The sequence below is a fragment of the Paenibacillus sp. MER 99-2 genome (assembly GCF_023714095.1).
Lineage (GTDB): Bacteria > Bacillota > Bacilli > Paenibacillales > Paenibacillaceae > Paenibacillus.
Window position 1 is genome coordinate 807,402 of the sequence record NZ_JAMAUZ010000003.1, and the last position, 43,293, is coordinate 850,694.

Below are 43,293 nucleotides of genomic sequence, written 5' to 3' on the forward strand. Positions count from 1 at the left end.
AAATTTGTTACAATAAACTTCATATGAATCCATGCTTCACCATCAAAAAAGGTCGAACTGGACTTCTCCTGATGAAATTCAGGTCTTTTTAAAGGAAATGCCGGGATTGTGTCGAAATGATAATGGCTAACTATGCGAGCAGGAAGTGATGATGTGATAGAAATGCAGGACGTGTGGAAGACCTACGCCAATGGGACCCACGCTTTACAAGGGGTGTCGGTGAAGATCGACCGCAATGAATTTGTCTATATCGTCGGTCCGTCTGGCGCAGGCAAATCGACATTTATGAAATTGATGTACAGAGAAGAAGTACCGACAAAAGGACAAATATCCATTAACGGATTTAATATCGGTAAGCTGAAACCAAGGAAAATTCCTTATGTACGCCGTAATATCGGTGTTGTATTCCAGGACTTCCGACTGCTGCCTAAGATGACGGCGTTCGAGAATGTTGCTTTTGCTATGGAAGTTATTGAAGCACCGAAGCGTCATATCAAGAAACGAGTGATGGAAGTGCTTGATCTGGTGGGACTGCGTGGTAAGGCCAATCGTGAGCCTTCGCAGCTCTCAGGTGGGGAACAGCAGCGTATTGCCATCGCCCGGGCGATTGTGAACAATCCGTCGGTTATTATCGCGGACGAGCCTACAGGTAACCTTGATCCAGAGACGTCATGGGGAATTATGCAACTGCTGGATGAGATCAACTTCCGGGGAACCACAATCGTCATGGCAACTCACAACAAAGACATCGTAAATACGATGCGTAAACGGGTTATTGCCATTGAACGTGGACAGATCGTACGGGATCAGATGAGAGGAGAATACGGTTATGAATTTTAGTACTCTCTTGCGCCACTTCCGGGAGGGATTCAAAAACGTATTCCGCAACGGCTGGATGTCTCTGGCCTCCATCATGTCCATCATCGTATCCCTGCTTATACTTGGTGTGTTTATGCTATTGGTATTGAATGTGAATTCTATGGCAAACCAAGTGGACAGTCAGGTGGAGATCAGCACGTTTCTTGAACTGAATGTGGACGAGCAGTTACGAAACACACTCGAACAAGAGATCAGCGCCATGCCTGAAGTAAGTGAAATTCGCTTTGTCTCCAAGGAAGAGGGACTGAAAGAGTTCCGCGAGCGTCTCGGAGACAGCGCAGATAATGTACTTAGCGGTTTCGATGTGGATAACAATCCACTGCCGGAGACCATTGAAGTTGAGGTCATTGAACCGGAAACCGTTACTTTTGTAGCGCAAAAAATCGAAGCATTGAACGAGAAACACCCGGAGAAGCCGATCATGAAAGTGAATTACGGCAAGGAAACGGTGGAGGTATTGTTCAAATTTACGAAGCTGGTTCGGAACATTGGATTTATCTTCGTTGGGGGACTGGGTCTGATGTCCATGTTCCTGATCTCGAATACGATTCGCGTAACGATTCTTGCCCGTCGCCGAGAGATCGGCATTATGAAGCTGGTTGGGGCAACCAATACGTTCATTCGTTGGCCATTCTTCATTGAAGGTGCGCTAATAGGACTAATTGGTTCAGCGGTCACAGTAGCCGTACTTTTCTTTGGATACAGTCGTCTTATGGCGACCATTGGTCAGGATGTATTTATGCAGATGCTTAACCTTGTTCCACTTGGAGATATCTGGGTGCTCTTCGCAACCTTATTGATCGGGCTAGGGGTATTGGTAGGCATACTGGGCAGTACGCTGTCCATCCGTAAGTCCCTTAACGTTTAGACCTACGTATACCACGTACAATGTTGAACGTTCGCAAACTAGAATGGCATAGCAGGTTCACAAAATGAAGCTGTTTGACGATATGTAGGAGAGACCGAATTTCTTAAGATGAAAGAAAGCAGAGAACATGTTTGTTCACCGCCTGTGCAGGTTGCTTTCTTGTGAATTCATAGGATGGGAGATCGACATTTTGAAAAAAACCGCTTCGCTGCTAGCTTTTACATTGTTAGCTAGCTTAACGTTTCAACCTTCGGACGGATATGCTAAGAGTAGCATTAGTGACATCGATCAGCAGATTCAACAACTAGAGAACAAGGCGGCTACAGCCAAACAAGAGCAGAAGAAGGCCGCCGCCAACAAAAAGGAAGCGCAGCATTACAAAAACAAAACCAATGCTTACCTGAAGGTTGTTATGGAGCAGATTAATGTCGTTAGTGATGAACTCGCAAACGTCTCATTACAGATAGAGAATACCGAAGAAGATCTACGTACAACGAAGAAGGATCTTCAAGCTGCAGAAGAACGAATCGTAGCCAGAGAGAAATTGCTGGAATCTCGTGTACGTCTGATGTATACCGACGGTGCTGTATCCTATCTGGACGTATTATTGTCTTCCACAAGCTTCTCTGACTTCTTAACCCGTGCAGACTCGCTGAAAACGATCGTGGATCAAGATCAGCATCTGCTGGATGAGCATAAGAAGGACAAGCAGCTCGTTGTAGACAAAAAGGCAGAGCTGGATCAGCAATATGCTGAAGCTAAGAGCCTGTATGCGCAGAAGAAACAGCGTAAATCGCAGTTGAATGAGAAAGAGCAAGAGAAGCAAGTGCTTTTGGCTTCCTATGATGCTAAAATTGAAGAGTCCGAGGAATTAACGCAAGAGCAGGAAGATGTGTTGATGCAGATTGCTAGCAAACGTTCGGCTCTCTTGCAAGAGAAAAATAAATTGCGTGAAGAGCAGGCCGCAGCAGCAGCTAAAGCCAAAGCAGAGGCCGCCGCTCGTGCAGCTGCCGCAGCCAAAGCAGCAGCCAAGAATCCGACTAGAGTTAGCATGGATAGTAGCAGTGAGGTTACGTATTCATCAGGTAACGGAATTTTCTCTAGACCGGTATCGGGAGGACGTATATCTTCCCCGTTTGGCCCTCGTACCCATCCAATTACGGGTGTAGTAGGTAAGATGCATAATGGTGTGGATTTTGCTGTTCCAGTAGGTACTTCTGTTCATGCAGCTTCTGGCGGTATCGTTATTATGGCTGAATGGTATAGTGGTTATGGTTATACCGTTATTGTGGATCACGGTGGTGGACTATGGACACTCTATGGTCACTTACGTGAAGGTGGATTCAAAGTGAGCAAGGGTGACACGGTGAGCAAAGGCGATGTCATTGCAGAGTCAGGAAATACAGGGAACTCGACAGGGCCTCACTTGCACTTTGAAGTACGAGATAATGGTACGGCAGTGAATCCGATGAACTATTTGTAATAACGTGACGCATTGACCGAATGGAATAAACATATTCCGTACAAGCTAGACATATACTAAGTTGGCATGTTCAGGAATTGGATTCGATGATCCATGGACTTAGGATGGTTCATAACTAAAGGCGGTGACAAACGGATGATGAAGAAAAGATCGGCGCTGCTGCTTGTCATTGGAGCCCTTCTCGGAGGAAGCTTACTTACATTGGTGTTAATGAGTTTTCCCGGCATGGCAAGTCCAACGACACCAGGTGAAGGCCTGTTAGCCAGTGTGACAGGTAATACGCAGCAGAAGAACGAGCTGAAGAAGATTGAAACCGCGATGGATTTGATCTCCAAAAACTATTATAAAGACGTGGATCGAACCAAACTGATCGATGGTGCGATCAACGGAATGATGGAATCGCTCGGAGATCCATACTCCAATTATATGGGGCAGGAAACAGCAGCTCAGTTTGAGGAATCCATAGAGGGTTCATTTACTGGAATTGGTGCAGAGGTTTCGTCTCAGGACGGAAATGTAGTTGTTGTATCTCCGATCAAAGGATCACCAGCAGAGAAAGCTGGGATACGGGCAAAAGATATCATCATGTCCGTCAATGGTGAAACGTTGCAAGGTTTGGAGCTGAATAAGGCCGTTAACAAAATCAGAGGGCCAAAAGGTAGTGAAGCGAAGGTACAGGTCAAACGTGCCGGATCTACCGAGCTGATTGAATTTGTTATTGTTCGAGACGATATTGATTTGGAGACGGTCTATGCCCACATGGAGGATAATGGGGTAGGGGTTATTACCATTACTCAATTCTCATTAAATACGGGTGAACGCTTCAAGGAAGAGTTAGCTAAGCTTGAGAAGCAGAACATGAAGGGTCTGATCATTGATGTGCGTAATGATCCAGGCGGTGTGCTGCAAGTCGTGATTGAGATTGCCGAGCAGTTTGTTCCAAAAGGTAAAGTCATCGTTCAGGTTGAAGACAAGAACGGTAAGAAGGAACAAAGTAAGTCCAATGGTTCCGGTAAATCTTATCCAATCTCTGTCCTGATGAACAAAGGTAGTGCGAGTGCGTCAGAGATCTTGGCTGGAGCATTGCAACAATCTGCAGGCGCAACCTTGATCGGCGAGAACTCCTTCGGTAAAGGTACCGTACAGACGAGTTATGATAAGCAAATGGGTGACGGCAGCTTGCTGAAAATCACCATTGCAAAATGGCTCACGCCGAATGGAGATTGGATCCATGAGAAAGGTATTAAGCCAGATATTGCGGTGAATCAACCGGATTACTTCTCGGTAGCACCGATCAATAAAGAGAAGTTACCGCTCAAATATGACAGCAATAGCACGGATGTGAAAAGTGCGCAGACGATGCTGAGAGGACTTGATTTCAAGCCAGATCGTGTGGATGGATACTATGACCAGAAGACACAAGAAGCGGTCAAAGCATTCCAGAAACAAAAAGGCATTCAAGCAACAGGCGAGATTGATGAGAAAACCGCAGAATCTCTAGAAGCGGCTCTGATTGAACGCATTGCCAATCCTCAATATGATGCACAGCTGAAGCGCGCGATCGAAAATGTCTCGAAGGATATTTCGGCTGCTGTGTCGAAGCCATAAAGAAGGCTGATTTTCAGCCTTCTTTTTTTCTGAACCGGCTGAAGGAGAGGAGTGACCGTCCACAATGGAATGGGCTTGGCCATGGTTAACTACATTAGGGGAAGCATTGTTGCAGTTGTTTATTCAGCCGTTTTATTATATTGCGGTAATCCTGATTGCACTCGTCTATCATCGGCAATTGCTACAGGAGCGTAAATTGTTCCACGTTCGCCTACAAAGTTCAATAACCCAGACGATTCGAACTGTGCTGGGAGGAATTCTACTAGGTATCATTGTCTCAATCATTTCGTTGTTCCTTGGAGCGCACCTTACTCTAAGCAGTGTAGTGTGCATATGGGTGGCTACTGTGTTCTTGGCATTGTTCCGGATTCGGTACTTATGCTTCGCATACGCGGCTGGATTGCTCGGTGTCGTACAGTTTGGACTGAACCTAGCTTCTGACTGGCAACCTACAGGATGGCTGGGCAGTTCTACCGAGGCGATTAGAGCCTTAGATATGCCTGCACTTCTTGTGCTAGCCGCGATTCTACACCTCGGGGAAGCAATGTTGTTACGGATGCAAGGCGTTTCTATGGCATCACCACTACTCTTCGAAGGGAAACGAGGCAAACTGGTTGGTGGTTATCAGTTACTGCATTTCTGGCCTATTCCGTTGTTAATCCTTGTACCAGTGACGGGGAGTGGTGCAGAGCTTGCATGGAATCCGCTCATGAACGCAGGAAATGGATACATGCTAGCGGCACTACCGATCATGCTGGGATTCGGTGAAGTGACCCAAAGCATGTTGCCGGGACAGAAAGTGCAGATCTCTGCCAAAAGGCTACTGATTTACGGGACAAGCCTCTTAGGATTAAGTCTTCTAGCTGCATGGTGGTCACCATTCATGGTCGTTGCTGCTTTGGCTGCATTTATTGGACATGAATTGTTGGTATGGTATAGCAGTTTTGAAGAACAGCGTCGCAGTCCAGTGTTCGTACATCCTGAACATGGCCTGAAAGTGCTAGGTGTTATTCCAGAGAGTCCAGCGGCTGAACTAGGTATTGAAGCGGGGGAGACACTCTACAAGGTGAATGGCGTAATGGTTCATTCGCCTGAGGAGTTGCATCGTGCTTTGCGTATGAACTCAGCCTTCTGTAAGCTTGAGGTTCGCAATCATCAAGGAGAGAGCAAGTTCATGCAACGTGCCATCTATGAAGGCGAGCATCATCAGCTTGGAATTATTATGGCTCCAGATAACCATGGAGCCTGGGCAGTTCAACTCCGTCCGCATTCGCTGTTCCATATTGTTAGCCTTAAGATTTTCGCTCGTCGAAAAGGGCAGCGCAGCGAAGAGGCACCACTCGCTCTGCCTGCTCCTACGACAGGGGATTCCGGTTCTGTAGAGATATAATGCAAATAAAGGGTATTTCCACAACCTGTCTGATGTGGAGATACCCTTTTTGATTTTGTTCTGGTTCCATAAATCCATCTTCTCTGTTACTGAAAACCATACTTGTTGAGTGGACTTCGTTTGATTCCGCTTATCTCTTCTTTTATTTTTTCAATATGTAGATAGCGATCTGAGTCCGATCCCGTAGACTAAGCTTGCCAAGAATATCTGTCACATAGTTTTTGACGGTTCCTTCGCTTAGAAACAGCTTAGCTGCAATTTCTTTGTTGGACAGACCCTCCGAGATGGCTTGCGCCACAGACAATTCCATTCGTGTTAGTCCAGAGGACTTCAATGGATCATGTGCAGAAGGAGTAGGTGTGGGGCGAAGCAGCCCGGCGAGTTTGCTTGCAATATCGGGATGAATTAACATGTCCCCGCGATGAACGGTCTTAATTCCTTGAATAATCCGATCAGGCGGAACATTTTTGAGCAAATAACCACTTGCCCCGTTTTGCAGAGCTTGAATGATATATTCATCATCATCGAACGTTGTCAGCATTAAAATACGGATGTCTGGGTAACGCGTTTTAATAACCTTCGTACCTTCCACCCCGTCACATTCTGGCATGCGAATATCCATAAGGATAACGTCTGCATCTGCCCCTGAATCCAGTAAAGCGAGTGCCTCATGCCCGTTTCCCGCTGTTCCTGTCACTGTGATCGAAGGATCGAGTCCAATAAGTACCTTGAGGCTTTCGCGAATGAAGGGATCATCGTCAACCAGAATAAGCCGAATGTACGAAGAATGTGTTGGGTCAGAATGAGATGCTGGATTATTTTCGTTGGGTTCAATCATGGGAACATTCACTTCCTTTTCAGATCATATCAGCTTGGCGCGGCAGAGGAAGGCGCGTAATGACGGTGTAAGGATAGGCGGACTGAATCTGCAATTCGCCGCCAACCAGTTGTGTGCGCAGACGCATACTTTCATGTCCCATCCCTAGTCCAGCAGTCGTTGCTGCCTGTGTTGACTGTGTTTGTGTTGATTGATTCGTATTGTGACCGGTATTGTGTTTGTCGGCTTCATCTGTAAACGCCGTGGATACTCCGTTAATAGGTTCTGCATTGATCTGACCGTCGTTGCTAACAGTCAATTGAATTTCATTTTCCCCAAATTGCAGTTCGACCCGAATACTCTTGGCATTCCCATGTCGCAGCGCGTTGGTTACAGCCTCTTTGGCATTTTTATATAAAACGATCTGTATGCTGGGATACAGGACATGTGCATTCCCGAGTTCCCGGTAATTTGTCTTCACGCCTGTCTCACGGCCGACCTCTTCCAGTAAACGATCCAACGCATAGGTATCCGCTCGATAGGATTCAGGCTTCAGCTTATGAAGCGTTGTGCGCATATCATCCATACTTGCTGCGAGTTGATCCCGAATTTGTTTAACCATCTCGGTACCTTGTTCTGAATCCACCGGGAGGGTCAGGAGCGCAGCTTCGGACATCATCTTGGTACGAATTAAGCGGTGTCCGATATCATCGTGGAGCTGTCGTGAAATACGCGTGCGTTCTTCGGCTTGAGCGGCATCCTCCAGTTGCTTCGTGAAGTGTACCATCTGTGCACGCGCATCCTGAAGCTCATAATGTTTATTGCGAAGCTCGTCATAGACTTGTTCTAGCTGTCCACGGCTACTTGCAGTCCTTGAGCCTTGCCAGGAGATCACTGCAACGGTAACCAACAGCAGATTGCCGATAACCCATCCTGTAGTTTCTGGAGAGAGTGGGGAGTCCGCATTCGTTTGAAATGAGAACAGAAGAGGGGACGAGCTTATAGACGTTGTGTAGTAATTATGTAATGCGATATTGCTGGCGATGAGCTGTGCCCCAAGTATTAACCACCGCCGTACCCCATCCAGTCGATAAATATATACATAGAGCATGGATATGGAAAGGAACAGCATAAATGGACCGTATTGAGTAATGAGCCAGCAGTTCCATAGGACTTCAATGATCAGGAGCAATAGCCTCGGTAGATCCGCACGAGTGAAGTCTTTCCCCACAGCGATCCCAATAGCAATAAGAATGTGAAACGTATAGATTCCATCTTGTTCTTGCGGTAGTGCGAGGATGTACAAGAGCGCTGGAACTAGAATAAGACCGTATTGAAGTGCTCGTATCGGCATATGGAGTGACATCCTTTAATTTTCAGATAAGAGTTGCAATAGAGAGAAAACTTTTACGTGTTTTTTTGATCAGTAACTATCTGGTAATCCGTCCCTAATTATATCATACGCACCTTCTAGATCAGGAGATGACTTAAGTCACCTTCGATGTATGACTTTTCGTACCTTCGCATCAGGCAACAATTCGATACAATACAGTTATAACTCTGGATTAAGGAAGCTAGCACGGGAGAGGGAGTGTGGGGGATATGGTAATGCTTGAAGTGGATCAGGTCGTCAAACGTTACGGCAACAAGCTGTCGGTGGATCATCTGAATCTGAGCGTGAATAAAGGTGAAATTTTTGGATTATTAGGTCCAAATGGTGCAGGGAAAAGCACAACCATCAGTATGATTGCTGGGCTACTAAAAATGGATCAGGGCGAAATTCGCCTGGATGGCATCTCGGTTAAGGAACGCCCACTTGATGTGAAGCGCAAGATCGGTTTGGTACCACAGGATCTGGCATTGTACGAAACGATGACCGCGGCGGATAATGTTACCTTTTTTGCTAGATTGTATGGATTACGCGGCAAGTTACTGAAGGAGAGGGTACAGGAGTCGCTTGAATTTGTAGGTTTGCAGGACAAAGCCAAAGAAGTACCCTCCACTTTCTCAGGTGGGATGAAACGGAGATTGAACATTGCATGTGCCATTATGCATCGGCCGGATCTCATTATTATGGATGAACCAACGGTCGGCATAGATCCGCAATCACGTAATCATATTTTGGAGTCAGTGCGAACACTTAACAATATGGGGTCAACCATTATCTATACAAGTCATTACATGGAAGAAGTGGCTGCGATCAGTCACCGGGTGGCCATTATGGATCAAGGACATATCATCGCTTGTGGTACCGAGAAGGAATTGAGGGAGCGCGTAGCATCAACGGAAAAAATTGTACTCACTACCTCTGCCATTAATCCTGGAGCCATTGAAGAGATGAAACTTCATCCTCGCGTGAAGAATGTGGAGGTTGTTGAGGATACGATCACCATTACAGTGCCTTCGGCACAGCAGGATATGCAGGATATGCTTTTTATCTGTAACAAACATGAGTTAGCTATTCAGTCCCTTCAAGTCGAAGAGCCTGATCTGGAAACATTGTTCCTTAATCTGACTGGACGTACGCTTCGAGACTAAGGAGGGTTTCAGATGAACATGTGGCATATATGTGCTTTTGAACTTAGGCGTATTCTGAAAATACGAACCGTGTTATTGAATCTATTTATACTCCCATTACTCCTGATCTTTATATTAGGTACAGCCCTTTCAGGAACGATTGGATCGGCTGAAGATGCTGTCATTAAACCAGTTCGAGTGGGCATTATTCAATCTACAGAAGCAACGGAAGCTTCAGTGCTAGATCAAGCTCTGCAGACCTTCGTGACCTCACCAGCGGTATCAGACATGTTGAAGGTAAGCGATCTGACTTCAGAGGAAGATGCCATAAGTGCTCTCAGACAGGGTGAATTGGATTTTGCGGTAATCCTCCCTAGTGGTCTACAGGATCAGCTTGTGGCGGGTAAAGACGTAGAATTGCAGTGGATATTGGGCAAAGACAACACGCTTAATGTTGTAGGGCAGACTGTATTTACACGGTTCACAGATGAACTGAACAGACAAGTGGCCATTGCCAAAGTGCTTGGTCCAGAAGTGATCGCAGCTATGGCATCTGTGCCAGATACGGATCTGACAGAGCGTACCTATATCACCACAAGCAGTCCGGGTAAGGCAGGCAATTCTTACAGTGCATCACAATATTACGCGGCTTCCATGCTGGCTATGTTTATGCTCTACTCTGGCATGACAACGATTAATAGTTTGTTTTCGGAAAAGGACAAAAGAACGTTGACCCGGCTTCAGGCAGCTCCAATAGGAAATGGCATCATCTTTGCCGGGAAAATTGCTGGAAACAGTCTACTTGCCTTCATGCAAGCCATCATTATTATCGTGATGACCTATTGGTTGTACGGCGTGAATTGGGGGAGTCATCCTTGGTTGATTATCCTGATCTGTGTATTGATTACAATTGCTTCGATGACGATCGGTATTATCGTTGCACTTGTTAACAAAAATGCAACGTCAGCAAGTGGTATGATGCAAGCCATCATTATTGCAATGACGTTCATCAGCGGAGGTTTCACACCCATCGCCGTGGATTGGGTACATCGCATAAGTGAATTTACAGTCAACCACTGGGCGCTACAGAGCTTCTTGCGTATGATGCTGGATTCTTCTGTGAGCGAGATTATGCATAATATCATCATGCTTGGCGTCGTTTGCGCCGTTCTGCTTCTAGCCGCAGGTGTAATCTACAGAAAGGTAGGGTACCGCTATGAATAGTCTACATATCGCCTGGCTTATGATTAGACGAACGCTGGGACGTAAACGAGGGGTCATTACGTTTCTACTCCTACCTTGTTTGGTTGTGACGGGTACGGTATTTTTATTTGGCAATGAGCAGGCGAACCGAGCCATCATCCCATATGTCAATGAGGATCAAGGTGTAGCTGGTGCATGGATTATAGGCGAGCTGGGTCATAAAGAGGAGTACTTACTCAAGCCGATGGGCACAGAAGCAGAGGTGAAGGAAGCTATTGCTCGGCAAGAGGGAAGCACAGGTCTTGTTATTCCGCCGCAGTATACAGAGGATCTGGTGCAAGGGAAGCAAGTTCCATTGGAACTGATCGAAATGCGTGTGAGTGAAGAATCCTACACGTTTAGAGCTGCTGTGGACGGGATGACTGTAGGGTTGAATCAGTTGGCATCAGCCGTACACGCCGGAACAGGTGAAGTTTCGGATATGGCTTCAGATCAACAGACGAAGCAAGTGAAATTGGAACAACTACTACAGGAAACAGATAAATCCGCTATTACAGGTAGAGCTGTTGATCTACAAATCTATCCGAAGCCTGGTCTGAATAATGTGACTGGATTTACGATTATGTTTATGATGGGTCTATTGACAAGCGCTGTATCCGTTATTCTGGAAGATCGCAGACAGTTAACGATGGCGCGCGTATATACAGCTCCAGTACGATCTTATGAAATTGCAGTCGGCAATTTCCTGGGGAGTTTTATCATCGGTATCATTCAAATTGTTCTAGTATTAGGCATTAGTCGATGGGTGCTGCATTATGACGCTGGTCTTTCATTTGGTGTACACTTCCTCATTCTTGCTGCATTTATGTTAGTCTCTATGGGAATTGCGAGTACCGTTGCTGGATTGATCCGTGAGTCCAAAAATGCAAACATGTTAAATTCCCTTATCATCACACCAACGTGTATGATCGGAGGGTGCTTCTGGCCAATCTCAGTCATGCCTGAATATATGCAGAAGATCGCCAACTTTGTTCCACAAAAATGGACGATTCAAGCTGTGGAGACGATCTCCGCTGGTGGCTCGTTGTCTGATATCCAGCTCCCTCTACTGATTTTGTTTGGTATGGCGGCTATTCTACTTGCCGTAGGTTCAGTCATCTTACGCCCCAGCGAACGAGGGATGGATGCATAATAACGTTAAGTGTCGTAGAAACCGGATGCGGAAGAGAGCATTCGGATGAAATCGAACGTGTTCGAGAGTGATAACTAAGTTAAATGAGATAGCCATTATAAGATAGATTACATCTTAATCCATACGAAGAAGGCACGTTCAGTTTGAATGATTTCAACTTGAACGTGCCTTTTTATAATGCTTTGTGTAAGAATAATCGTCGTATTTAAGAAATAAATGATGCAATGAAGAAGGTTAAGGTTGTAATTGTCGTAGCACCGTAATCTCTACGCGGCGATTCTTCTGACGGCCAGCCTCGGTGGAGTTATCTCCAGTAGGGCGTGTGTCTGCATATCCAGCATATTGGAAGCCGTCGGGATCCAGCTTTTCTTGGTCTAGGAAAAATCGAAGGATGGATAAGGCACGTTCACCAGACAGCTGCCAATTATCTTTATAGGATGAACTGGCTCCAATCGGCACGTTATCGGTATGACCTTCGATGCTAACCACAGTGTTCAGGTTACGGAATAGACTTGCAAGTTTGCTAAGTATAGGTGCAGCATTATCTTTCAGTGCGGCCTGTCCTTGATCAAACAGAAATCGATCGCTTAGCGTAATAGAGATGCCTTGCGGTTTGTCCGCCACAAAAATCTGATCATTGAGACTGTTATCCTCGATATACTGTGTAATCGTATTGAATAGATTTTGCAGCTCTTCTTCCTGTGACCTGAATTGCTTCTCCCGCTCTGTGAGAGGCTGGTTATCACTATCGGTAGTATCCGGCTCCGGATCTGTATCCGTAGGATTCTGTTCTTCATTGTCGGGTGGAGTAGGTTTCGTAACCGTTTCGCCTACAATGCCACTACCACCTTCAAGTATGGAATTCGATTGGTTAAACGTATTTTGCAGCGATTGTGTCACAACATTATATTTACCGGAATCCGGATTACTCATCGCGTACATAATGACAAAGAATATCAGCAGAAGGGTGATGAGATCAGCATAAGTAATCATCCAACGATCCCGATGTTCACCAGGCTCACGTTTTGCGCGCCGATTACTGCGCCGACTCATCGAATCCCTCCTTTAGTACAGGTTGAGTGATCTCACGATGTGTTAATGTGAATGATTCTAGGCGTTTGCGGACAAGTTGAGGATTCTCCCCATTTTGGATAGCAAGTACACCTTCAAGTATCATTTCCATAAGCTGTATGTCTTCCGCACCACGGGATTTAATCTTGGAAGCGATGGGTAAAAAGATTAGATTGGCACTCGCTACACCATATAAAGTGGCTGTGAAGGCAACAGCGATGGCAGGGCCAAGCCCTGTCGGATCAGTTAGACTTCCTAGTACTTGGATTAGACCCATTACGGTACCGATAATCCCCATGGTCGGTGCATAACCACCAGCAGCTTCAAAAATTTTGGCATACCCATCATGTTTCTGTTCAACAGAATCAATCTCCATCTCCATGATCTGCCGAATGACATCTTGATCGGTACCGTCAACAACCATTTGAATGCCGTCTCTTAAAAATGGATGTGGGTGATCGGTTACTTTACGTTCTAAGGCGAGCACGCCTGAGCGGCGGGCGATGGTTGACATGTCCACCAGTTCGTCGACCCACTGGCTTGATTCGTTGTCTTTCCGTCCAAAGGCCATGCGCAGTGCAGCCGGAATTGTACGTAACCGGTTAGCCGGGAAGCTAGCAACGACGGCAGCGATTGTTCCACCAAATACAATTAATGCAGCTGTTTTTTGTAACAACCCAGAAACTTGGCCGCCTTCCCACAAAAAACCGCCGATGACTGCGGCAATCCCGGCAATGATGCCGATAAGTGTCGCAATATCCATAAATTAACCCACTCCTGTCTTCACTTCACGTTTGCATCACTTGAACGAACGAGGTATAATCTAACGGGAACAAATATTCCTATGCCTATAAGTTTTCCCATATAAAATTTCGGGGAACTTCGACAATATATAAGTGACTATTATTTTAGACGATAGGGTGAGATACGGCAATGAGCGATATTGTAATGAGTGACAAAACGTTCGAAATCGAGTCTGAGTTTTCTCCCCAAGGTGACCAGCCTGTAGCCATTGAACAATTGGTTCAGGGTGTTCGGGAAGGAAAGAGGTATCAGACACTACTGGGTGCAACCGGTACAGGTAAGACATTTACCATTGCACAGACCATTGCGAAGCTTCAACGTCCAACGCTGATTATTGCCCATAATAAAACGTTGGCAGCTCAGCTTGCGAGTGAATTCAAAGATTTCTTTCCTAATAATATGGTTGAGTACTTCGTCAGCTATTATGACTACTTCCAGCCGGAGGCGTATATTCCGTCCTCGGATACGTATATCGAGAAGGATTCCAGCATCAATGAAGAGATCGACAAACTGCGTCACGCAGCAACGAGTTCATTATTTGAACGTAGGGATGTTATCATTGTAGCCAGCGTGTCCTGCATTTATGGTTTGGGTTCGCCGTCTGCTTACTCCAGCATGTTATTGTCATTGCGGGTAGGTATGGAGAAACCGCGTAATCAGATTTTGTCCCGTTTGGTAGAAATACAGTATCAGCGGAACGATATTAACTTTGTAAGGGGTACGTTCCGTGTACGCGGTGATGTCATTGAGATTTTCCCAGCTTCTAAAGGTGAACATGCGATTCGGGTCGAGTTATTTGGTGATGAGATTGAGAAGATTACCGAGATTGATGTATTGACCGGAGAACTAGTAGGAGAACGTGAACATATTGCGATCTTCCCAGCATCTCACTTCGTAACCCAAGAAGAGACGATGCGGGTTGCATTGGTCAACATTGAACGTGAACTTGAAGAACGCCTTGAAGTGCTTCGCGAACAAGGGAAGTTGTTGGAAGCTCAGCGACTGGAACAACGTACACGTTATGATATTGAAATGATGAAGGAAGTAGGCTTCTGTTCAGGAATCGAGAACTATTCCGGACCACTGACCTTCCGTGAACGTGGAGATACGCCGTATACACTGATGGATTATTTTCCAGATGACATGTTGATCGTGGTGGATGAGTCTCACGTAACGTTGCCACAGATTCGCGCAATGTATAACGGTGACCAAGCGAGGAAAACGGTTCTGGTTGAACATGGATTCCGGCTTCCATCTGCGCTCGATAATCGTCCACTCAAATTCGATGAGTTTGAAGAGAAGATGAATCAGATTATCTACGTATCGGCTACGCCAGGTCCATATGAGATTGAGCATACCGATACGATGATACAGCAGATTATTCGTCCTACCGGTCTACTTGATCCAATTATCGAGCTGCGCCCAACGAAGGGACAGATTGATGATCTGATTGCAGAGATCAATGACCGCATTGCCAAAGACGAACGTGTGTTAATCACGACGTTGACGAAGAAGATGTCTGAGGATCTAACTGACTATCTGAAAGAGATCGGCATTAAAGTTCGATATCTTCACTCTGAGATCAAGACACTGGAGCGGATGGCGATTCTGCGTGATCTAAGGCTTGGTACGTTTCATGTCTTAATCGGGATCAACTTGCTGCGGGAAGGTTTGGATCTACCTGAGGTATCCTTGGTTGCGATCCTAGATGCGGATAAGGAAGGATTCCTTCGTTCCGAGCGTTCTCTGATTCAGACCATTGGACGTGCGGCGCGGAATAGTGATGGTCGAGTTATTCTTTATGGTGACAAAGTGACGGATTCTATGGATAAGGCAATCAAAGAGACGGAGCGCCGTCGTGAAATCCAGATGGCCTACAATGAGAAACACGGCATTACACCACAGACAATTCGCAAAAAGGTACGTGATGTGATTGAGGCAACGAAGGTTGCCGAATCGAAGAACGAATTCCTTACTGGCGCTGCAGAGAAAATGTCCAAGAAGGAACGTCAGTCGCTTATACAGCGCCTAGAAGTAGAGATGAAAGATGCAGCGAAAAACTTGCAGTTTGAGCGTGCTGCTGAGCTTCGTGACGCACTGTTGGAACTACGCGCAGAGTAGGCAATTGAACAATAACGCAACAATTACAGACATATTCGTAAAGAAGGATTTGCAACAAGAGAACGGCCTATGGGCCGTTCTCTTGTTCAGTAAGGAAAATAGTATAGATTGCCGATAAATAGACATGTTGGAATGTTCTCTTCACGGCTATACTAGTAGAAAAGTTGAATTTGGTTAAAAGGTTTATAGGAAAGCATATGGAAATCATGCGTCCCGATTGTAGAGGGGGAGCCGAGCCGAAGGCAATGGCGACCTACCGTGAACAAGGCAAAGCCGCGAGCGTCCCCTCGCAGTAGAGCGACTGCACTAGATTCCGGCAATAGGTTGGAATCTAGTGCAGAATTGCGGGCGCACGATATACCTTCACATAGCAAGACCCGACCCACCGCCAATGCACCGCTTGTTTCGGGTGTCCATAGGGCTGAGCCCTATGGGGTCCTCCCTAGGAAGGAAGGGAGGGTTTGGGAGGGTTCGCAACACGATATTGATTTTTGAAAGGGTGGATACACATTGGCTAGCGAGAATATTGTCATCAAAGGTGCACGAGCACACAACCTAAAGAACATTGATATTACCATTCCGCGTGACCGTTTTGTTGTATTGACAGGTCTGAGCGGCTCAGGCAAGTCCTCGCTGGCTTTTGATACGATCTATGCAGAAGGTCAGCGGCGATATGTAGAGTCATTATCTGCTTATGCACGGCAGTTTCTAGGACAAATGGAGAAACCGGATGTGGATTCTATTGAAGGACTTTCCCCAGCGATCTCGATTGACCAGAAAACGACTAGTCGTAATCCACGTTCAACCGTGGGAACGGTAACCGAGATTTATGACTATTTACGTCTATTATTTGCACGTGTTGGACATCCTCATTGCCCGGATCACGGTGTAGAAATTACATCGCAGACGGTAGAGCAGATGGTCGATCGTGTCATGCAGTATCCGGAAAGAACTCGATTGCAGATTTTGGCACCGATTATCTCTGGACGTAAAGGCGAGCATAAGAGTGTATTTGCCGATATATCCAAACAAGGATTTGTCCGTGTACGGGTAAATGGCGAGATGCGTGAACTGTCTGAAGATATCCAATTGGAGAAAAATAAGAAACACACGATTGAAGTTGTCGTGGACCGGGTTGTCATCAAAGAAGATGTTCAGTCACGTCTTGCAGATTCAATAGAGACAGCACTTAATCTGTCAGGTGGACAATTGCTCGTTGATATCATCGGAGAGGAAGAACTCCGTTTCAGCTCTAACTTTGCATGTCCGGTGTGTGGATTCAGCATTGAAGAGCTCGCGCCACGAATGTTCTCCTTCAACAGCCCGTTTGGAGCTTGTCCTGAATGTGATGGACTTGGTGTGAAAATGATCGTTGACCCGGATCTGCTAGTACCTGACCGGAGTAAAACGATTGAAGATGGCGCATTTGATGCATGGACAGGAGGAACATCAACTTACTATCCTCAGTTCTTGAAGTCAGTATGTGAACACTTCAACATTCCGCAGGATGTACCTGTCGAAGACCTTCCAGCCGATCAGATGAACAAGTTGCTGCTAGGTACAGGTACAGAGAAAATTCGTTTCCGTTATGAGAACGACTTTGGACAACGCAAAGAAGCACTGGTGACCTTTGAAGGCATCGTAAATAATTTGGAGCGGCGTTATCGTGAAACGGCATCTGAGGGCATCCGTGAATTCATTGAAGGGTATATGAGCGCCAAGCCTTGTGGTACATGTAAAGGACATCGTTTGAAACGTGAAAGTCTTGCAGTCACAATTAATGACCATAACATGGCATATGTAACGAGCCTCTCTATAGGAGAAGCGGGTAAATTCTTTGAAACGTTGGATCTGAGTGAGAAGGAACGCGCTATTGCGAACCTGATTCTCAAAGAAATTAACAGCCGTCTGGGCTTCCTGGTCAATGTCGGTCTGGATTACCTCACTCTGAGTCGTGCTGCCGGAACATTATCTGGTGGTGAAGCGCAGCGGATCAGACTGGCGACACAGATTGGTTCTAGCCTGATGGGTGTGCTCTACATTCTAGATGAGCCAAGTATCGGTCTGCATCAACGGGATAATGATCGTTTGATTAGTACGCTGGCTCATATGAGAGATATCGGAAATACGTTAATCGTAGTTGAGCATGATGAAGATACGATGATGGCAGCCGACTATATTATTGATATTGGTCCTGGTGCGGGTATCCACGGAGGTACCGTAATGTCGCAGGGTACACCAGAAGAGATCATGAATGACGAGAACTCGTTAACGGGTCAATACCTCAGTGGACGGAAGTTCATTCCGATACGTGCGGAACGCCGCAGTGTAGGTGATCGTTGGTTAGAAGTGCGCGGCGCCAAAGAGAATAACCTGAAGAACCTGAATGTAAAAATTCCAGTTGGTGTGTTCACTGCTGTAACTGGCGTATCTGGATCAGGTAAATCGACACTGATTAATGAAATTTTGTACAAAACATTGGCGCGTGACCTGAATCGTGCTCGTGTACGTCCTGGACAACATAAAGAAATCCGTGGTCTGGAACATATCGATAAAGTCATCGATATTGATCAGTCGCCAATCGGTCGTACACCGCGCTCCAATGCCGCTACGTATACTGGAGTGTTTGATGACATTCGGGATTTGTTTGCACAGACGAACGAAGCCAAAATGCGTGGTTACAAAAAAGGTCGCTTCAGTTTTAACATCAAAGGTGGGCGTTGTGAAGCTTGTCGTGGTGATGGAATTATCAAAATCGAGATGCACTTCTTACCGGATGTATACGTTCCTTGTGAAGTCTGCAAAGGAAAACGTTATAACCGTGAGACGCTTGAAGTGAAGTACAAATCCAAAAACATCGCTGATGTACTCGAAATGACGGTTGAGGATGCAACACAATTCTTCGAGAACATTCCAAAAATCCATCGCAAAATGCAGACATTGCTTGATGTAGGTTTGGGTTACATCAATTTAGGACAACCGGCAACAACCTTGTCTGGTGGTGAAGCTCAGCGTGTGAAGCTTGCCTCCGAGCTGTACCGTCGCAGTACAGGGAAGACCATTTATATTCTGGACGAGCCAACGACAGGACTGCATGTCGATGATATCGATCGATTGCTAAACGTTTTACACCGTTTGGTTGATTCCGGTGAAACCGTGCTTGTTATCGAGCACAACTTGGATGTAATCAAAACAGCCGACTACATTGTTGATCTGGGCCCAGAAGGCGGTAGTGGCGGTGGAACAATCGTAGCAACGGGAACACCAGAGGATATTATACAAGTAGAGGCATCTTACACCGGTAAGTATCTGAAACCAGTCTTGGTGCGGGATACAGAGCGCAGCAAGATGCTTCAGTTAACGGAATAACGAGATATAACAAAGTACAATAGAATCATTGGGTTAGAACCTTTTCAGTGAACGGCGGTGAGGCATTGCATATACAGCGATGCTTCACGGGTTCAATGGGGAGGTTTTTTTATGTGAATTGAGTGGATTTATGAGACATTCCCTTAATATCTGCACGAGAATATAGAAGAGAGTTATAATTTCGACTTTTACCAAATGAAAGTGTTTACATATATGATATGACAAGCATTGTAGACTTACCCGGATGAATTGGATTTTTTTCATTTTTATGGATGATAGGGCTTGCATTACAAGCAGGCTACGGCTAACATAGAGTTAGATATTTGGGCAGAATTTAGCTTTTTTGTATGGATTCACGAGTGAATTGGAGCGTTTCAGATACGGAATTGGGACGTTGCCAAAATGTGCGTTTAATTATGGTGAGGAGGTCTGTCTATCCATGTTGCTTGCAGAAGCTGCCACAGCGAGTACATCGAATTTTAATGCATTTGATATCTTTGTCCTGTTGTTTACGATTATTATCTTTATAGGCGTTGTGCGATTGATTCGGGCACCTAAGAAGAACTTGTTTGCGATCGGATTTGCAGTGGTTAGTTTGCTTGTTTTCTTGATGACGGACTATGCTATGATTACCGGATGGTTCAATTAGTTAGATTACGGATTAACGTAGTTGGTGTATAGCAATAAGAACACAGACGAAGCACTTTCCAGAGCTAATGGTGGAAGGTGTTTTTTTGTTGGATCGGGGTCAGCGTGGTGGAATGAACTTTCATTGATAATAGAATATAGAAACAATTGTATAACCATAATTTGTGTGATAGATTGGAGGATACTGACAGAAGAAGGTAGAGAGAAGAGATTAGAAGAGTAGGCTACATAACCGATAATAGAGGATAGATCGAAAGGGATGAGCGAGAGCATGAACGGGTTTGGGAGAAAAAGTATAGCGATGATGATGGCGATGGTGCTTTCCATTAGTGTGGCAACAGCAGCAGGAGCAGCGGAGTCGCCGGCAGGTGCTGGCATGAAAGCCAAAGTGGTTGATGGACAAGTATATGTCAGTTCCGCGGACTTGGTTAAGGCACTGGGTGGTAGCGGACAATATGATGCCAAGACAGGCACCTACCTTTATGAAGGAAATGAGATGATCCCCAAAATCATTGAAAGGGTGTCTCCATCCGTTGTGAGCATTATTGGTAAAGCAAGTGACGAACATGGCGACGCATCCTCCGATGAATATGATCTGGCGCATGGGACAGGCGTAATTATCCGGTCGAATGGATGGATTGTAACGAATGCACATGTCGTTGATGGTTTAGATAATCCACTCGTTGTGACGTCAGATGGCAATACATACAACATTACCAAAACATACAGTGATCCAATCAGTGATATTGCACTCATTAAAATTAATGCCAAATCGCTCAAACCGGCGACATTCGCCAAAGGGTCAAAGACCTCTGTCGGAGAGACGGTGATTGCGATTGGGACACCAGTTACATTTGCCTTGCGGAATACAGCAACGGTTGGTGTGATTAGTGGACTTAACCGCGAAGTGGAAGAAGCGAACTATCGTTTAATTCAGACCGATGCAGCCATTAACCCAGGGAACAGCGGTGGTCCATTGTTCAATTTGAAGGGCGAAGTTATCGGTATTAACTCTATGAAATATACGGAAATCGGCATAGATAACACGGGATTTTCGATTCCGGTGGATACGGTGCAATATGTTATCGATCAGTATTTCAAATACGGTAAGGTGAAACGCGCAAGTCTTGGAATACTGCTGGAAGAAAGTTGGTCTACTGTCGTAGGAATGCCTACGGATGATCCTTTAACGGTAAATGGCGTGTTGTCCAATGCAGCGAAGAAAGCCAAAATCCAAGAGGGTGACCTATTATATAGTATCGCAGGCACACGTGTATCTTCGGCGGCCGATATCAATGAGCTGCTCAAAGCGTATTTGCCAGGCCAAAAAGTGAAACTGATGATGCAATCGGATGGTGACATCGTTATCCGCACGTTGGTACTTGGAGATCGAGCAGATTTCGAGGCTGAGATCGAAGCGTTTCTTACAGGGGATGAAGAACAATAACGACGGGAGTAGCCCGTACTTAGAGAGGACGAATGAACGGAATGAAGAAGTCATTTTTACGTGTGCTGAGCACCGGCATGTTGGCTGGGGTACTGACTTTTGCCTTAGCCATGCCAGCATGGGCATCCGAGGATAGCATCACTAACGAAATGCGAATTCAAGCAGGAAGCACTTACGCTTACATCAATGGAAGCAAACAAACTATTGCGAAGCCTTACAAGAGCAATGGCGTGACCATGGTACCTGTCGGCGTTTTCAAGAAGGCTTTTGGCAGTGAAATCCGTTTGGAGAGCAATGATGTTGTCAAAATCAAGGAAGGTGCACATACGGTAACGATCACGATTGGTAGTCCGATTGCCTGGGTGGATGGCGTCAAAAAAGACATGGGTACATCCCCTAAAATGGTGAATGGTGTACTTATGGTTCCGCTTCGCGTGGTGGCAGCAGGAATCGGCGCAACACTTGCTCCAACGTCTTCAGGAGAAATCGTCATTCGCTTAGCGCAAACGGAATTGCCGACGGATGTGGACGAGGACGACATCGATGTGGATGCAGGTAAAACGAGAATCGGCAATAGTTATTATGGCTGGTCGATCGACTACCCAGAAGATATGATTACTTTGCAATCGGAAGAGCAGGAGCGCATGATGTCATTTGGCCCTGCAGACGAAAGTTATTATCTTCAGGTGTATGTCAGCGATCAGAATGCTGCACTTGATGCCGATGATTTGTTACAACAGCTTCTACAAGAAGCCAAACAAGCGGGAGACGTCGTGCTGGATCGCCAAGCGGTCAACCAAACGAACATGCCATATGCACGAATTGTTGTGAATGATGAGGACGGGATGTTCTGGGAGATGCGTCAATACATCCAGAATGATCGTCTCTATAGTATTTATTTTGCAGATTATGATGCGGTCTATTATAAGGATCTCGATCAACATGCAGCATTACTGGACTCATTCCAGCCTACCTATGATCAATCAGACGATTCCATTAAAGATGTATCTACAGTTGTAGAAGGGATGCGTTACGTTCACAATGGTGATTACGGCATTGAGCTGAATGTGCCGGCAGGGTGGTCGATGGATAATGACGATCTGTCCTACCAAGCGAAGGATGGAGCTTACTTGGAAATGACGGTTTCATCTACGCCTAAGGGAGCTACCGTTCAACAATGGAGCGAACAACTGGACAAGTGGATGCGTGAGGCGTTCACGCTAGATAACTATGAGCCTATCCGATCCTATACGATGGATATGTCTGGTGAGACAGCAAAGGTTCAGGAGTTCCGTTATAACTTTGGCGATGGATGGCAGACAGAGTACAATGTGCTGTTGCAGAAGGGCGATTATCGCTATTATGTTGAATATTCGTTCCCGGAAGATCAGAAGCAGGATCAAGCATGGTTTGAACGCATTGTTGAGAGTATCTATATTGATTTTGATATCGTTGCGGATAACTTTGGTCAACTGGAAGAGGATTACTATTTGATAGACAAAACGAAGCAACGTACACGGACATCCAAACGCTATCAGTACAGTGTAGATATTCCACGCTACTGGACGTCGTATAATGATCAGTTCGAACAATCTCCAGTGGTATATACTTTTACGGGTGGAGAGTTCTCTATTGCTGCAGACGAAGAGAAAACGCTTGAGATGACGGCCAGCCAGCTGAGAGAAGCGTATACGAAGGCAAGTCAAACGCGCAAAAACTTCAAGCTGATGAATAGTGAGAAGATCACGTTTGCAGGTGTACCTGCCTATTCCTTTACCTATCAGGACGTGGAGAAGGGTGTACCATATACCGGACGTCAGATTGCATTCGAGAAGAATGGAATCACGTATACGATCACGAGCGGGCTGAATGATGCGAATCGAACGGAAGTTCAGGTAGCTGTGTTGGAAAAAGTATTGAACTCATTCACATTTATAAAATAAATCTGCTATGAAACAATAATATATAACATGCATGCCGGAAGGTCAGAAGACCTTTCGGTTTTTTATTTTCCGTATGAAAATGGTAAACGGTTTTTTCAGGAAAGCGTAGAAGAGTCGGTGCAGAAGTGGTACACTATACTAGTTCAGGAGTTATGACTGCTGATCTGATATGGAAGAATGACTGTAGGCCGGGATATCAGGGAATACAGACATATGTATAGAAGTTGTTCAAAAAGTCCGCTTTTGATTACGAAGGATGCCTTACGGCATCTCAGCGTCGAAGATGGGATTCAGCCGAAATGTCCGTTGCTCACGTAGTTTTCCTACGCTCCGCTACTCCATTTCTAGCTTCATCCCATCTTCTGGGTACTGAAAACCGCCCTTTTTGAACACGTATGTATAGATAGCATGTATAGATAGAATGATTGAAAGATTGTTAATTGATAGGTTGGACGTTCAGGCATGAAATCCGGCACATAGCCGGTTATGGGGAGGATATACATGAAAACAGCAACAATACGAAGAGAAGATGTCGAGCTTCTGGCACCCGCAGGTGACTGGGACTGTATGCGTTCGGCGGTAGCCAACGGCGCAGATGCTATTTTCTTCGGAGTCGAAAAATTTAATGCACGCGCACGCGCAAACAATTTCCGCATGGACGAGCTGCCAGAGATTATGGCGTTTTTGCACAGTTATGGCGTAAAAGGTTTTTTGACCTTTAATATATTGATTTTTGAAAATGAGTTGGCGGATGCCAAAGAACTCATCGATGCTTGTGTGGATGCTGGCGTAGATGCGGTAATTGTACAGGATCTTGGTTTGGTCAAATTGATCCGCGAAATCTCGCCGGACTTCCCGATTCACGGTTCAACGCAAATGACGATCACATCCCCGGAAGCGGTGGAATTTACGAAGCCGTTTGACATGGAACGTGTCGTGCTTGGACGTGAGAACAACTTGAAGCAGATTCAGAAGATCGGAGAGCAGGCAAAATTGCCGATGGAAGTATTTGTCCATGGTGCACTCTGTGTATCCTACTCGGGTCAATGTCTTACTTCTGAAATGTGGGGTGGACGTTCTGCGAACCGCGGAGAATGTGCACAGGCCTGCCGTTTGCCGTACGATCTGATGGTCGATGGTGAGCATAAACCGATGGGTGATGTGGCCTATCTGCTGTCTCCTAAGGATCTGGCTGCGATTGACTTGATGCCTGAACTGATCGAAGCAGGTGTAACTTCTTTCAAAATTGAAGGGCGTCTCAAAACGCCAGAATATGTAGCGAACGTAGTTAGTAAATATCGCAAAGCGATTGACCGGTATTTTGACGGAGATAACACACCGCCTAGTAAGGAAGAAGTTCGTGAACTGCAACAGAGTTTCTCTCGTGGCTTCACGCATGGCTTCCTCGATGGTACGAATAACAAGCAACTCGTAGATGGTACATTCCCGAAAAGCCGTGGTGTCTATCTTGGACGTGTTGACCAAGTGTTGCGCGATGGCGTTGTTCTGAAGCTTGATGCACCTGTGAAGCGTGGAGACGGAATCGTATTTGATGCTGGAGATCCAACGCAGAAGGAAGAAGGCGGACGTGTATATGATGTGCGTCGTAAAGGCGTAAAACTCGAAGGCGAAGCTGGAGAGGGCTGGATTGTGGACATCGTGCCAGGCCGTAGTGATGTGGATCTGCGCCGTGTGAAGGTTGGCGACAAAGTATGGAAAACGAATGACCCTGCGCTGGATAAACGTCTGCGTCAGTCATTTGAGACAGATAAGCCATACCGTGTGTTCCCGGTAAACGTCAAAGTAATCGGTAGCCCAGGGCAGCCGCTTAGTACGTGGTGGACGGATGTGCAGAAGGGCACAACAGTCCGTGTAGACTCCGAGATGGAACTGGACATCGCTCAGAAACGTCCAATGACATACGAGTTGCTCGAAGAGCAGTTTGGACGTTTGGGTGGCACGGTGTTCCAACTGGAGCAGTTGGATGTCAACCTGCATGGTGACATCATTATCCCAATGCGCGAGCTGAACAATATTCGCCGTCAGGCGGTAGAACAGCTCGCGGGTGAGCGTCCTAAACCGCCTGTCTACGTGAAACGTTCCGTGGACGTATACGGCGATACGGTTAAACCAGCATCGCCAGTTGCTCGCGGTCAAGCAGAACTGACTGCGCTCTGCCGTAGTCTGCCGCAAGTAGAGGCAGCACTGGAAGCGGGCATTGAGATGATCTACGCTGACTTCGAGTTCATCAAACAGTTCCCTGCAGCTGTAGAGGCTGTTCGGACGGCTGGACGCAAAATTGCACTGGTAACTCCGCGTATTCATATGCCTGGCGAGAATGGATACCACAACAACATCCTACGTCTCCAGCCAGATGCGGTACTGGTACGTAACACGGGTGCACTATATTTCTATCTCCGTCATCGGATGGAGAACCCGGATGCGAAGCACCCAGAATTGATCGGTGATTTCTCATTGAACATTGCGAATCACAAGGCTGTTGAATTGTTCCTGGAAGCAGGTTGTGACGCGGTTACTCCTTCATATGACCTGAACATTCAGCAAATGGTTGACCTGCTGGGTCGCTCACGGACAGACAAGATGGAAGTGGTTATCCACCAGCATCTGCCGATGTTCCATACAGAACACTGCGTGTATTGTACGTTTATGAGTGAAGGTACGGACTATACGAACTGTGGACGTCCATGTGAAGATTCCCGCGCATCTCTGCAGGATCGGATCGGTATGTCTCACCCCGTACGTGTGGATGAAGGTTGCCGTAATACCGTTTATAACGCAGTCGAGCAATCTGGTGCTGAATATCTAGCCAACTTCATGGATCTGGGCGTATCCCGTTACCGTGTAGAATTCCTAGAGGAAACACCTGAACAAGTACGTGAAGTTATTGATCTGTACAACCGTGCACTGCGCGGCGAGATCAGCGGTACGCAAGTTTGGAAAACCCTAAAAGCAACAAACCAACTCGGCGTAACGCGTGGTCAATTGGTGAAATAAGCTCACAAACCCCAATCTCTGCCTTACGGAGCTCTTGGGGTTTTTTTCTATAAAATCGGAATAATCGTGACGGGGTAGTTGATGTCCATTATTCAGCATGAATAAGGAGGCGAAAGATCCGTGGCGCCATTCACAATCATGGATATTAAGTTGCTGTGCGGAGTCACGGCATTCAAGCAAGGCGAAGCCTACAATGAATCAGGAAGGGTCACGGGCCTCACTGCCAGCGAGGATCAAAAGCATTATGAAGCGTTGGTTCGCGGCACGCAGCGTTATAAAGTCACCGTTGAGCTCGACGAGATTGGGGAAATTGTAGCCGACTGCAACTGTCCCAACGACACGAGCTATTATGACCAATGTAAACATGTCGCGGCTGTATTGCTGTCGATTCACCAATGGGGGGAGCAACAGGAGCGTGAATCCAGGAGCAATCTCCCTTCCAAAGTGGGTACATTAGTAGAAGAACGTGAGTGGGAACGTCCTGCTCCCGTTCATTTTGCTCAGGCAAGCCGTCCAAGCTCAGCTCCAGGATGGGGCAGGTCAGCAGATAAACCCTCCTATCGGACAGCAGATCAGATTTTGTCTATGTTTGCTAAGGAACGCCATTACGTAGATGAGCATAGAAGGCATCACACAGCACCTGTCACACGGTCTTCGCTGCGGGAAGAGTTACATGTGCAGTTTATATGCAAACTCGTACAGGTTCATCAAGGGGGAGCCAAACTGGCTCTTGAACTGAAAGTTGGAGGCAAACGACTGTACGTTGTTCAGAAGGTAAAGCAGTTCCTCAACTGTATTGAGAAAGGCGAACCGATCTCGTTTACGAAGTTATTCCTCTATGATCCTTCCATGCACTATTTTAATGCTCAGGATCAGGCGATTCTATCAATGTTGATTCGAATGAGACAGAGTGAGGAAGCTTATCGACAATCGATATCTGGGTACCTGGGTGCTTCCGATGGAAGGGATATTCTCATTGCCCCATTAGTTTGGAAACCGCTACTCGATTTATTGCTTCAGGCGGATAGCCGAATGGAAGGTACGGGTTTTATTAATGGGCCACTGACCTTAGGTGAGGGTGTTTTGCCTTTGTATTATCGTATCGCACAGGGCTCAAATGAAGGGTATCAGCTTGAAGTTTCTGGACTGCGTGAACTGATTCTACTTCCTGCGTATGATGCTGCTGTCGTCGAAGGGCAGTTGCATATGTTAGATGCAATGCAGATGCGAAGCTTAGAGGATCTAAGCAAGGCGCTCACCTCGTATGGCATTAAAGAAAGCATCGACATTTCAGCTCAGCAGGTGGATGAGTTCGTACAGCATGTTGTGCCGGAGCTTCGCCTTCTTGGACATCTATCTATTGATTCACAGGTGCGTGAGCAGATTGCGGAGCCGGAACTTGCACCGAAGCTATATATCGACTTCTACCGAGAGCGGATTACAGCACGTCTGGAATTTGATTATAGTGTCATGGTCATTAATCCACTTGCTGAATATCTGATCGACGAGGATGAGAAGAAGGTCATTCTCGTGCGTGATCGCCATGCGGAACGGAATCTGATTGATCGCTTGGATCACTCTTTTCTAGAGAGGGATGGAAGTGTGTGGACGAGTGAACGGGAAGATGCGATCTATGATGTCATGTATCATTTGCTCCCCGAACTCGAAGGTTTAGTAGATATTTATATGCCACATGCTGTGAAAGCGATGATGCAATCCTATCCTACACCTCCCAAAGTTAGAGCAGATCTAGGCAAAGGATTGGATTGGCTAGAAATTTCGTTTGAAATGGAAGGCATCGATGAGCTGGAGCTGCGAGAGATTATGCGTAGTATTGTGGAAAAGAAACCTTATTTCCGTTTACGCAGCGGCGTGTTTGTCTCACTTGAAAATGAAGGGGCAGAGAGCTTCGCGCGCCTTGCGGACTCGCTCGGTCTAGAGGCTTCTGACATGACGAATAGCCAGCTATCGTTACCTGCAGTTCGGGCACTTCAACTGCCAGGGCGTGATGAGGTTTCCAACCATGTAAAATGGGGCGGCTCATTACGACGTTTCCTGGATCATCTTCGTGACCCGGATGGCATGGATTTTGAGTTGCCTACCACGCTAGCGCCTGTGCTGCGTGATTATCAGGTTAGCGGGTACCAATGGCTTCGCACGCTCGCATTTTATCGGTTCGGGGGTATTTTGGCAGATGATATGGGACTTGGCAAAACGCTACAAAGCATTGCCTACATCACGGCATCACTTCAGGAGAAGCCTGAGTACAGCGGTGACCGGATAACGAGTCTCCCTATAGATGATATGGGAACCACTACGGATGGTGAATGGTCTACCACACAGCAAGATGGATTAACCATCCGAACGAGGGCTACGCATCCCCCAGTGCTGGTTGTCGCCCCAGCTTCATTAACCTATAACTGGGCGAATGAATTTGCACGATTTGCTCCTCAGTTGCGTGTGTTAATTGCAGCAGGACACCGAGAAGAGCGAGCGACGATGCTTGCAGATATGAATCAGGCAGACGTTATTGTGACGTCCTACCCGCTACTACGGCGCGATCTGGACATGTACTTGGGCAGAAGTTTCCATACGCTTATTCTGGATGAAGCCCAGGCGATTAAGAATTCTTCGTCTCAAACAGCTCAAGCAGTCAAGCAAATTCAAGCTCCGCGACGCTTTGCGCTTACAGGCACGCCGGTGGAAAATTCACTGGATGAGCTGTGGTCGATCTTTGAAGCAATATTCCCCGGTTTGTTTCCGAACTATCGGAGATTCCGTGATCTACCCCCAGAGCGGATTGCGCGGATGGTGCGTCCGTTCATTCTCCGTCGCTTGAAGAAAGATGTGCTTGAAGAGCTGCCCGACAGAATTGAGACGGTACAGCGCTCTGAGCTAACGGCTGAACAGAAGAAACTCTATGCGGCTTATCTTGCTCAGCTCCAGGATGAAACGTCAAAAGATATGGAGGATGGCGGTTTCAATAAGAACCGTATCAAAATATTGGCGGGTATTACTCGATTACGACAGTTATGCTGCCATCCGGCGCTCTTTGTAGAAGGTTATGTAGGAGACTCGGGCAAAATGGAGCAGTTGCTGCAGACCGTGGAAGACTGCCTTGCTGCGGGCAAACGCATCCTCATTTTCTCTCAGTTTGCGAGTATGCTGAACCTGATTCGGCAGACATTGTCGGCGCAGGGACGGGATTTGTTCTATCTCGATGGACAGACGCCTGCTGTCAGTCGTGTAGAGATGTGTCGGAGATTCAATGAAGGAGAAGGTGAACTGTTCCTTATTTCCTTAAAAGCAGGTGGCACGGGGCTGAATTTAACCGGAGCAGATACTGTTATTTTATATGATCTGTGGTGGAACCCCGCAGTGGAAGAGCAGGCGATCGGTCGTGCTCACCGGATGGGACAGAAGCAAGTGGTACAAGTTATTCGTCTGATTACAGAGGGCACCATCGAGGAGAAGATTTTAGAGTTACAGCAGCGTAAGAAAGACCTTATTGCAGAAGTGATCGAGCCGGGAGATGGTGGATCGACCACATTATCGGAACAGGATATTCGGGAACTTTTGATGGTATAATGGATTCCAATTACGTAGATGATGTCCAATATTTTCATCCGATTATATTATAGTGTTCATAATTTCTCGATCAGAGGGGTGGATTCAGCATGCGTATACGCAAAGCCATTATTCCTGCAGCCGGACTGGGTACCCGGTTTCTCCCAGCTACCAAAGCAATGCCCAAAGAAATGCTGCCCATCGTGGACAAGCCGACGATCCAATACATTATCGAAGAAGCCGTGGCTTCAGGAATTGAAGATATCATTATCGTCACAGGTAAAGGTAAACGTGCTATTGAGGATCATTTTGATTCCTCTTTTGAACTGGAACAGAACTTGGCAAGCAAACAAAAATGGGATCTGCTCGAACAGGTACGTAAACCTTCCGAGATGGCTGATATTCATTATATTCGTCAAAAGGAAGCCAAAGGTCTAGGACATGCGATCTGGTGTGCTCGCAAGTTTATAGGCAATGAACCCTTCGCAGTCCTGCTTGGTGATGATATCGTGGAGTCTCAGCATCCTTGTCTGCAACAGATGATCGAGGTGTATGACGAATTGCAGTCGCCGATTGTTGGGGTACAGCCCGTAGGTTGGGATGAAGTATCTCGGTACGGGATTGTTGATGGGGAAGCTATCCCTCACACTGAAGATCGTGTATTCCGTGCACGTCGTTTAATCGAGAAGCCGAAGCAGGAAGATGCCCCTTCGAACCTTGCTATTATGGGTCGTTATATTTTAACACCAGATATATTCGAAATTTTGGGTCGCCAATCTGTCGGGGTAGGTGGAGAAATCCAGCTTACCGATGCGCTGTCTCTACTGAATCATCAACGTCAGATTCTCGCCTACCACTTTGATGGTTTGCGTCACGATGTAGGAGAGAAGCTGGGCTTCATTGAGACAACCCTTCATTATGCGATGCAACGTCCTGACCTGCGTGAGGAATTGTTGAAGTACCTGGAGAAGATCGTGAATGAGAATAAATCGTAAAGAATTTATATTGTGTTTCCCCATATTACATCTATCATTTAACTGATCTCTGATCTTTCATCTCTAAGCCAAGCCAATGACCTTTCTGGCTTGGCTTAGTTTGTTCTTATGTAACTTTAAATGAACTTCATATGTACATGAGAATATTCTATCTTGCGGGCCGATGAACAATCACACACCTGATCTTTTACATATATATAGTCAATATGAATAAACCCAGTAACATGATAACGGAGGGATACGATGAAAGTAATTCCACTGTTTATGGACGGGGCGGCTATTTTGGAGCCTAAGGTGTATGGTGATCATCGAGGTTATTTTATGGAGAGCTATAATGAGCAGCAGCTACAAGAACAGGGGATCAACCATGTATTTGTGCAGGACAATCAATCCTTATCTGCGGAAGCGGGTGTTATCCGAGGGTTGCACTACCAGCTTCAACCTAAGGCTCAAACCAAGCTCGTGAGAGTACTATCTGGCGCAATCTATGACGTAATCGTGGATATCCGTCCATCCTCCAAGACATTTGGTCAATGGAAAGGTTTTATACTCAGTGAGTACAATCAGCGTCAGCTCCTTGTTCCCCAAGGGTTTGCACATGGGTTTTGTACCCTTGTTCCTAACGTTCTAGTATCTTATAAGGTAGATGCGTACTATTCGCCTACACACGATCGTGGTATTTTGTGGAATGATCCAGCACTTGCAATCGACTGGCCCATAACGAATCCTGTTTTATCCGATAAGGATCAGAAACATCCCTGCTTGCAGGATGCCGAAGTAAATTTTGACTAAAGGAGAGAGACACCATGAAACTGCTCGTTACTGGGGGAGCTGGATTTATAGGCAGCAACTTTGTGATGTATATGCTTCGCACACATCCAGATTATGAGATCATCAATGTGGATTCTTTAACGTATGCAGGAAATCTGGAGAATTTACAATCCATTGAATCCAATCCGCAGTATCGTTTTATCCACGCAGATATCACGAATGTAGAACAGATGGAGCAGATTATATCGCAAGGCATCGACGTTGTCGTTAATTTCGCTGCCGAGTCCCATGTGGATCGCAGTATTGTATCGCCGGATATTTTCGTTCGAACGAATGTACTGGGCACCCAAGTTCTGCTCGATGCGGCGAAGAAATATCAGATCACCAAATTTGTGCAAGTGTCTACGGACGAGGTATATGGTTCTCTTGGTGCGACCGGTTTGTTTACCGAAGAGACACCGCTGATGCCGAACAGTCCTTACTCCGCAAGTAAGGCCGGTGCAGATCTCTTGGTCAGAGCTTACCATGAGACCTTCGGTCTGCCGGTGAATATTACACGTTGCTCCAACAATTACGGTCCATATCAATTTCCAGAGAAACTCATTCCGCTTATTATATCCCGTGCTTTGAATGATGAGGCAGTTCCGATTTATGGAGACGGTTTGAATATACGCGACTGGCTTTACGTTGAGGATCATTGCAGTGCAATTGATCTAGTTATCCATCGTGGACGGGTTGGAGAAGTATACAACATTGGTGGAAATAATGAGCGTACCAATCTCTATATTGTAGAAACCATTCTCAAGCAACTTGGCAAACCGACTAGTTTGATCCAATATGTACAAGATCGATTAGGGCATGACCGCCGTTACGGGATAGATCCGACCAAATTGACTACAGAGCTTGGCTGGCAGCCTGTGCATCATTTCGAAACCGGGATCAAAGAGACGATCCAATGGTATTTGGATAATAAAACATGGTGGATGCGTATCCAATCGGGTGCCTACCAGAATAGTGTGAAACCTCATGAAGACAATCAAATGAGTGAGCCAAATGAAATATAGAGTGATGGTGACGGGAGCAGCGGGTCAGCTAGGTCAGGATGTTGTAAGGACATTCCAGCGAGATGGCCATCATGTAATGGCTTGTGATAGGGAACAGATGGACATCACGAATCAACAGCAATGTACCAAGACTATTATATCGTTCAGACCTCACATAATTATTCACTGTGCTGCTTATACCGCGGTGGATCAAGCGGAGACGGATGAAGAAACGGCTTACGCAGTAAATGCAACAGGAACACGTAATATTGCAGTGGCAGCGGAAAAAGTGAAGGCCAAACTACTTTATATTAGTACAGACTATGTTTTTGATGGAACTTCCCGTGTGCCTTACCGAGAGTATGATATAACCAATCCACAAAGTGTGTATGGCCGATCGAAGCTAGCCGGGGAGCAGTTAGTGCAGAGTTTATGCTCACAATGGTTCATTGTACGGACATCATGGGTGTTCGGGGTATACGGTCACAATTTTGTGAAAACAATGTTGGAGCTCTTACAGAATCGCCCTGAGTTACAAGTGGTTCAAGATCAGATTGGATCACCAACGTACACTGTGGATCTTGCTAATCTTGTGAGCGTCCTCGCTCTAAGTGAGCAGTATGGCATTTATCATGTGTCCAACACGGGAACGTGTACATGGTATGAATTCGCCAAGGCGATTGCGGAAGAAGCAGCGAAGCAGGATGATTTTCATCTGAAGGCCACACTAATACCGTGTTCCACAGAGAAGTTCCCCCGGCCAGCTCCGCGTCCCTCCTATTCTGTGATGGATCATCTGGCGCTCCGGACGAACCGTTTACAATTACTCAGACCTTGGAGAGAAGCTTTGATTGCTTTTTTACAAGAGTTAAAAGATGTACAGAAGAATGGATAGCTCAGCCACATTCCTTCATTTAACAGTCGCCTATGGGCGGCTTTTTTGTTTGATACCTCTCATATCAGGGTAGTTAGTTACCAAAAAGCAATTGTGTATTCGCGTAATGCGCACAATCCTAATCCAGATGATAGATGACCAATCCGCTTAATCTTCTATACTATCACTCACTTAAGGAAGTGAATGCCCTATGAAACGCATCGCCGCAGTTCTTACATTACTTCTCGTTACCGTAGGTATGCTCTTTTTTGCCTATGATCGTCAGAGTGAGGAGCAACGGGAAGGCTTTACATCATACCGTTTAATTGCCCATGCCATGGGAAGTATTCGGGATCAACCTTACACCAATGCTTATGAGGCGATGATTGCGAATTACGAGAAAGGCACACGTGTGTTTGAAATTGATTTTATGCTGACATCTGATCGCAAAACAGTGGCTAGACATGAATGGACAGCGAATATGAGCAAAATGTTAGGACAGGATGAAGAACTTCCTGAAGAGAAGCAGGCAGAGCGACTGACGTATGATGAATTTATGAACACGCCAATTCTCGGCATGTATCAACCGATGGATGCAGAAGGCATCGTGGATGTGCTCGCCCATTACCCGGACATGTACATTGTGACAGACACCAAGGAGCAGAAGGACGAAGATATTAAGCAGGTTCTGCAATCCTTAGTGAATGCAGGTAAGAAATATGATTCTGAGGTGCTTGATCGCATTGTAGTTCAGATCTATAACGAGCCGATGCTGCAAACGGTGAAAGAGGTCTATGCATTTCCTTCCATTATCTATACGTTATATGCTACCCAGGATACAGAGGCTCAGGTGATCGATTTTGTGCAAAAGAACGATATTGATGCAGTAACAATGCCTGAATATAAGGTGAATCAGAACTTCGTCGCCAAGCTGAACAAAGCTGGAGCGGTTACCTATGTACACACTATCAATGATACAGATCAAGTAGCGAGCTATGAAAAATGGGGCGTGTACGGCGTCTATTCCGACATCCTGACCGAACAAGAATTGGAGCAGATGAACACAAGGTTTGCCTGGCGACCCTAATTGATGGTTGAGCGATTTTATTATTAAAAAATTACAGGTTACTCCTGAACATGTGGGGAGAGTCTGTAATTTTTTGTTCCCCTTTTTATGCGAACATTGACACTCACTCCCTGCTGACTTAGACTGAGTTTATAAGCTTGAAAAGGATACAGAAGAACCTCTGGAGGAATGTTCGTTGATAGACATGATTAAGCAGTGGAGACATGTTTTTAAGCTCGACCAGGATCGAGAAATATCAGATGAAGCATTGGACAAGGTATGTATGTCTGGAACGGATGCGATCATCGTGGGAGGATCTTCTGGGATTACGTATGACAACACCGTAGATCTCATGTCTCGTATTCGTCGTTATGAGCTGCCGTGTGTGCTTGAAGTATCCGATCTGGAGGCGGTCGTCCCTGGATTTGACGGTTATCTGATCCCCATCGTGCTGAATGCGACAGATAGCAAATGGATCATTGGACAGCACCAGCAGGCGATAGAGCGTTATGGTTATCTGATCCCGTGGGATTTGCTTATTGCTGAGGGGTACGTTGTGCTACATGCGAACTCCACTGTGGCACGACTCACCGGAGCGGATACCGAGCTAACGACAGAGGCTGCCGTTGCTTATGCTCAGGCTGCGGAGCGATTGCTTCACCTGCCTATTGTATACATGGAGTACAGCGGTACGTTTGGCAACATGGAACTGGTTGGTGAGGTGCACAGACAACTGGATCGGGCACATCTTATCTATGGCGGCGGAATTGATACGGCGGAGAAAGCAGGACAAGCTGCTCAAGTTGCAGATACCGTTGTTGTAGGGAACATCATTTATAGTGATTTACAGAAGGCGCTGGAAACTGTGCAGGCTGTGAAACAATCGGTTTAAGCGGTTTAGTTTACCATTCCCCCACATCCCTCTTCGAATCTGTTAAAATAGAACTTTGCCCTTTATAACTTAGTAATATCGCAATTAGGGGTTTCAAACCTCTTTCAACAATTGCATTCACGATTTATGTTTCAGACAGAAATGTAGATTGAGGGGCGATTTGAGAAAACGAAGTGTCCCTTTTTACAACTGAAAAGTTACTACAGTTTTCTGGTTTTTTTTACCTAACACCAAAATATAAGGATACGATGTTTACACCCGAACGGAGAGTGCAGAAGCGATCTGGAGAAACGAAGTGTTCGTATTTATCACCGGATTTTCCCTTTGACAAAGGGGATCAAAAAATCTGGGGATAACGACGATCGGAAGATGCTACTGCACTCGGAGTGACAAGTGTAACCCCTAGCACCCTTTATAAGATTAATCAACGAAAGGAGCATGCATGCATGCAACCTATTAATATACATGATGCCGTGGCACGGCTTAACACCCCACAGCGACAAGCCGTCGAGGCGACGGATGGGCCGCTGCTGATTATGGCAGGAGCGGGAAGTGGTAAGACCCGAGTGCTTACGCACCGGATTGCCTACCTTATCGCAACACGCAAAGCACCCCCTTGGGGCATTCTGGCAATTACCTTTACGAACAAAGCAGCCCGGGAGATGCAGGATCGGGTATCCCAACTCGTAGGTGGCTCTCAAGGCCGCGACATCTGGGTATCCACATTCCACTCCATGTGTGTGCGTATTTTGCGCCGTGACATTGAACGAATCGGTTTTACACCTAACTTCAGTATTTTGGATTCATCTGATCAATTATCTGTTATTCGTAGTTGTATGAAGGATCAGAATATCGATACGAAGAAGTTCGAACCCAAAGCGGTTCAGGCGATGATGAGCACAGCGAAGAATGAACTGATCAGTCCTGAGCAATATGAGAAGCAAGCAGGCGACTATTTTGAGGGGATTGTGGCGAAGGTATATACGATGTACCAAAAGCGCTTAAGAGCCAACAACTCGCTCGATTTCGACGATCTCATTATGGCGACGATTCAACTCTTCAAAGAAGTGCCGGAAGTTCTTGACTTCTATCAGAAGAAATTCCAGTACATTCACGTGGACGAGTATCAGGATACGAACCGTGCACAATACATGCTCTGCCGCATGCTTGCAGACAGTCACCACCGCATATGCGTAGTAGGGGATAGTGACCAATCGATCTATCGCTGGCGCGGCGCGGATATCAGCAACATTTTGAACTTTGAGAAGGACTACCCAGAGGCACAGACGATTTTGCTGGAGCAGAACTATCGCTCAACCTCTAACATTCTGAATGCAGCGAATGAAGTGATCGGTCTCAACACCGGACGCAAACCGAAGAAACTGTGGACGGACAAAGAGGGTGGTTCCAAGATTAAGGTTTACCGTGCTGATTCCGAGCATGATGAAGGTTACTTCGTGACCTCCGAGATTAGTAAAAATGTGAAGAACGGCAAATCCTATCAAAACCACGCCATTCTGTATCGTACCAATGCCCAGTCCCGGGTAATAGAGGAAATTCTGATCAAGTCGGATATTCCGTATCAGATCGTCGGCGGCATCAAGTTCTATGATCGTAAAGAGATCAAGGATATTTTGGCTTACCTTCGTTTGTTATCTAACCCGGACGATGATATCAGCCTCACTCGGATCATTAATGTGCCGAAGCGTAGCATTGGGGATACAACGGTTGCGAAGCTTGCGGCGGCTGCCGGTGAGCGTGGAGTTTCCATTTTCCGTGTGCTTCAGGTTGTGGACGATCTTGGTTTTGCAGGTCGGACGCGCAATGCGTTAGTGGAGTTCTATGATATGATCGCTGCATTGCACCAGATGGTAGAGTATCTGTCGGTAACTGAACTGACGGAGAAGATTCTGGAGATGAGTCAATACCGTATTGAGATGCAAAATGAGAATACACTCGAATCACGTGCACGGCTGGAGAATATTGACGAGTTCCTGTCTGTAACGATGGAGTTTGAGAAAAATAATGAAGACAAAACGCTCTTGTCATTCCTCACTGATCTCGCCCTGATTGCGGATATCGACAGCATGAACGATGACGAAGAGGATCAGAGCGATGCGGTGACTCTGATGACAATGCACAGTGCCAAAGGTCTGGAGTTCCCTGTTGTCTTTATCGTGGGTATGGAAGAAGGAGTCTTCCCACATAGCCGAGCCTTTATGGATAATGAAGAGCTGGAGGAAGAACGCCGCCTTGCTTATGTAGGTATCACCCGCGCGGAGGAGCAGTTGTTCTTGTCGTGTGCTCAGATGCGGACGTTGTTTGGACGCACAACGGCGAATCCACCGTCCCGATTCCTTGACGAAATTCCGGATGAGCTAAAAGAAGATACCTCGATCGCACGTGACCGTTATCGTCGTGGTACGAACACAGGGGGGTCATATGGTGGACGTGGACTAGGCTCCAGCGGTGGAAGTAACTTTGGTGGTAGTGCGGCTAAGCTGTTCGAACATCAAAGCCGGAGTGGTTCTTCCGCTAGTGCATCCTCACCAACTTCCCGTGTGACTACAAGCACCTCACGTCCAACATACGCTACGCCATCATCTGCTTCCAAGCCTGCGGCTTCGAATAGTGAATCAGGTTTCAAAGCAGGGGATAAAGTGCAGCACGGCAAGTGGGGAACAGGCACAATCGTTGCGGTAAAAGGTAGCGGTAATGATACCGAGCTGCAGATTGCATTCCCGGCTCCAGTTGGGGTGAAGCGTCTGCTTGCTGGTTTTGCACCTATTACCAAAGTAGAATAAGTCAAAAAGTGCGTGTTCAAAAAGGTCGGTTTTCAGTACCGAGAAGATGGGATGAAGATAGAAATGGAGTAGCGGAGCGTAGATTAAGCTACGTGAGCAACGGACATTTCGGCTGAATCCCATATTCGAAGCTAAGATGCCGTCAGGCATCCTTCGTAATCAAAAGCGGACTTTTTGAACAACCTCTAAAAGAGAATATTATCTATAACCTTTAGCTGGATCTATCCGTTCTGGTTCAGGTTATAATGAATTCTCTTATCTCCTATCTAAGTTGCATGAATTCGCGTCAGGGAATTATGAAGTCGATTCAAGAGCGAACGCAGAGCCATGCTCTGACGTTCGTTCTACATATATATTTGACATATGATCACATAAAGTTCGAGTTAAGATTAATATAACGGAGGGATGGCCCTGTATGGACCCAATGAACCGGATGGAGCAACTCGTAACTGAGCTGAACCAACATAACTATCAATACTATACGATGGATCAGCCACAGATCAGCGATAAGGAATATGATCTTTTGTATGACGAACTGGTCTCACTGGAGCAAGAGAGTGGTATAGTATTGCCGGACTCTCCGACACAGCGGGTCGGTGGAGAATTGCTCAAAGGCTTCACACCACATCGACATCTATCCTCACTGTGGAGCTTGGACAAAGCTCAGAACATTGAACAGCTTCGAAATTGGCATACACGTGTATTGAAGTTAGTGAACGATTATAATACCAAAAATCCAGATAAACCTTTGCCGGAGCCAGGCTATGTCATCGAGCTGAAGTTTGATGGGCTAACCTTGAATCTGACTTATACCAATGGAGAATTGGTACAAGCTTCTACACGGGGGAACGGCTCCGTAGGTGAAGGGATTCTGGCTCAGGTTCGAACCATTAAATCCGTACCGTTTAAAATTCCTTACACCGAAGGTACCCTTGAAGTTCAAGGAGAAGGAATTATGAATCTTTCTGTCTTGGAACGATACAATGAGACTGCAGCCGAGCCACTCAAAAATGCGCGCAACGCCGCAGCAGGAGCACTCCGTAACCTGAATCCTAAGACAACAGCAGAGCGTCGTCTGAATGCTTATTTTTATAACATTGGATATTCGGATAACGTTCAGTTTTCCACGCATCAGGAGATGATGGATTTTCTCAGAGAAAATCGCTTCAAGGTGAACCCGTCCATTACTTATTTCCAGGAATTCGATGATGTGATGGAGCAACTGGCTGCCATTCAAGAGAATCGTGGACAGTTGGATTATTTGATCGATGGAGCAGTTATCAAACTTACGGATATGCGTACCCGTGAGATACTGGGGTACACAGATAAATTCCCACGCTGGGCTGTCGCATACAAATTCGAGGCTGAAGAGACAACGACTGTTCTAAAGGCCGTAGATTGGAATGTTGGACGTACCGGGAAGGTCACACCACTGGCGCGTGTGGAACCTGTTGAACTTGCGGGAGTTACTGTACAGAACTGTACGTTGAACAATGTGGGTGACATTGAGCGGAAAAATCTGAAGTTTGCATTGGGCGCAAGAGTATTTATCCGTCGTTCTAATGATGTTATCCCTGAGATCCTTGGTAAGGTGACGGAGGAGAGCGACGGCGAAGAGATTGTATATCCAGAACACTGCCCGGCATGTGGTTTTCCTTTAGAGCAGCGGGGAGCTCATTTGTTCTGTAATAACAAGACGGCGTGCAAGCCGCAGACTGTAGCTCGTATTTCCCATTTTGCTTCGCGCGACGCCATGGATATCGAGACGTTCAGTGAGAAGACAGCGATCCAGCTGTATGATGAACTGAATGTACGTGAGCCGGCAGATCTATATACGTTACAATTTGATGATCTAGTGAAGCTTGAGCGTTTTGGTGAAAAGAAGGCGAGTAACCTGCTGGCAGCGCTGGAGCAGAGTAAAGACCGTGACCTTGCATCGTTCCTGTACTCACTAGGTATTCCGAACACGGGCAAGTCAACAACACGTATGCTCGCCGACCATTATCGTGATCTGCATGCAATCATGAATGCAACGGTGGAGGAACTTATTGAGCTTCCTGATGTAGGTGGTATAGTGGCTGAGAGCATCGTCAATTTCTTCGCTGATCCGTTCACACAGGCGGCTATTGAGAAAATGCTGGATCTAGGGGTGAAAGCGCAAGCGCCGGAAGCACCTGCAGTTGTTGTGGAGGATTCCTTCTTCAGTGGCAAAACGGTTGTCCTTACTGGGACGTTACATCAATTGACGCGAGATGAAGCTACGCAAAGGCTTGAAGCCCTGGGTGCAAAAGTGACAGGTAGTGTGTCGAAAAAGACAGACCTTGTCATCGCTGGAGAGAAAGCGGGTAGCAAGCTGGCTAAGGCACATGATCTCGGTATTCCTACGATTGAGGATGAAGATGAATTGGTTCGCCTGTTGAACCTATAAGTAAATGTTATGAACATAACGCTGATGATCAGGTTATGACGTTACAAATAAAGTGGCGGCATAGGCTAGCTGTAATTCATGAATATAAATAAGACCGAATGGCACGATCATGTGCTACTCGGTCTTTTTTTATAGTTTGAACGAAAGGAAGGAAGGAAGTACACTTGCCACCAAGTATTAGCATATCATCCTGTCACAGTTATTCTATTTATTCTATGTGTGTTCCAATCCCTCTTTTAAAGAGGATCTCGTGAAGGATAGGTGTTTGCTTTCGGTGAAGTTTGTTGGCATGAAGCTTGGAAGCTAACCCTCCAACCAACTACTGTCCTTATCGTTCACTGAGTGAGGAATTACTTCAAGCTGCAACGTTGAGATAATGAGATCAACAGGCTAGACAAGCTTGCAGAACTATTAAAGGCTAGGAGTTCGTGTCTTTGACCCCGGGAGCCATGCATCCTTATCATATCCGCGCTCTTCCCAGTATCCAATATGTTCGCTGTCAATCAGTTCGATTCGATTGAGCCATTTCACCGATTTATAAGCATACATTTGAGGAATAACCAGGCGAACCGGACCACCCAGATCTGCTGGGATTGGTTTACCATCATGCATGACAGCAATCATAATATCATCCATTTGGGCTTGCTCTAACGTGATTGCATCTGTATACACTCCGTCTCCAGAATAAAACTTGACGCTATGTGCTTCAGGTTTCACACCGGCGTGAGCCAGTAACTGTTTGAGGGTGATTCCTTCCCAAGTGTTTTTGTAGACAGACCACCCCGTAACGCAGTGGAAGTCGCTGACCTGAACCGTACGGGTGAGCTTCACAAACTGTTCCCAGTTCCAGATCTGTCCTCGTTCAACTAAGCCATCAATTCGGAATGACCAGTTTTCATTGGAGAAAGAGGGAATCGGAGTGACCGTATACACTCGAAAATGTCCCTCTGCGCCTCCGCCGATTGGAGGGGAAGAAGCAGACATGGGCTGAGGTAAAGGAACCATGCGATTGGGATCATTCTCCAACATAGAATCGATACTATTTTTCATATTTATATTACGCCCAATCCAAGATACAAATGTAGGTCCGAGCGTAACGGTGAGTCCCAGACCAACAGCAGAGCGAATGAAAGCTCGTCGCGTATATACAGGTTGAGGTTTACCGGTATCGTTTAGTAATTCGTCCCTAGACGTTATTGTAGGATCGAAGGAAGATGATGATGCTACATAAGTGTCTTGATCTGAAGGAACAGGTGAGCCTGATTGGATCTCATTTTGATCGGATGAACTCGTTCTAGTCGTTACCGCCCTGCGTGCAGGATCCTTCAACCATTTCGTGCGGGTGATCGAATGGTAGATAATATAGGGTAGTCCAATCCAAGTTAATAGATCATGAGTGAGTAATGCAGCATTCGACATCTTCGGACCGGCGAGCTTGAACTGCCATAACACAATACCTGAGATTAGCCAGCCGACGAGTAGTATAAGAACTACAATTGTGTTTGCACGTTGCCATGGCCTGTTTCGAAGCTGCTTCCAATGCTTACCTGCCAAAATCAAATAGTATACGACAGGCGCTAACATGGCCAAACCAACAACAATGTGGATCCATTTCAACCATACACGTCCAATGCCCAGTAACTCTCGCCAAAAGCCTCCAACTAACATCAAGCCAGTAATGGCAAGGATGACTACAATCCAAGCATTCCATGCATGAATGGATACGAGTTTTTTGCCATATCCTTTGCGCACACGTTTCAGCCATCGATTCAAATGCGATCACCTCACCTAATTTAATTCGTAAACTTTCTCATGTTTCTTCTATACATAAAGAAGTAACTAATGACCGCAGCTACGTTAAGAGCGATCAACATATTCATTTTTATATACCTCATTATAGAAGCTTTGGATCACTTTCTTCAAATACTCTCAACGTAGAAAGCTGATGCTGAATTAAAGATTTCCAGAGGGGGAAATAACAAGTATAATCATAGACTGGTATATCCTATGGCTGCCAAAAAGCGGGAAGTTTCAACATTACTCTGATGGGTATGTAAGCGAACTGTGCTTAATAGAAATTATAAATTCGTTGTTATACGAATCGTGATGATTATAAACTAATATATTTCAAAAAATGCTTGCTAAATAAATGTGAGCATGATATATTATTTCTTGTCGCTTCGGACGTTGAAATGTTGAAAACATTCGAACGGTGACGAAAAAAAGATTGACACTAAGTCGATCGGCATGATAAGATATAATTCCTGTCCGACTGATGATTCGTTACAGTAACGGGCAACAAGTTCCTTGAAAACTGAACAAATGGAAAGTAACTTTTGATTTACAATGAATCGTCAGATTCAAAATGAGCTAATCGCTCTTTTCAATACTTTATTGGAGAGTTTGATCCTGGCTCAGGACGAACGCTGGCGGCATGCCTAATACATGCAAGTCGAGCGGACTTGAAGAGAAGCTTGC

Annotated in this window: 28 protein-coding genes and 1 rRNA gene; 24 read left to right on the top strand and 5 right to left on the bottom strand. The window is 46.1% G+C overall.

Going from position 1 to position 43,293, the window contains the following annotated elements; translation table 11 throughout:
- The first annotated feature begins 153 nt into the window (after positions 1-153).
- The 5 genes from ftsE (at position 154) to M3636_RS18410 (ending at position 6,228) form a co-directional block, all read left to right on the top strand.
- Positions 154-840, top strand: a complete 687-nt coding sequence (gene ftsE, locus M3636_RS18390) for a cell division ATP-binding protein FtsE (RefSeq protein WP_128103720.1) — start codon at positions 154-156, stop codon at positions 838-840.
- Positions 830-1,747 (top strand): permease-like cell division protein FtsX, encoded by a 918-nt coding sequence (ftsX, locus tag M3636_RS18395; protein WP_251383503.1) that lies wholly within the window; start codon positions 830-832, stop codon positions 1,745-1,747. Before ftsE ends, ftsX begins: the two co-directional genes overlap by 11 nt.
- Positions 1,748-1,937: 190 nt before the next feature.
- Positions 1,938-3,230 (top strand): murein hydrolase activator EnvC family protein, encoded by a 1,293-nt coding sequence (locus M3636_RS18400; protein ID WP_251383504.1) that lies wholly within the window; start codon positions 1,938-1,940, stop codon positions 3,228-3,230.
- Positions 3,231-3,365: 135 nt separating this feature from the next.
- Positions 3,366-4,838, top strand: coding sequence for a S41 family peptidase (locus M3636_RS18405; RefSeq protein ID WP_251383505.1), 1,473 nt, complete (start codon positions 3,366-3,368; stop codon positions 4,836-4,838).
- A gap of 64 nt (positions 4,839-4,902) precedes the next feature.
- Complete coding sequence (locus M3636_RS18410; RefSeq protein WP_251383506.1) at positions 4,903-6,228, top strand: PDZ domain-containing protein; 1,326 nt, start codon at positions 4,903-4,905, stop codon at positions 6,226-6,228.
- Between the two features lie 142 nt (positions 6,229-6,370).
- Here M3636_RS18410 and M3636_RS18415 read toward each other — a convergent pair whose 3' ends face one another.
- The gene (locus M3636_RS18415; RefSeq protein WP_251383507.1) at positions 6,371-7,066 is read right to left on the bottom strand and encodes a response regulator; all 696 of its coding nucleotides are present in this window, start codon (positions 7,064-7,066) and stop codon (positions 6,371-6,373) included.
- Positions 7,067-7,085: 19 nt separating this feature from the next.
- On the bottom strand, positions 7,086-8,399 hold the full coding sequence (locus tag M3636_RS18420) for a sensor histidine kinase (RefSeq protein ID WP_251383508.1): 1,314 nt from the start codon (positions 8,397-8,399) through the stop codon (positions 7,086-7,088).
- 248 nt (positions 8,400-8,647) lie between these two features.
- On the opposite strand from M3636_RS18420, the gene M3636_RS18425 reads away from it, so the two are divergent.
- Genes M3636_RS18425 through M3636_RS18435 form a run of 3 tightly spaced genes read left to right on the top strand, consistent with a single transcriptional unit; the run spans position 8,648 to position 11,957 of the window.
- Positions 8,648-9,583 (top strand): ABC transporter ATP-binding protein, encoded by a 936-nt coding sequence (locus M3636_RS18425; protein ID WP_285859045.1) that lies wholly within the window; start codon positions 8,648-8,650, stop codon positions 9,581-9,583.
- A 12-nt stretch (positions 9,584-9,595) separates the two neighbouring features.
- Positions 9,596-10,786, top strand: coding sequence for an ABC transporter permease (locus tag M3636_RS18430; protein WP_251383509.1), 1,191 nt, complete (start codon positions 9,596-9,598; stop codon positions 10,784-10,786).
- Positions 10,779-11,957, top strand: coding sequence for an ABC transporter permease (locus M3636_RS18435; protein ID WP_251383510.1), 1,179 nt, complete (start codon positions 10,779-10,781; stop codon positions 11,955-11,957). The genes M3636_RS18430 and M3636_RS18435 overlap by 8 nt, the downstream gene beginning before the upstream one ends.
- Positions 11,958-12,191: 234 nt before the next feature.
- On the opposite strand, the gene M3636_RS18440 is transcribed toward M3636_RS18435, so the two are convergent.
- Together M3636_RS18440 and M3636_RS18445 are read right to left on the bottom strand one after the other, a co-directional pair.
- Positions 12,192-13,010: a flagellar motor protein MotB gene (locus M3636_RS18440; protein ID WP_251383511.1), complete on the bottom strand. Its 819-nt coding sequence runs from the start codon at positions 13,008-13,010 to the stop codon at positions 12,192-12,194.
- Positions 12,994-13,791, bottom strand: a complete 798-nt coding sequence (locus M3636_RS18445) for a flagellar motor protein (protein ID WP_128103708.1) — start codon at positions 13,789-13,791, stop codon at positions 12,994-12,996. Before M3636_RS18445 ends, M3636_RS18440 begins: the two co-directional genes overlap by 17 nt.
- Positions 13,792-13,961: 170 nt before the next feature.
- Here M3636_RS18445 and uvrB point away from each other — a divergent pair, with 170 nt between their 5' ends.
- The 15 genes from uvrB (at position 13,962) to ligA (ending at position 40,815) form a co-directional block, all read left to right on the top strand.
- Positions 13,962-15,953, top strand: coding sequence for an excinuclease ABC subunit UvrB (uvrB, locus tag M3636_RS18450; protein WP_145406914.1), 1,992 nt, complete (start codon positions 13,962-13,964; stop codon positions 15,951-15,953).
- Positions 15,954-16,463: 510 nt separating this feature from the next.
- Complete coding sequence (gene uvrA, locus M3636_RS18455) at positions 16,464-19,322, top strand: excinuclease ABC subunit UvrA (RefSeq protein WP_251383512.1); 2,859 nt, start codon at positions 16,464-16,466, stop codon at positions 19,320-19,322.
- A 439-nt stretch (positions 19,323-19,761) separates the two neighbouring features.
- Complete coding sequence (locus M3636_RS18460; RefSeq protein WP_056693600.1) at positions 19,762-19,971, top strand: hypothetical protein; 210 nt, start codon at positions 19,762-19,764, stop codon at positions 19,969-19,971.
- Between the two features lie 258 nt (positions 19,972-20,229).
- Entirely contained in the window at positions 20,230-21,417 is a 1,188-nt protein-coding gene (locus M3636_RS18465) for a S1C family serine protease (RefSeq protein WP_251383513.1), read from the top strand.
- A 41-nt stretch (positions 21,418-21,458) separates the two neighbouring features.
- Positions 21,459-23,360, top strand: a complete 1,902-nt coding sequence (locus M3636_RS18470) for a stalk domain-containing protein (RefSeq protein ID WP_251383514.1) — start codon at positions 21,459-21,461, stop codon at positions 23,358-23,360.
- A gap of 501 nt (positions 23,361-23,861) precedes the next feature.
- Positions 23,862-26,375 carry a U32 family peptidase gene (locus M3636_RS18475; protein WP_251383515.1) on the top strand — a complete coding sequence of 838 codons (2,514 nt, stop codon included), beginning with the start codon at positions 23,862-23,864 and terminating at the stop codon, positions 26,373-26,375.
- A 120-nt stretch (positions 26,376-26,495) separates the two neighbouring features.
- On the top strand, positions 26,496-29,963 hold the full coding sequence (locus tag M3636_RS18480; protein ID WP_251383516.1) for a DEAD/DEAH box helicase: 3,468 nt from the start codon (positions 26,496-26,498) through the stop codon (positions 29,961-29,963).
- 89 nt (positions 29,964-30,052) lie between these two features.
- Entirely contained in the window at positions 30,053-30,937 is an 885-nt protein-coding gene (gene galU / locus M3636_RS18485) for a UTP--glucose-1-phosphate uridylyltransferase GalU (protein ID WP_251383517.1), read from the top strand.
- Positions 30,938-31,180: 243 nt separating this feature from the next.
- Complete coding sequence (rfbC, locus tag M3636_RS18490) at positions 31,181-31,729, top strand: dTDP-4-dehydrorhamnose 3,5-epimerase (protein ID WP_128103698.1); 549 nt, start codon at positions 31,181-31,183, stop codon at positions 31,727-31,729.
- A 14-nt stretch (positions 31,730-31,743) separates the two neighbouring features.
- Complete coding sequence (gene rfbB / locus M3636_RS18495) at positions 31,744-32,772, top strand: dTDP-glucose 4,6-dehydratase (RefSeq protein WP_251383518.1); 1,029 nt, start codon at positions 31,744-31,746, stop codon at positions 32,770-32,772.
- The gene (gene rfbD / locus M3636_RS18500) at positions 32,762-33,646 is read left to right on the top strand and encodes a dTDP-4-dehydrorhamnose reductase (RefSeq protein ID WP_251383519.1); all 885 of its coding nucleotides are present in this window, start codon (positions 32,762-32,764) and stop codon (positions 33,644-33,646) included. Before rfbB ends, rfbD begins: the two co-directional genes overlap by 11 nt.
- Before the next feature lie 190 nt (positions 33,647-33,836).
- Positions 33,837-34,712, top strand: a complete 876-nt coding sequence (locus M3636_RS18505; protein WP_251383520.1) for a phosphatidylinositol-specific phospholipase C/glycerophosphodiester phosphodiesterase family protein — start codon at positions 33,837-33,839, stop codon at positions 34,710-34,712.
- Between the two features lie 175 nt (positions 34,713-34,887).
- A complete protein-coding gene (gene pcrB / locus M3636_RS18510) occupies positions 34,888-35,583 on the top strand; it encodes a heptaprenylglyceryl phosphate synthase (RefSeq protein ID WP_251383522.1) in 696 nt (231 codons plus the stop codon).
- A gap of 446 nt (positions 35,584-36,029) precedes the next feature.
- Positions 36,030-38,387: a DNA helicase PcrA gene (gene pcrA, locus M3636_RS18515; protein ID WP_251383524.1), complete on the top strand. Its 2,358-nt coding sequence runs from the start codon at positions 36,030-36,032 to the stop codon at positions 38,385-38,387.
- A 415-nt stretch (positions 38,388-38,802) separates the two neighbouring features.
- A complete protein-coding gene (gene ligA, locus M3636_RS18520) occupies positions 38,803-40,815 on the top strand; it encodes an NAD-dependent DNA ligase LigA (RefSeq protein ID WP_251383525.1) in 2,013 nt (670 codons plus the stop codon).
- A 411-nt stretch (positions 40,816-41,226) separates the two neighbouring features.
- Here the strand turns inward: ligA and M3636_RS18525 are convergent, their stop codons facing one another.
- Positions 41,227-42,588, bottom strand: coding sequence for a molybdopterin-dependent oxidoreductase (locus M3636_RS18525; protein WP_251383527.1), 1,362 nt, complete (start codon positions 42,586-42,588; stop codon positions 41,227-41,229).
- A gap of 618 nt (positions 42,589-43,206) precedes the next feature.
- Between M3636_RS18525 and M3636_RS18530 the strand changes: the two genes are divergently transcribed.
- A 16S ribosomal RNA gene (locus M3636_RS18530) occupies positions 43,207-43,293 on the top strand; the annotation flags it as partial.

Coding starts and splice junctions, on each gene's coding strand:
- ftsX (WP_251383503.1), top strand. CDS start 830: ATGAATTTTAGTACTCTCTTGCGCCACTTCCGGGAGGGATTCAAAAAC.
- M3636_RS18405 (WP_251383505.1), top strand. CDS start 3,366: ATGATGAAGAAAAGATCGGCGCTGCTGCTTGTCATTGGAGCCCTTCTC.
- M3636_RS18410 (WP_251383506.1), top strand. CDS start 4,903: ATGGAATGGGCTTGGCCATGGTTAACTACATTAGGGGAAGCATTGTTG.
- M3636_RS18415 (WP_251383507.1), bottom strand. CDS start 7,066: ATGATTGAACCCAACGAAAATAATCCAGCATCTCATTCTGACCCAACA.
- M3636_RS18420 (WP_251383508.1), bottom strand. CDS start 8,399: ATGCCGATACGAGCACTTCAATACGGTCTTATTCTAGTTCCAGCGCTC.
- M3636_RS18425 (WP_285859045.1), top strand. CDS start 8,648: ATGGTAATGCTTGAAGTGGATCAGGTCGTCAAACGTTACGGCAACAAG.
- M3636_RS18430 (WP_251383509.1), top strand. CDS start 9,596: ATGAACATGTGGCATATATGTGCTTTTGAACTTAGGCGTATTCTGAAA.
- M3636_RS18435 (WP_251383510.1), top strand. CDS start 10,779: ATGAATAGTCTACATATCGCCTGGCTTATGATTAGACGAACGCTGGGA.
- M3636_RS18440 (WP_251383511.1), bottom strand. CDS start 13,010: ATGAGTCGGCGCAGTAATCGGCGCGCAAAACGTGAGCCTGGTGAACAT.
- M3636_RS18445 (WP_128103708.1), bottom strand. CDS start 13,791: ATGGATATTGCGACACTTATCGGCATCATTGCCGGGATTGCCGCAGTC.
- uvrB (WP_145406914.1), top strand. CDS start 13,962: ATGAGCGATATTGTAATGAGTGACAAAACGTTCGAAATCGAGTCTGAG.
- M3636_RS18460 (WP_056693600.1), top strand. CDS start 19,762: ATGTTGCTTGCAGAAGCTGCCACAGCGAGTACATCGAATTTTAATGCA.
- M3636_RS18465 (WP_251383513.1), top strand. CDS start 20,230: ATGAGCGAGAGCATGAACGGGTTTGGGAGAAAAAGTATAGCGATGATG.
- M3636_RS18470 (WP_251383514.1), top strand. CDS start 21,459: ATGAAGAAGTCATTTTTACGTGTGCTGAGCACCGGCATGTTGGCTGGG.
- M3636_RS18475 (WP_251383515.1), top strand. CDS start 23,862: ATGAAAACAGCAACAATACGAAGAGAAGATGTCGAGCTTCTGGCACCC.
- galU (WP_251383517.1), top strand. CDS start 30,053: ATGCGTATACGCAAAGCCATTATTCCTGCAGCCGGACTGGGTACCCGG.
- rfbC (WP_128103698.1), top strand. CDS start 31,181: ATGAAAGTAATTCCACTGTTTATGGACGGGGCGGCTATTTTGGAGCCT.
- rfbB (WP_251383518.1), top strand. CDS start 31,744: ATGAAACTGCTCGTTACTGGGGGAGCTGGATTTATAGGCAGCAACTTT.
- rfbD (WP_251383519.1), top strand. CDS start 32,762: ATGAAATATAGAGTGATGGTGACGGGAGCAGCGGGTCAGCTAGGTCAG.
- M3636_RS18505 (WP_251383520.1), top strand. CDS start 33,837: ATGAAACGCATCGCCGCAGTTCTTACATTACTTCTCGTTACCGTAGGT.
- pcrA (WP_251383524.1), top strand. CDS start 36,030: ATGCAACCTATTAATATACATGATGCCGTGGCACGGCTTAACACCCCA.
- ligA (WP_251383525.1), top strand. CDS start 38,803: ATGGACCCAATGAACCGGATGGAGCAACTCGTAACTGAGCTGAACCAA.